The following is a 56,071-nucleotide window of genomic DNA, read 5'->3' as shown; positions in this document are numbered from 1 at the left end:
CGGAGATGCCCAGGCCCGCGGTGAGGCAGTGGTCGAGGTGCGCCTCGACCACGTCGCGCCCGTGGATCTCGTCCGAGCCGACACCGCAGTAGTAGCCGCCCTGCGGGGCCGGGAAGCCGCCCGCCGGGAAGCCGAGCGGGCGCTCGCCCTCGAAGAAGGTGTACTCCTGCTCGATGCCGAAGATCGGCTCCTGGGCGGCGAACCTCTGCGCCACCTCGGCCAGCGCGGCGCGGGTGTTGGACGCGTGCGGGGTCATGTCGATGTCGAGCACCTCGTTGAGCACGAGGATGTTGTCGCCGCCGCGGATCGGGTCCGGGCACACGAAGACCGGCTTGAGGACGCGGTCGGAGGCGTGGCCCTCCGCCTGGTTGGTGCTGGAACCGTCGAAGCCCCAGACGGGCAGGTCGGCAAGGCCGGTCGCGGAACCGGCCGGCAGGATCCTGGTCTTCGAGCGGAGCTTGGCGGTCGGCTCGGTGCCGTCGATCCAGATGTACTCAGCCTTGATGCTCACGGGGCCTCATCCTTTGCGGGTGCAGCGGTATGCCGCGAAGCCTCGCAACCGGCGATTTCCCGACCGTTGCCCATATGTGAACCCCGCGTTACGCGGCGTCCGGCCCCATGCCGCAGGGGATCCGGGGGCCGGTGCACCGGTCGCCGCCGCCGCGTCCGCACCGTGTCGTATACAGGCCGGCACCGCCCCGGGAGGCGCCCCGGCGGGCACACTGGTGGCCATGGACACCCTGCTGCGCATCGGACTCGTCGGGACCGGCCCCTGGGCCGGAGCGACCCAGGCGCCCGCGCTCGCCGGGCACCCCGGCGTCGCCTTCTCGGGTGTGTGGGGTCGGCGCCCCGAGGCCGCCGCCCTGCTCGCCGACGCCCATCGGACCGCCGCGTTCACCGGGGAGGACGGGCTGAGCGCCCTCTTCGCCTCCAGCGACGCCGTCGCCTTCTCCGTCCCGCCCGACGTCCAGGCACCCCTCGCCGCGCGTGCCGCGGAGGCGGGCTGCCACCTGCTCCTGGACAAGCCGGTGGCGACCTCGGTCGAGGGCGCCCGGGCCGTGGCGAGGGCCGCCGAGGAGGCGGCGGTGGCCTCGGTCGTCTTCTGCACCCTGCGGTTCGCCGCGCCGACCGCCGGGTGGATCGCCGCACAGCGCGAGGCGGGCGGCTGGTTCACCGCCCACGGCCACTGGCTCGGCTCGCTCCACGTCCCGGGCTCCGAGAGCCCCTTCGCGGCCTCGGCGTGGCGCCGTGAGAAGGGCGGGCTGTGGGACGTGGGCCCGCATCTGCTCTCCGTCCTGCTGCCGGTGCTCGGTGACGTCACCGGGCTCTCCGGCGGACGGGGCCCCGCGGGCACCGCGCACCTGGTGCTCCGCCACGCCGGCGGGGCCTCCAGCACCGTGACCGTCGGCCTCGGCGCACCGGAACGGGCTGCCGGGGCCGGCCTGGTGCTGCTCGGGGAGCACGGCCGGGCCGAGCTGCCGGAGGCCTGGGGGGACCCGGTGGACTCCTTCCGCAGTGCGGTGGACGCACTGCGCCGGGCCGCCCGGGAGGGGCGTCCGCACCCGTGCGACGTGCGCTTCGGACTGCGGATCACCGAGCTGCTGGCGCAGGCGGAGGCGGCGCTCTCCGGCTGACGGCCCGGTGTCCCGCCCCCGGTGCCCGGGCGGTCCGGGGCACGGGTTCGCAGCGCACCCGGGGCGTGGCCGTGCCCGGTGGCGGCGGCCGGTGCCCCGGGTGCGCGACCGCGCCGCCCGTCAGCCGACGCGCTCGATCCGTGCGTTGCGGATGAGGAACTTGCCCGGCTCCCTGACCTGTTCGAAGGCCGCGTTGTTCAGCAGGGCGCAGCTGCCGGACGGCGAGGTCACCTCGACCGTGGTCGACTTGCCGTTGTCCAGGTTGGTGACCTTCAGCCGGGTGCCGACCGGGAACTCGCCGCTGGAGGCCGCGGGCGCGCCGCCCTCGCCGGACAGGGTGACCGTGGATCCGGCGCACACCACCTCCCCGCCCGCGTTCCCGCCCTGCCCCGCGCCGGCCTCCTGGCCGCCGCCCTGCTCCCCGGCGCCGTCCTGCTCCCCGGCGCCGCCCTCGGGGGGCGCCTGCTGTGCGGGCGGGGCCGCCTGGTCCGCGCCGCCCCCGCCGGAGGCGCAGCCCGCGGCCTCCTGCTGCACCCTGATCTGCGCGATCACGGCTTCGCGGTTGGCGATCCGGGCCGCGGACTGGGCGTCCGGGTTGGCGCGCTGGCCCGCGATGAAGTTCTCGTTGTTGCGGATCGCCTGGGCCAGCCCGTCGCAGGCCACACTGGCCTGACTTGTGCCGGTCATGACAATCGCAGTGCCGCCGACCATCGCCGCGGCGCCGACCAGGAGAGCGAGCTTCTTCTTGCCGCTGAGGGTCTTCTTGCGTGACACGTAGGGCTCCCGTCCCCGGCCGCGGGGGCGGCCGGTTGGTTGCGTGTGCCGTTACATACGCGACGCCGGAGCCCGTGCGCTCAGCCCCCCGGCCGCGACTTCCTTAACGTTCCTTAAGGTTCGCGGCGCCGGTGGAGGGGCGCGTGCGGAGGGGGAGGAGCAGGGGGAGCCGACCCGGGTTCAGGCTCCCCGGCTCCGCTCCAGTGCCTCCCGGACCGCCTCCTCGGAGCGGGCCACCACCGCGGAGCCGTCGTCCGCCGTGATGATCGGACGCTGGATCAGCCGCGGGCGCCGGGCCAGCGCGGCGATCCAGCGTTCGCGCTCCGCGGGCTCCCGGGCCAGCGAGGCCAGGCCGAGCTCCTCCGCGTCCGGTTCCCCGGTGCGGGTGATGTCCCACGGCTCCAGGCCCAACCGGTCGAGCAGCTCGCGCAGTTCCTGCTCGGTCGGGACCTCGTCGAGATAGCGCCGCACGGTGTACCCGGCGCCCTCGGCGTCGAGCAGACCGAGTGCTCCGCGGCACTTCGAACAGGCCGGGTTGATCCAGATCTCCATGCCGTCCACGGTACCGCCATGCCCGCCCAAACCCCTTCTGGCCAGGGGGAATTGTCAGTCCCCGCCGGTAGAATGGGAGGCAGTTCGGGAAGGTCCCGCCACCGCGCCAGGAGGTCGTTCGATGGCCGCAACCGCACTCACGACGAACCCCCCGCCCGCTCTCGACAGGAAGCCGCTCCCCGCCGGACAGCCCCGCGACTGGTACGTCTCCCACAACCGCCGGCTCAAGGCCATGCGCCTGACCATCGCCCTGCTCGACTCCGGGGTGTACCACCCGGCGTCCGCCGACAACCGCCGGATACGCGCCGCCGCCGAGCGCATCGGCGTCCACGCACCGTCCGACACGACCTGCCGCATGGTCAGGACCCTGATCCGCTACGACCGCTGATCCCCACGGCCGCGGGCGCCCGGAGCGCCCGCGGCCGCCGCGGGGCTCAGGAGGCCGGGCGCCGAGGGTCGGGCGAGCCGCCCTCGTACCACTCCGCCTCCACCGCGTCCCCGACGGCGAGCGTGCCGGTGCGCAGCACCGCGGCCTTGGCCCCGAAGCTGACCTTGTTGCCGTACACGGGCTCGCGCCGGTACTGCGACAGGCTGCGCACCGGCTCGGGCCCGGCCCGCAACCCGGTGGCCTGGTCCACCATCGGCACCGCGCACCGCGTCGCCCGCACCGAGTGCGCCAGCTCCACCGTGCCGATCCGCAGGCGCCGCATCAGGTCCTCGTCATGGGCCTGCCCGCACCCGGCGAGCACGATGTTGGCCCGGAAGCGGTCCATCGGCACGGGCGCCGCCCCGGCGGCCCCGATCCGTGCGTTCAGGCCGTCGAGCGAGGCCTGCGAGGCCACCAGCACCGCGTGGGCATCGGCGAACGCCACCTTGCCGGGGGTGTCGCCCCAGCCGTCCCGGTCGAAGTCCTCCGGCACCCGCACCAGCCGCGACGGGGCCCCGAGCACCTCGGAGAGCCACGCGGCCGCCTCGTCCCCCTGGTCCACGCCGTGTCCCACCGGCTTGTCGAAGAGGCTCACCGGGCGCCGCTCCGCCCCGGGGTCCACCTTCACCTCCAGGTCCCCGAGCCCCTCGGCGGCCAGCCTCAGAACACCGCCGCCGTCGAGGACCGCCGTCCGGACCGCCGCCATCACGGGGTGGGTGCGCTGGCTGCGGAAGGCACCGTCCGCGGCGTCCACCACCATGAACGTCCTGTCGTGCTCCAGCCCCGTCGCCCCCACGGCGGCCCGGTCCACGTCGATCCCGGCACAGCCCTTCACCGGGTAGTAGGTCAGCCTCTGCACTGTGATCCCCATGGCGCGATCGTAGTACCGGGCGCGCACCGTGCGGACGGTGCCGGGGGCGTGGGGGCCTGCGGGCCGACGGACGTGCGCACCCCGGACTGCCCCCGACGGCGCCCGGACCCCGCGTGTGGCGGCCGTGCGGTGGGGTGGCCTGCGCGTTCGACCCATGGCGGTCGGCCATTCTCCTTCTCGGCGGGGACAAGTCGGGGAACTGGTCGGGCTGGTACAAGCGAGCCGTTCCTCGGGCCGAGGAGCTGTACGCGGAGTATCTGAAGGAGCGAGAGGCGGAGGAGGGAGAGCAGTGACGGGCTACCAGAAGTGGAGCGATGTGCGCGACGAGTTCGTCGCCGAGGCCGGTGGCGAGGAGAAGGTGGCCGAGGCCCGGCGGCGCAACCAGGCGTACATCGACGGGCACCGGCTGACGGAACGACGCAAGGCACTGGGGCTGTCCCAGGCCGAGGTCGGACAGCGCATGGGAGTGACGAAGAGCCGCGTGTCGCAGATCGAGAGAGGCGAGGTCGCCACGGTGGAGGCGGTCGCCCGGTATGTGGCGGCGCTGGGCGGGCACATCCAGATCTCGGCCGTGTTCGGGGACGACCTGTACATCCTTCGGGGCACCGACCCGCGAGCGGCGTGAGTTCTGGTCGAACATGACGAACCGCGGCCGGGTGATTGCACACGGTCCGGGGGATACCCGCGGATATGCGTCCGCGACCCGCCCCCGGCCATGACTGCGGCTGCCCCTGGGGCAAGCGGCCGAGGGCCGCAACCCCGTCCGGGGTGGCGGCCCTCATTGCGCCGGGTGTCGGCGGGAGCTTCCGAGACGTGTGCTCGACGGCCACTGCTTCGGCTGTCCCGCCCAGGTTGCCCGGGCCGGATCTCTAGATGTCGAAGTACAGCTCGAACTCGTGCGGGTGCGGGCGCAGCTGGATCGGGGCGATCTCGTTGGTGCGCTTGTAGTCGATCCAGGTCTCGATCAGGTCCGCGGTGAAGACGCCGCCGGCCTGGAGGTACTCGTTGTCCGCCTCCAGGGCGTCCAGGACGGCCGGGAGCGAGGTCGGGACCTGCGGGACGCCCGCGTGCTCGTCGGGGGCGAGCTCGTAGAGGTCCTTGTCGATCGGCTCGGCCGGCTCGATCTTGTTCTTGACGCCGTCCAGACCCGCGAGCAGCAGCGCGGAGAACGCCAGGTAGGGGTTGGAGGACGGGTCCGGGGCGCGGAACTCGACGCGCTTGGCCTTCGGGTTCGAGCCGGTGATCGGGATGCGCATGGCGGCGGAGCGGTTGCGCTGCGAGTAGACCAGGTTGACCGGGGCCTCGAAGCCGGGCACCAGGCGGTGGTAGGAGTTCACCGTCGGGTTGGTGAAGGCCAGCAGCGACGGGGCGTGCTTGAGGATGCCGCCGATGTAGTAGCGGGCGGTGTCCGAGAGGCCCGCGTAGCCCTGCTCGTCGTAGAAGAGCGGGGAGCCGCCCTGCCACAGCGACTGGTGGACGTGCATGCCCGAGCCGTTGTCGCCGAAGATCGGCTTCGGCATGAAGGTCGCGGTCTTGCCGTTGCGCCAGGCGACGTTCTTCACGATGTACTTGAAGAGCATCAGGTCGTCGGCCGCGGCCAGCAGCGTGTTGAACTTGTAGTTGATCTCGGCCTGGCCGGCGGTGCCCACCTCGTGGTGCTGGCGCTCGACCTGGAGGCCGACCCGCTCCAGCTCCAGGGAGATCTCGGAGCGGAGGTCGGCGAAGTGGTCGACCGGCGGGGCGGGGAAGTAGCCGCCCTTGTAGCGGACCTTGTAGCCGCGGTTGTCCTCGACCGCACCGGTGTTCCAGGCGCCGGCCTCGGAGTCGATGTGGTAGAAGCCCTCGTTGGCGGAGGTGTTGAAGCGCACCGAGTCGAAGACGTAGAACTCCGCCTCGGGGCCGAAGTAGGCGGTGTCCGCGATGCCGGTGGAGGCGAGGTAGGCCTCGGCCTTCTTGGCGATGTTGCGCGGGTCGCGGCTGTACTGCTCGCCCGTGATCGGGTCGTGGATGAAGAAGTTGATGTTCAGCGTCTTGTCACGGCGGAACGGGTCGAGCCGGGCGGTCGACAGGTCGGCGCGCAGGGCCATGTCCGACTCGTGGATCGCCTGGAAGCCGCGGATCGAGGAGCCGTCGAAGGCGAGCTCGTCCGCCGGGTCGAAGGCCGTCGCCGGGATCGAGAAGTGCTGCATGACGCCCGGAAGGTCGCAGAACCGGACGTCGATCATCTTCACGTCGTTGTCGGCGATGTACTTCTTGGCCTCGTCGGCGTTCTGGAACATCCAACTCCTCCTACTCCCACCCGGGGGAGGGGTGGGGTTGCTGCTCGTTCGTGCGGCCAGTGCGGTGGCACACGCAGACCCGACCTTAGGCAGGCCGGATTTCTCAAGCATGACCCATTTGTTTCGGCGACGTTAACCGGCGCGGCGGTGGGTGTCCGCCGGGAGAGTGCCCCGGGTACCCGGGGCAAAGTGATCCGAAGGGGGCACAGTACCGTGGTCGCGTGGACAACAGGCAAGCAATCGGATCGTGGCTCTCCGGGCCCCGCGCGGCGGCCGAGGAGATGGGCGTCGACTTCGGCTACCGGGGCGAGCGCCTCGGCCTGCCGGAGAGCGGGCCCGGGTCGGTGGCGCCCCTGGGGCGCCGCTTCGGGGCGCTGTTCCTCGACTGGGGGATGTGCTTCCTGATCGCGTACGGCCTCTTCGCGGGGAGCAGCCAGCAGGCGACCTCCAACCGGGCGCTGCTCGTCTTCCTGGTGATGGCGGTGCTGACCGTCGGGACCATCGGCTCCACCCCGGGGAAGCGGATCTTCGGCCTCCGCGTGGTCGGCGAGAACGGCGGCCGCCTGGGCTTCGGGCGGGTGCTGGTGCGCAGCGTCCTGCTGTGCCTGGCGCTGCCGGCCCTGGTGTGGGACCGCGACGGGCGCGGGCTGCACGACCGGCTGGCCCGCGCGGTGCAGATCAGGATCTGACCGGCGCGGATCCGGATCCTGATCCGGTGCGGTGCGGTGCGGTGCGGTGGGTGCGGATCAGGATCCGGCGGGCCCGCCGGGGCGCCTCCCGCACCGCCGTGCGAAGCAGGGCACCCGCAGGCAGGGCCCCGCAGGCAGGACCGCGGGTACGGCGAGGGGGCCGGGACGATGTCCCGGCCCCCTCGCCGTACCCGCGGCGCGCTCAGCGCATCTTTCCGCCGCGCGGCATCCGCATGCCCTTGGGGAGCGGCCCCTTCGGCAGCGGCATGTTGCTCATCAGGTCGCCCATGGCGCGGAGCCGGTCGTTGGTGGCGGTCACCTGCGCACCGGTGAGCACGCGGGGCAGCTTGAGCATGGTGGTGCGCACCTTCTTCAGCGGCACCTGCCCCTCGCCGTCGCCGACCATGATGTCGTGCACCGGCACGTCCACGACGACACGGTTCATCTTCTTCTTCTCGGCCGCGAGCAGGCTCCTCAGCCGGTTCGGGTTGCCCTCGGCCACCAGCACGATGCCCGCCTTGCCGATCGCGCGGTGCACCACGTCCTGGTTGCGGTTCATCGCGACCGCCGGGGTCGTGGTCCAGCCGCGCCCGACGTTCTGCAGGACGGCCGCCGCCGCGCCGGGCTGCCCTTCCATCTGCCCGAACGCCGCCGTCTCGGCCCGCCGGCCGAAGATGATCGCCATCGCCAGGAAGGCGAGCAGGAAGCCCAGGATCGCCAGATAGACGGGGTGGCCGATCAGGAAGCCGATCCCGAGGAAGACACCGAAGGTGACGATTCCCACACCCGCGACGACCAGACCGACCTTCGGGTCGGCCTTGCGGGTCATCTTGTACGTCAGGGCGATCTGCTTCAGTCGCCCGGGGTTCGCAGCAGCATCACTGCTGTCTGAATTTGCCTTCCTCGCCATACGGGGAAGTTTACGTGCCCCAGGAAGTGCGGGCGGCAACGGCCTCGAGTACATGCTCGGTCTCGACGCGGTCCCTGGCGCGGCGGCGGTCCTCCAGGACCGCGGTCCAGGCGTTGCGGCGGGCCGTGCGCTGCCCGCTGCCCAGCAGCAGGGCCTCCACCGCACGCAGTGTTCCGGTGACGGTGGGGAGGGCGGTGGCGGTCACGGGACGTGCCGGAGCGGCGTGCATGGGCGGGACTTCCCCTCGTGGCGGGGTGGGCGGTATGGGAGCTGTGCGTGCATCCAGCGTCACAGTTCGGTGTTACCAGGGCGTGACCGGTCGGTCAAACCACGATGAAACGTCCCGGCGCAGATCCCACCGGCTGCCGTACACGAGGGTGCGGCCCGCACCCCACCCCGACCTGCGGGGGAGTGCGGGCCGCACCCGTCTCGGCCATTACTGGCCGGTAATTCCTTGTGCCTGGATTCACACGGTCACCGGGCTACGCCGCGGCCTGCTCCCGCCGCTCCATGGCCTGCTGGAAGAGCCGCCCGGCCCGGTAGGAGGACCGCACCAGCGGCCCCGACATCACGCCGGAGTAGCCGATCCGGTCGGCCTCGTCCTTCAGCTCCACGAACTCCTCGGGCTTCACCCAGCGCTCCACGGGGTGGTGGCGTACCGAGGGGCGGAGGTACTGGGTGATGGTGATGAGCTCGCAGCCCGCGTCGTGGAGGTGCTGCAGCGCCTCGCTGACCTCCTCGCGGGTCTCGCCCATGCCGAGGATCAGGTTCGACTTGGTCACCAGTCCGGCCTCCCGGGCCCTGGTGATGACCTCCAGCGAGCGCTCGTAGCGGAAGCCGGGGCGGATGCGCTTGAAGATCCGCGGCACGGTCTCCACGTTGTGCGCGAGCACCTCCGGGCGCGAGGAGAAGACCTCGGCCAGCTGCTCGGGCACCGCGTTGAAGTCGGGGATCAGCAGCTCGACCTTGGTGCGGCCGGCCTCCCGCTCCGCGGTCTGGGCGTGGATCTGGCGGACCGTCTCCGCGTACAGCCAGGCGCCGCCGTCCTCCAGGTCGTCGCGGGCGACGCCGGTGATCGTGGCGTAGTTCAGGTCCATGGTGACGACCGACTCGCCGACGCGCCGCGGCTCGTCCCGGTCCAGGGCCTGCGGCTTGCCCGTGTCGATCTGGCAGAAGTCGCAGCGGCGGGTGCACTGGTCTCCGCCGATGAGGAAGGTGGCCTCCCGGTCCTCCCAGCACTCGAAGATGTTGGGGCAGCCCGCCTCCTGGCAGACCGTGTGCAGCCCCTCGCTCTTGACCAGTTTCTGGAGCTGGTTGTACTCGGGACCCATCTTCGCCCGGGTCTTGATCCACTCGGGCTTGCGCTCGATGGGGGTCTGGCTGTTGCGGACCTCCAGGCGCAGCATCTTGCGTCCGTCGGGTGCGACTGCGGACACGACCAGCTCCCTACAGCTTCGATTCTTCGGCGAACACCAGGGTACGCCCGTTAAAAGTGTGGCCCTACGCTTGGCCAACCCATGGCCTGAGGTGCGCATTCCCCGGCCGGGGCGGGCACGGCGTCAGGCGGTGGCCTTCTCGGCCGGGGGCGCCACCGGGCGCGGCCGGGGGTCGGCGCTCTCCAGGACCTCCCGCAGGTGGCGCTCCAGCACCGGCAGGACCTCCTCGATGGCGAGGTCGCGGCCGAGCTCGCCGGCGAGCGAGGCGACGCCCGCGTCCCGGATGCCGCACGGGACGATCCGGTCGAACCAGGTGTTGTCCGGGTTCACGTTCAGCGCGAAGCCGTGCATGGACACGCCCTTGGCGATGCGGATCCCGATCGCCGCGAGCTTGCGGTCCTCGCGGCGCTGGCCCGCGTTGGAGGGCGCGTACTCGGGGCCCCGGAGCCGGGGGTCGAACTCCTCGTCCGCCTCCGGTCCGGCCGGTCCGGCGAGCCGCGGGTCGAAGTCCAGGGAGAGCCCCGGGGCCGCCGCCGGGGCGGGCCGGTCCCCGACCGCGTCGCCCAGGACCCACACACCGCTGCGCCCCTCGATCCGGGTGGTGTGGACGCCGAACTCCGCGCAGGTGCGGATGAGCGCGTCCTCCAGGCGCCGGACGTGGGCGATGACGTCGACCGGGCGCGGCAGCTTCAGGATCGGATAGCCCACCAGCTGGCCCGGCCCGTGCCAGGTGATCTTGCCTCCGCGGTCGACGTCGATCACGGGGGTGCCGTCCAGGGGGCGCTCGCTGTCCTCGGTGCGCCGCCCCGCGGTGTAGACGGGCGGGTGCTCCAGCAGCAGGCAGGTGTCCGGGATCTCGTCGGCGAAGCGGGCGGCGTGGACCTCGCGCTGCCTCTGCCAGGCCTCCTGGTACTCGACGGCCTCGGCGCCGAACCCCAGTCGGACGAACCGCAGCTCACTCACGGTTGTGCCTCCCTCGAACTCCGCCCAGCAGTCATCCGGGCCCACGCCACTGTACGGCCGCTCCGCGCGGACCGTCCGGGCAGGTCGCTACCGGCCGGTTCCCGTCAGCGCGGTGGTCAGTACTGCCGCCAATACTCACACGATCGGATGAATGTGGGGCGAAGCCGACGGAATGGGCCGCTCGGGCGGCTACATTCGCGCCGTTCCTTGAGGCCTGCTCCCGGCCCGGAAGGCAGGAGACCTGACAGCAGATGACGGAACGAGCCCCACAGCGCACCCCCAACCGGCAGCTTGCCGCGCTCATCGCGGAGGCGGGCTTCTCCCACGCGGGGCTCGCCCGCAGAGTCGACCAACTCGGCCTCGAACACGGACTCGACCTGCGGTACGACAAAACCTCGGTCACCCGCTGGCTGCGCGGACAGCAGCCGCGCGGGACGACGCCCGCGCTCATCGCCGAGGTCTTCACCCGGCGGCTCGGCCGCCGCCTGTCCGCCCAGGACCTCGGGCTGGACGCCTGCGCCCCGGTCTACGCGGGCCTGGAGTTCGCCGCCACCCCGGAGGAGGCGGTGGACATCGTCAGCGGGCTCTGGCGCAAGGACTCCGGGAGCCATGCGGAGCTCCGGAAGATCGCGTTCACCCCCGCGGGGCTGGTCGTGCCCAGCCGCGACTGGCTCATCGGGCGCGCCGACGAGCGCGTCGGCCGGGGCGAGCCCCCGCCGGCCGCGCTGCACGCCGGGTCCGGGCGGGTCCCGCAGCAGGGCGCCCGGCTGGCCGTGCCCCGGCAGCGGGGGGCCGAGCGGGGCCCCGGGCAGAAGGTGTCCGGCGGGGACGTGGCCGCCCTGCGCTCCGTCGGCGAGCTCTTCCGCGCGCTGGACCACGCCTACGGCGGGGGCCACGCCCGCCAGGCCCTGGTGCGCTACCTGGAGCACGAGGCCGAGCCCATGCTGCGCGGCACCTACGGGGAGAACCTGGGCCGCCGGCTCTTCGCCGCGGCCGCGGACCTGACCCGGCTGGCGGGCTGGACCTCCTACGACCTCGCGGCCCACGGGCTCGCCCAGCGGTACTACGTACAGGCGCTGCGGCTCGCGCAGGCCGCCGGGGACCGGGCGTACGGCTCCTACGTCCTCGTCACCATGAGCCGCCAGGCCGTCTACCTGGGGCACGGACGGGAGGCCGTCCAGCTGGCGCGGGTGGCCCAGCAGGGTGTCGGGGCCGCCGCCCCGCCCCTGGTGCAGGCGCTGCTGCACGCCGCCGAGGCGCGCGGCCACGGCGTCCTCGGCGACGCCCGGGCCTGCAACGCCGCCCTGGCCCGCGCCGAACGCGCCCTGGAGTCGGCCCGCCCCGGGGAGGACGCCCCGCACTGGGCCCGGACCTTCGACGAGGGGCGGTTCGCGGCGGAGGTCGGCCACTGCCACCGGGACCTCCAGCAGTACCGCTCGGCGATCCGCCACGCGGAGCGCGCGCTCCAGCTCAGCCCGCCCGCCTACGCCCGCAGCCGGCTGCTGTGCCGGGTGGTGCTGGCCACCGCGCGGCTCGCCGTCGGGGAACTGGACCAGGCCTGCGCCCTGGGCGCCGAGGCGGCGCTCCAGGCCTCCGAGATGCGCTCGGTGCGGGCGACGGAGTACGTCCGCGACTTCGAGCGCCGCCTGGAGCCCTACCGGGACGCGGGCCCGGTACGCACCTATCGCGACCGGGTCTCCGCACTGAGGTGAGCGCACGGGGCGGCACGCGCCCCGGTGCACGGTCCTGCCCGGCCCGCGGGAAGGGGCCGGGCAGGTGCCGTGTCGGCGGAACCCGCCCCGTGGCCGGGGTCCGCCGACCTTCCCCGGGGTCCGCGCGCAGGCGCCGGCCCCGGGGGCGTCAGGCCGCCGCGGGCAGGGGAGTCGCGGCGTACTCGGGGCGGATGCCGAAGTCCGTCAGGATCCAGTGGGCCGCCCTGCGGCCCGAGAACAGGGCGCCCTGGAGGGTGGCCGTGTCCCGGTGGCCGCCGCAGACGTACAGCCCCGACAGCAGGCGCACCGCGCGGCGGTGGTCGTGCGGCGGGGGCATCGCGGCGACCGCCTGCGCGTCGTGGTGGACGGCCAGCAGCTCCCACGCGTCCGTCGGCGTCCCGTAGAGCCGGGACAACTGCCGGAGCGCCCGCCGGTCGACGTCCTCCGGCGGTGCGCCGAGCACCGTCGAGGACACCAGCGCCCGCCCGTCCGGCGCACGCAGCGGATCCACCTCGCTCATCACCGCGGTGTACGCCACCGGCCCGCCCCGCTCGGCGTCCAGCACCAGCGCGGGCTCGGCGAGGGGGGCCCGGGGCGCCGCGTGGTGCAGCACCGTCACCGGCCGGAAGGCCGGCACCCGCAGCCCCGGCAGCAGCCGGGCCGCCGACCGGGCGTCCGTCGCCACCAGCACCGCCCGGCAGGTGAACACGCCGTGCCCGGCCGTGGTGACCCGGTTCGTCGCCACCTCGGTGACCGTGACGCCCGTCAGGACCGCGCCCTCCGGGAGCCCCGCCGCCAGCAGCCGCGGCACCGTGCCCGCCCCGCCCGCGGGCACGCACAGCCGCCCCCGGGCGTAGCCGCGCAGCACCAGGTCGGCCACCCGGCTGGAGGTGGTCAGCTCCGGGTCGTGCAGCAGCGCGGCCAGCAGCGGCCGCAGGAAGCCCTGCACCGTGCGGGCGGGCAGCCCGCGGGCGTAGAGCACCTCGGCGACGGGCCGCTCGGGCCGGGCCAGGATGCGGGAGACCGGGGTCGCCGCCAGCCGGGCCAGCGAGGCGCCGAGCCGGGCCTGGTCGAGCTGGCGCGGCCGGGGGGCGTTCGCGAGGGCGCGCGCCACGGTCGACGCGACCCCCGTGCTCCTCGGCATCCGCGCCGCCCGCAGGGCGAGAGGCGATGCGCCCACCTCGCCGGTGCGGTGCAGCCGCTCCCCGTCGTGCACCAGCACCCCGGGGGCGAAGAGCCGCAGCTCCACGTCCCGCAGCGCGGGGGTCCGCCGCAGCTCCGGCAGCGCCGTGCTGAGCAGGCGCCCTCCGCGGTCCAGCAGGAAGCCGTCGACGTGCTCGGTGGTCATCGTCCCGCCGACGCACGGTCCGGCCTCCAGGACCCGGACCGTCACCCCGGCGCCGGTGAGCCGGTGGGCCGCTGCCAGCCCGGCCGGTCCGGCCCCGACGATGACCACGTCCGTGTGGCCGGCCCGTTCCGTGCCGACGGGCCCTTCGCTTCTCCCCGTCCGTGTGGTGTGCTCCGCCTGCGCGGTGTCCGAGGCGCACGGCGCCTGCGCGGTGTCTTCGGCCTGTGCGGTGTTCTCCGCACCCTCTGCGCGGTCCGTGCGGTCCGCGTGTGGTGCGTCGTCCGCTTGGAAAGCGGTGGTGAGCACGTGCCCCTCCCCGAGGTCGGCGCGGCTGGTGGGAGGGTGATGCCCCCAACAGGCCCGAGGAATACCCGAGTTCGCACCGAGCCTAGGCAGCCGCCCGGCGCCGTGTGGTCGCGCACGTCCCGGGGCACCGGAGCGCCGGGGGCGCACGTCCGCCCCGCGACGCGCGTGCGGCGACCGGCGGGTGCACCGGGCGGGGCGCGGCCCGCCCGGTGCTACCGCAGGGCCGCCGCGACCGCCCCGTCGATCCGGGGGAACGCGAAGGAGAAGCCCGACTCCAGCAGGCGGGCGGGCAGTACCCGCTGACTGCCCAGCACCTCGGAGGCCATCTCCCCGAGCACCAGGCGCAGCGCCGGCGTCGGCACCGCGAAGACCGCGGGGCGGTGCAGCACCCGCCCCATCGCCGCGGTCACCTCGCGGTTCGTCACCGGCTCCGGTGCCGTCAGGTTCACCGGACCGGACAGGGACCCGGTGTCCAGGATGTGGCGCAGCGCGGCCACCTCGTCGTGCAGCGCGATGAAGCTCCAGTACTGCCGCCCGTCGCCGAGCCGCCCCCCGAGCCCCGCCCGGAAGAGCGGGAACATCCGGCCCCAGGCGCCCCCCTCACGGGAGACCACCAGCCCGGTGCGGGCGAACGCGGTCCGCACCCCCGCCTCCTGGGCGGGGGCGGCCGCCTCCTCCCAGGCCACGCACACCTCGGGCAGGAAGCCCTCCCCGGGCGGGGCGTCCTCGTCCACGGCCCGGCCGCCGGTGTCGCCGTAGTAGCCGACCGCGCTCCCGCTGACCAGCACCCGGGGCGGGCGGTCCAGGGAGGCGATCGCCTCGGCGACGGCCGCGGTGCCCAGCACCCGGCTGTCGCGGATCTCCCTGCGGTAGGCGCCGGTCCAGCGGTGGTCGCCGATCCCGGCCCCGGCGAGGTGCACCACCGCGTCGCAGCCGGCCAGCCCGGCCGCGTCCACGTACTGGCGCCCCGGGTCCCACTCCACCTCGTCGGCCGAGCGGGCCGGGCGGCGCACCAGGCGGACCACCCGGTGCCCGTCGGCGCGCAGCGAGCGGACCAGGGCGCTGCCCACGAGTCCGGAGGAACCGGTGACGGCGATGCGGGAACTCTCCATGATCCCATCCTGCCCCCTGCTACCGCGCTCTCACGGGCGCGTGGAACAGTTGCCCCATGCCCGAGACCCCCGACGAGCGGACGGGGCCCGGGGCCGCGGGCCCCGGTGCGCCCGCCCCGCAGCCCGCCCGCGTCCCGCCCCCGGCCGGCCCGGAGGGCGCCCCGCGGCCCGGCGCCGCGGTCCGCCCGGCCGCCTTCGGGGTGCGCCCGGCGCGGGCCTCGGACGAGGAGCCGCTCGCCCGTCTCGACCGGGAGGCCTGGTCCACGCTGCACGCCGTGTACCCGAGGCCCCTGCCGCCGTACCCCCCGTTCTTCGACGCCGCCCACCGCCCGGCCGACTTCCTCGTCGCGGAGGAGGACGGGCGCCTGCTCGGCTACATCCGGCTCGTACCGCCGACGCCCCTGCCCAGCAACCGGCACGTGCGCCAGATACAGGGCCTGGCGGTCGCCGTCCGGGCCCGCGGCAGGGGCGTCGGAAGGGCGCTGCTGCGGGCCGCCTGCGCGGAGGCCGTACGCCAGGGCGCCCACCGGGTCACCCTGCGGGTCCTGGGGCACAACCGGCCCGCCCGCGCCCTGTACGAGGCCGAGGGCTTCCGGGTCGAGGGCGTGCTGCCCGGGGAGTTCCTGATCGGCGGGCAGTACGTGGACGACGTCCTGATGGGGCGGCCGCTCACCGCTCACGCGCCGTAGCGCTCCCACAGGCGGGGCAGCCGGGCGGCCAGGGCCGCGTCGTCGTCCAGGTCCAGGGGCGTGCCCTCCGGTTCGGCCGGCTGCACCGGGACCCCGAGGTCGGGCGTCTCGGCACCGGTCAGCTGCTCGTACGCCTCGTCCGCCGCGTACCCCAGCTCCTCGCCGTCGCCGTCCAGGTCCTCGTCGAAGCCGTCCAGCAGCTCCGCGAGGGAGTCCGGGTCGTGCACCCCGCCCTCGAACACCGCGCGGCCCTGGCCGATCAGCCAGCAGCGGAAGGAGTCGAAGGCGTCCTCCGACGCGCCCCCCAGCAGCAGCGCCGCCGCACCCCGCAGGTCCCAGGTCCAGGCGCGGTTCCAGCGCGCCTCGAAGTGCCGGGCGAAGTCCACCACCGACTCCGGGTCGAGCCGGAGCAGCCGCTCGACCATCAGGTCCGCCTGGTCCTCCGGGTCGCCCCCGGAGGCCTCCCGGGCCCCGTCGACGATCTCCCAGAACTCCGTCTCGTCCATCACGGACCCAGCATCGCGGCCGGCGGGTTCTGGCGCATGCCGAGCCGCCTCCGCGGCACCGCCGCCCCCGGAGCGAGAGCCGCCCGTGCGGTCCGGGAAGCCCGACAGAAGATGTCCGGTATCCGTGCGACGGTCGCCCCATGACGAAGAACCACACCGCGGCCGACGACGGCCGCACCGCAGCCGCCCCCGCCCCGCGCCCCGCCGGGGGACCGCTCGCCGGGAGGGTCGCCCTGGTCGCCGGGGCGACCCGGGGGGCGGGCCGGGCCATCGCCGTGGAGCTCGGGGCCGCGGGGGCGACCGTGTACGCCACCGGGCGCACCACGCGCACCCGCACGAGCGAACTGGGCCGCCCGACGGAGACCATCGAGGAGACCGCCGAGCTGGTCACCGCGGCGGGCGGCGAGGGGATCGCCGTGCCGACCGACCACCTGCTCCCCGACCGGGTCCGGGACCTGGTGGCACGCATCGACCGCGAACGGGGCAGGCTCGACGTCCTGGTGAACGACGTCTGGGGAGGGAACCCGCTGCTCGACTTCGACACCCGCATGTGGGACGTCGACCTCGAACGCGGGCTGCGGATGCTCGACCTCGGCGTGCGCACCCACATCATCACCAGCAGCATCGCGCTGCCCCTGCTGGTGCGTCACCCGGGCGGCCTGCTGGTGGAGGTCACGGACGGCACCGAGGAGAGCAACCGGGACTTCCGGGAGAACTTCTACTACGACCTCGCCAAGAACGCCCCCCTGCGGATGGCCCGCATCCTGGGCGAGGAGCTGCGGCAGGTGGGCGCGAGCGCCGTCGCGGTCACCCCGGGCTTCCTGCGGTCCGAGGAGATGCTCGACATCTTCGGACTCACCGAGGACACCTGGCGGGACGGCATCGGCCGGGAGCGCTACTGGGAGCTCTCGGAGTCGCCGGTGTACCTGGGCCGCGGGGTGGCCGCGCTCGCCTCCGACCCGCGGCGCGACCGCTGGAACGGGACCTCGCTGGACAGCGGGCGGCTGGCGCGGGAGTACGGGCTGACCGACGCGGACGGCAGCCGCCCGGACGTCTGGGGCTACATGCGCGCCGAGAAGGCGGGCGGCTCGCCGTCCGCGGACGACTACCGCTGAGGGCGGGCGCCCGGGGCACCCGCGGGCGCCCCGGGCGCCTCAGCCGTAGCGCCGGCCCGGTCAGCCGTAGAGCCGGCCCAGTCCCTCGGCCGCCCGGGCGAAGCGCTCCCTCAGCTCCGCCGGGGCCACCACCTCCGCCTCGGGCCCGAGGCGGAGCAGCTGGTCGTAGGCCACCTCCGCGGACTCCACCGGCAGCGTGAGCGTCAGCCACCCACCGGCGTCCGGATCCCCGGCCGCGGCCAGCGCCTCCTCGGCCGCCCGGCGGTCCACCACCGAGGGCAGCCGCCGCGCACCGGCCGGCGAGAGGCGCACCACCACCTCGGCGCGCAGCAGGGAGCGGGCGAACTCCGCCGACCGCTCGGCCCAGAAGGACGGCAGGTCGAAGCCCGTGTCCCGCCGGAAGCAGGCCCCGCCGACCCGGTCCGCCGGAGCCGGCTCCACCGCCGTGAAGCGGTCCACCCGGTAGACCCGGAACACCCCCTCGGTGCGGGCGCAGAGGTACCAGACCCCCGCCTTCAGCACCAGGCCGTGGGGGTCCAGCAGCCGCTCCACCTCCGTCCCCCGGCGGCGGTAGCGGACCAGCAGACTGCGGTCGCCCCACACCGCCTCGGCGATCGGGCGCAGCAACCCGGGCGTGGCCGGCGCGTGGTACCAGCCCGGGGCGTCCAGGTGGAAGCGCCGCGCGGCCGAACCGGCCGCGTCGCCCGCCGCGGGCGGCAGCGCCGCCTCGACCTTCATCCGCGCGGTCGAGGCGGCGTCCGCCAGGCCCAGCTCGCGCAGGGCCTCCGGCAATCCGGACAGGAACAGCGCCCCGGCCTCCTCGGGGGCCAGGCCCGTCAGCCGGGTGCGGTAGCCCCCGACGAGGCGGTAGCCCCCGGCCCGCCCCCGGTCCGCGTAGACCGGGATCCCCGCCTCCGACAGCGCGAGAGCGTCCCGGGCCACCGTCCGCTCGGACACCTCCAGCTCCCGTGCCAGCTCCGCGCCCGTCATCACGGGTCTCGACTGGAGCAGCAGCACCATCTTGATCAGGCGGGCAGCGCGCATGCCCTCATCGTGGCGCACCCCCCGGCGGGGTGCGGCGGGGGGGCCGCCCGCACCCGGCCGGGCGCCGCGCTCAGGCCAGCGGCTGCTGGATCTCGGTCACCCACCCCTCCCGGTCCGGCGGGCACTCCAGGTAGACCTCGCGGGCGTAGCCGACGGTCCGGTGTCCGCCCGCCTCGGCCCATCGGGCGAGTTCCTGCTCGGTGGCGAGGACCGTGTCCATCGGCCCGCGGTGCACCGCCGTCGCGGCGCGCTCCACGGGCGGCACGTCCAGCACCTCGAAGCCCTCGCCGGACCGCGTGCCGGCCGCGACCTGGCACCCGGCGCGCACCCGTACCGCGCCGCCCCCCTCCGGGGCGTCCTCGTAGCGGGCGACCCCGGGTCCGGTCGGGGTGATCCCGGCCGCGGCGAGGCGCCGGTGGAGCTCCTCGTACAGCGGGCCGATCACCGGGCCGATGTGCTCCGGGGAGTATCCGGGCGCGGTCGCCGACACCTCGGCCACCCGTACCGCGGGGATGTTCCTGACGACGACGTCCTGACCGGACATGCGTCCCTCGCTCTCGATGGACCGGAGCCTCGCCTCGACCTGGGCCAGCCGGGCCGCCGCCGCGGCCATCGCCTCCTCCAGCTCCGCCCTCCGCAGCGCCAGCATCCCGCGCAGCTCCTCCGTGGACACGTCGTCGTCCAGGATCTGCTTCACCTGCTGCAGGGTGAAGCCGAGGTCCTTGAGGGCGACGAGCCGGTTGAGGCGGGCGAGTTGGGCGGCGGTGTAGTAGCGGTAGCCGGTGAAGGGGTCGGTGCGCTCGGGGCGCAGCAGCCCCACGGCGTCGTAGTGCCGCAGCATCCGGGCCGATACGCGGCCGTGCCGGGCGAAGTCTCCGATGGTGAACATGACGTCTCCCAGTGCACGGCCTGACACGGTGTGAGGGTCAAGCATCCACCGGGCCGGTGCCGGGCCCGCCCTCCGCCCCGGTCCACGCCCCGCCCGGGGGAGCCGAGCGTGACCGCGCGAACACGCAAGGCGCAGGTGGAACGGCATACTGGGGAACAGTCGTTTCACGGGAGGGGGACGCGGGATGCAGGGGGAGATCCTCGACGGCCGGTACGAGCTTCTCCAGCGGCTGGGTCGCGGTGGCATGGGCGAGGTCTGGGTCGCCCGCGACATGAGGATGGAGCGCCAGGTCGCGGTGAAGCTGCTGTACGGCAGGCGGAGGGACGAGGCCGGCTCGGACGAGCTCCGCCGCCGTTTCCGGCGCGAGGTCCAGGCGGTCGCGCGCCTCCCCGGCCGGCACACCGTGACCGCCCACGACTGGGGCGAGGCCCTCGTGGAGGACGAGCGCAGGCTGTACATGGTGATGGAGCTCCTGCACGGCCCGACCCTGGCCGACGCGGTCCGGCGGCGGAGGCCCGACTGGCGCACCGCGGCCGACTGGGCGGCGCAGGTGGCCACGGCGCTCGACGCGGCGCACCGGCAGCACATCGTCCACCGCGACCTCAAGCCGCAGAACGTGATGTTCGCGGCCGACGGCGACGTCAGGCTGCTGGACTTCGGGATCGCCAAGTTCGTCGGCGCCACCGACCGCTCCGGGCCGCTGACCGCCTCCGGGGCGCCCATCGGCACCCTGCACTGGATGTCGCCCGAGCAGGCGCACGGCCGCACCGACGTCGACCACCGCTCCGACCTCTACGCCCTGGGCTGCCTGCTGTACTTCATGGTCACCGGGGGGCCGCCCATCGTCGTGGACCATGTGGGCGCGCTGCTGGTCCGGCTGGAGGAGGGGCAGGTGGTCCGGCCCCGCGAGCACGTCCCCGCGCTCCCGGCCGGGCTCGACGCCCTGATCATGCACCTGCTCGCCGTCGCGCCCGGGCAGCGGCCCCGGTCCGCGGCCGAGGTGCTGGCGCGGCTGCGGGAGCTGTCCGCCGGGGGTCCGGGGCCCGCCGCCCGCACGCCCCCCGCGGACGCCTCGGCGCAGGAGGCGGAGTCCCGCCTCACCGCGGCACGGGAGCGGCTCGCGGGCGTCGACGCCCGGCTCGCCGAGGTGGATGCCCGGCTCGCGGGCGCGCAGGAGATCTACCAGGCGTCGCTGCGGGACGCGGAGGAGCGCAGGAAGGAGTCCGAGCGGGTGCTGGCCGCCGCCCGCGCCGAGGGCGGGGAGATCCGCCGCCTCGCCCGGGAGGAGGCTGCCGCGCTCTCCGCCCGGGAGGAGGAGCGTGCCGCCCTGGCCCTCGGCGGCCTGGAGGAGCGCCTGGCCAGGCGCCGGGCCCGGAAGGAACGCGAGATCGAGGCCCTCGAGGCGCAGGCCCGCACCCGGCTGAGCGGGGTGGAGAACCGCGCCGAGCAGGTGAAGCGCGATGCCGAGCGCCGCCGCAGGGAGGCGGAGGAGCGGGCCCGGGAGATGGTGTCCGACGCCCGGGAGCAGGTGGCGGCCGCGGAGAGGGAGGGCGCCCGGCGCCTCGACGCGGTGCGCGCCGAGGCCGAGCGCGCGGCGGCCTCGCTCGCCAAGGCCCGGTCCAGGATCGCCGGCATGCTCGCGGCCGGCCCGGCCGCGGACGCGGACGACCTGCGGGCGGGGCACGCGGAGGTGCTCGGGCGCCTGACCTCGCTGCAGGACGTGCTCGCCGAGGCCGCCCGGCTGGCCGAGGCCGTCGCGCACGCCGGGCAGCAGTCCGGGCTCGGCCGGGCCCCCGCCCCCTGAGGCCCGTCCGGGACGGCACCCGGGAGCCCGGGCCGCCCCTCCCGCAGGGCGCTCCGTGCCCCGCCCGTCCCGCGGACGGGCGGGGCCGTTCACCCGTTCGCCGTACCGCGGGTTGCCCGGGAGCCCCGCCACCGGGCCGGAGGGGGTGTTCGACGCTAACGTGCAGTGGGCGGACCGTCGCGGTCCGCTACCGCGCGCCCGGACGGCGGGGACGGTGCCGACGGCGGTGCCCCGGTCGGCTCGGGCCCCGGGCACCGGACGACGCGACGAGCACACGGAAGGGCGCGCACCATGACGGACCAGCCTCGCGAGCAATGGGCCACCCGCACGGGCTTCCTGTTGGCGGCCATCGGCTCCGCCGTCGGGCTCGGCAACATCTGGCGCTTCCCCGCCATCGCCTACGGCAACGGCGGAGGGGCCTTCCTGCTGCCCTATCTCGTCGCCCTGCTGACCGCGGGCATCCCGCTGCTGATCATGGAGTACAGCATCGGGCGCAAGTACCGCATGTCGCCCCCCGCGGCCCTGCGGCGGATGTCGCGACCCGTGGAGGCCATCGGCTGGTGGCAGGTGGTGATCTCCTTCGTGATCGCCACCTACTACGCCGTCATCATCGCCTGGGCCGTCCGCTACGTGGGCTTCTCCTTCGGGCAGCAGTGGGGCGCCGACCCCGAGGCCTTCCTCTTCGGCGACTTCCTGCGGGCGCCGGACACCCCCGGCTTCATGGACGGGTACGTTCCCGGCATCGTGTGGCCGCTGATCGCCGTCTGGATCGTCGTGCTGGTCATCCTGGCCTTCGGCATCCGGCGCGGCATCGAGCGCGCCAACAAGCTCTTCATCCCCCTGCTGGCGGTGCTGTTCGTCGCCCTGGTGATCCGCTCGCTCACGCTCGACGGCGCGGCGGCCGGACTGGACGCCCTCTTCTCGCCCGACTGGTCCGAACTCGGCAACGGCAGCGTCTGGGTGGCCGCCTACGGCCAGATCTTCTTCTCGCTCTCGATCGGCTTCGGCATCATGGTCACCTACGCCTCCTACCTGGGGCGCCGGGCCGACCTGACCGGCTCCGCGATGGTGGCGGGCTTCGCCAACAGCTCCTTCGAGATCCTCGCCGGTATCGGCGTCTTCGCCACCCTCGGCTACCTGGCCACCGCCGCCGGGGTCGGGGTCGACGAGGTCGCGGGCGCGGGCATCGGCCTGGCCTTCGTCGCCTTCCCGGCCGTGATCTCCGAGATGCCGCTCGGCGGCCTGTTCGGCGTGCTGTTCTTCTGCTCGCTGGTGATCGCGGGCCTCTCCTCGCTGATCTCCATCGTGCAGGTGGTCGTCTCGGCCGTGCAGGACCGCACCGGGATGCGGCGGATGCCGGCGGTGTTCGGCGTCGGCGGCCTCGTCGCGCTGGTGTCGATCCTGTTCTTCCCCACGGAGTCCGGCATCTTCCTGCTCGACGCCTCCGACCACTTCATCAACCAGTACGGCATCGCCCTGGCCTCGCTGGTCGCGCTGGTCGTCATCGCCTGGGTGCTGCGGCAGCTGCCCGCGCTCCAGCAGAACGCCGACGCCACCTCCGCCATCCGGCTCGGCCACTGGTGGCGGATCTGCCTCGGCGTCATCACCCCCCTGGTGCTCGGCTGGATGATGGTCGACAGCCTCCGGGCGGAGTTCGAAGAGAACTACGAGGGCTACTCGACCGGGTTCCTGCTCTCCGCGGGATGGAGCGTCGCCATCGGCGCGCTGCTGGTCGGCGTGATCCTCACCCTGATGCCCTGGCCGGCCGGCGGTGAGGACATCGACCTCGACATGGAAGCCCCCGCCGACCGGAAGGACGTCTGATGTCCGCCAGTGCCATCGTCATGATGATCGTCGCCATCGTCATCGTCTGGGGCGGGCTGATCGCCGCGATCCTGCGCCTGCGCAGCCACCCCCAGGAGACGGAGCCCATGCCGCCCGGCGTGCACCGGGCGGAGTGAGCGGCCTCGGCCGCACACGCGTCCGGGGCCGGGTGCACCGCCGTACGGCGGTCCACCCGGCCCCGGACGCGTCATGCCCCTACAGGCCGTAGCGCTCGCGCGCCTCCTTCACCGCGGAGGCGGGAACCTCGCCGCGCCGGGCGAGCTGCGCCAGCGCCGCGACGGTGATCGACCGGGCGTCGACACCGAAGTGGCGGCGCGCCGCCTCACGGGTGTCGGAGAGCCCGAAGCCGTCCGTGCCGAGCGAGGACCAGTCCTGCTCCACCCACTGGCTGATCTGGTCGGGCACCTGCCGCATCCAGTCGGAGACCGCGAGGACCGGGCCCGGGGCGCCTTCCAGCGCCCGGGTCACGTACGGGGTGCGCTGCTCGCCGCGGAGCAGGGCCTCGTCCGCCTCCAGCGCGTCGCGGCGCAGCTCGCCCCAGGAGGTGGCGGACCAGACGTCGGCGGCCACGTTCCAGTCCTCCGCGAGCAGCTCCTGCGCCTCCAGGGCCCAGTGGATCGCGGTGCCCGAGGCGAGCAGCTGCAGGCGCGGCGCGTCCTCGCCCGCGGAGCCCTCCCGGAACCGGTACAGGCCCCTGACGATGCCCTCCTCGACGCCCTCCGGCATGGCGGGCTGCGGCTTCGGCTCGTTGTAGACCGTCAGGTAGTAGAAGACGTTCGGGTCCTCGCCGGGGGCTGCCTCGCCGTACATCCGGCGCAGGCCGTCCTTGACGATCACGGCGATCTCGTAGGCGAAGGCCGGGTCGTAGTTGAGCGAGGCGGGGTTGGTGGCCGCGATCAGGTGGGAGTGGCCGTCGGCGTGCTGGAGGCCCTCGCCGGTGAGCGTGGTCCTGCCCGCGGTGGCACCGACGATGAAGCCCTTGCCCAGCTGGTCGGCGAGCTGCCACATCTGGTCGCCGGTCCGCTGCCAGCCGAACATCGAGTAGAAGATGTAGAAGGGGATCATCGTCTCGCCGTGCGTCGCGTAGGACGTGGCGGCGGCGATGAAGTCGGCCATGGCGCCGGCCTCGGTGATCCCCTCGTTGAGGATCTGGCCGTCGGTGGCCTCCTTGTAGTACATCAGCTGGTCGCGGTCGACCGGCTCGTACGTCTGGCCCAGCGGCGAGTAGATGCCCGCGGAGGGGAACAGGGACTCCATGCCGAAGGTGCGGGCCTCGTCCGGGACGATGGGCACCCAGCGCCGACCGGTCTCCTTGTCCCGCATGAGGTCCTTCACCAGGCGGACGAACGCCATGGTGGTGGCCATCTCCTGCTTCCCGGAGCCCTTCTTCAGCGCGGCGAAGGCGCGCTCGGAGGGCTCGGGCAGGGCGGGGACCGGGTGCACGCGGCGGGCGGGAGCGGGGCCGCCCAGGGCGGCGCGGCGCTCGGCGAGGTAGCGCACCTCGGGGGAGCCGGCACCGGGGTGGCCGTAGGGGACCAGGCCGTCGGCGAAGGCGCTGTCGGGGATCGGGAGCCCGAGCAGGTCGCGCATGCCCTTGAACTCGTCGAGCGTCAGCTTCTTCATCTGGTGGTTGGCGTTCTTGGACTCGAAGCCCTTGCCCAGCGTGAAGCCCTTCACCGTCTGGGCGAGGATCACGGTCGGCGCACCCTTGTGGGAGAGGGCCGCCTGGTACGCCGCGTACACCTTGCGGGCCTCGTGGCCGCCGCGGGAGGTGTGGAAGCACTCGGAGATCTTGGCGTCCGTGAGCAGCTTCGCCAGCTCGGCGAGCGCGGGCTCGGCACCGAAGAAGTGCTCGCGGATGTAGGAGACGTCGCGGGTGGCGTAGGTCTGGAACTGGGCGTCCGGGACCTCGCGGAGCCGGCGGACCAGCGCGCCGGTGGTGTCGAGCCGGAAGAGCTCGTCCCAGGCGTTGCCCCAGAGGGTCTTGACGACGTTCCACCCCGCGCCGCGGAACTGGGCCTCCAGCTCCTGCACGATCTTGAAGTTGGCGCGGACCGGGCCGTCGAGCCGCTGGAGGTTGCAGTTGACGACGAAGGTCAGGTTGTCCAGGCGCTCACGGGCGGCGAGGGCCAGTGCCGCGGTCGACTCGGGCTCGTCCATCTCGCCGTCGCCGAGGAAGGCCCAGACATGGGAGCCCGAGGTGTCCTTGATGCCGCGGCCGGTGAGGTAGCGGTTGAAGCGGGCCTGGTAGATCGCCGAGAGCGGGCCCAGGCCCATGGAGACGGTGGGGAACTCCCACAGCCAGGGCAGCCGCCGCGGGTGCGGGTAGGAGGGCAGTCCGGCGCCGCCCGCCTCCTGGCGGAAGTTGTCCAGGTGCGCCTCGGTGAGGCGGCCGTCGAGGAAGGCGCGGGCGTAGATGCCGGGGGAGGCGTGGCCCTGGATGTAGAGCTGGTCGCCGCTGCCGTCGCCCTCCTTGCCGCGGAAGAAGTGGTTGAAGCCGGTCTCGTAGAGCCAGGCGGCGGAGGCGAAGGTGGCGATGTGGCCGCCGACGCCGAACCGGGAGCCGCGGGTCACCATGGCGGCCGCGTTCCAGCGGTTCCACGCCGTGATGCGGGCCTCCAGCTCCTCGTCGCCGTCGGGGGCGGGCTCCGCGGAGGTCGGGATGGTGTTGACGTAGTCCGTCTCCAGCAGGCGGGGCAGGGCCACGCCCGCCTTCTCGGCGTGCTGGAGCGTGCGGCGCATCAGGTACGCGGCGCGGTGGGAGCCGGCGTGCTCCGCGACGGCGTCGAGGGACGCCGCCCACTCGGCGGTCTCCTCGGCGTCGCGGTCCGGGAGCTGGTCGAGCTCGCTCGGAGGCATGCCTACGGGGTCGGTCATGATCGCCGCCTTCCGGACAGGAGGGGGGTGGAGAAGGGGGGTGCCGTGTCTGGCAGGACAGGGCGAACGGGTCGGTGGACCCGCCGAAGACTGTAAGACGCTGATCGATGATCGATCAAAGCCTGCGGAGAAATTGGCATCGAGTGCCGCAAAAAAGGGCACGCTGTGCCGCCGCAAATCGGGTGTAACGGGCGCTGACCTGCGCGTTCGAGCGCCCGGGCCGCCATCGGAGCGGGACCTCGGACCAGCGGCCGGAGAGGCCGGGGAGGTCGGAGGGGCCCGGGATCCCGCCGGAGGGGCCGGGGCCCGTCAGGCGCGGGGGGCGCAGCCGAGCACGTGGGCCTTGACCAGGGAGCCGATCTCCGGGTCCCTCCGCCGGAACGCCTCCACCAGGTCCTGGTGCTCCTCGGCGTAGGACTTCTGCACGGTGCCCAGCCACCTGATGGACAGCGCGGTGAACACCTCGATGCCCAGCCCCTCCCAGGTGTGCAGCAGCACACCGTTCCCGGCCGCCTTGACCAGCTCCCGGTGGAAGGCCACGGTGTGCCTCACCTGCCCCGTCCCGTCGGAGAGCCGGTCGGCCTCGTAGAGGGCCGCCACATGGGGCTCCAGGGCCGAGCAGTCGTCCGCCAGCCGGTCCGCCGCCAGCTCCGCCGCGATCTGCTCCAGACCCGCCCGGACGGGGTAGCTCTCCTCCAGGTCCGCCGCCGTCAGGTTGCGCACCCGCACGCCCTTGTTCGGGGCCGACTCGATGAGCCGCAGCGACTCCAGCTCGCGCAGGGCCTCGCGCACCGGCGTCTGGGAGACCTCCAGCTCGGTGGCGATGCGCCGCTCCACGATCCGTTCCCCGGGCTTCCAGCGGCCGCTGACGATCCCCTCCACGATGTGCTCGCGGATCTGGTCGCGGAGCGAGTGGACGACGGGGATGGTCATGAAGGGCTCCTTCAGGCCGCGTTGACCGCGCCGGCCCTGAGACAACGCGCTGGCCCTTAGACAATACGGCGGCGCCCCCGCCGGGATGTACTCCCGTGGGGGGGCGCCGCAGGTGAGGCTGGTTACAGCCGGGCTCCTCAGAGACCCAGCTCGACCTCGAACTCGCCCGCCTCCAGGATCGCCTTGACCGCCGCCAGGTAGCGGGCGGCGTCGGCGCCGTCCACCAGGCGGTGGTCGTAGGAGAGGGTCAGGTAGGTCATGTCGCGCACGCCGATCACGGTGCCCTCGGCGGTCTCGATGACCGCCGGGCGCTTCACCGTGGCGCCGATGCCCAGGATCGCGACCTGGTTCGGCGGAACGATGATCGTGTCGAACAGCGCGCCGCGCGAGCCGGTGTTGCTGATGGTGAAGGTCGCACCGGAGAGCTCGTCCGGGGTGATCCTGCTCTCCCGGACCTTGCCCGCCAGCTCGGCGGTGGCCTTGGCGATACCGGCGATGTTCAGGTCGCCCGCACCCTTGATGACCGGGGTCATCAGACCCTTCTCGGAGTCGACGGCGATGCCGACGTTCTCCGAGTCGAAGTACGTGATGGTGCCCTCGTCCTCGTTGATCCGGGCGTTGATGACCGGGTGGGCCTTCAGCGCCTGGGCCGCCGCCTTGACGAAGAACGGCATCGGGGACAGCTTGACGCCCTCGCGGGCGGCGAAGCCGGCCTTGGCCTGCTCGCGCAGCTTCATCAGCCTGGTGATGTCGACCTCGACGACCGAGGACAGCTGCGCCTGGCCGTGCAGCGCCTTCATCATGTTGTCGCCGATGACCTTGCGCATGCGGGTCATCTTCACCGTCTGGCCGCGCAGCGGGGACGCCTCCAGCGACGGCGCCTTCGACGCCGCGGGGGCGGCGGCGGGGGCCGGTGCGGGGGCCTTGGCGGCCTCCGCGGCGGCGATGACGTCCTGCTTGCGGATGCGGCCGCCGACGCCGGTGCCCTTGACCGCACCGAGGTCCACGCCGTTCTCCGCGGCCAGCTTGCGCACCAGCGGGGTGACGTAGGCGTCGCTCGCCGAGGCACCCGCGGGCGCGGGGGCCGCGGCAGGCGCGGGCGCCTGGGCGGCCGGAGCGGGCGCCGGAGCTGCCGGTGCCGCCGGGGCGGCGGGGGCCTGCGCGGGGGCCTGCGCGGGGGCCGGAGCAGGCGCCGGAGCCGGAGCGGGGGCGGGCGCGGGGGCCTCTACCCGGGCCGGCTCGGCCGCCGGGGCCGGGGCGGCGGGCGCGGGGGCGGCGGCCGGGGCCGCGCCCTTCGCGCCGATCACGGCCAGCTTGGCGCCGACCTCGGCCGTCTCGTCCTCGCCGACCACGATCTCCAGCAGCACGCCGGAGGCGGGGGCGGGGATCTCGGTGTCGACCTTGTCGGTGGACACCTCCAGCAGGGGCTCGTCCTCCGAGACCTCCTCGCCGACCTCCTTCAGCCAGCGGGTGACGGTGCCCTCGGTGACGCTCTCGCCGAGCGCCGGGAGGACCACGTCGGTGCCCTCGGCCGAACCGCCGGCGGCCGGGGCCCCGGCCGGGGCGGCCTGCGGTGCCTCGGCGGCGGGCGCCGGGGCGGCCTGCGGGGCCTCGGGGGCGGGGGCCTCGGCGGCGGCCGGGGCCGGGGCGGCGGCGGGGGCGCCGCTGCCGTCGTCGATGACCGCCAGCTCGGCGCCGACCTCGACCGTCTCGTCCTCGGCGACCTTGATCGACGCCAGCACGCCGGACGCGGGGGCGGGGATCTCGGTGTCGACCTTGTCGGTCGACACCTCCAGCAGCGGCTCGTCGGCCTCGACGCGCTCGCCCTCGGCCTTCAGCCAGCGGGTGACAGTGCCCTCGGTGACGCTCTCGCCGAGCGCCGGAAGGGTTACGGAAACCGCCATGGTTCCAGTTGCTCCTAACAGAAGTGCGGTGGTGGTCTGTCGCGCCCGTGACCGACTAGTCGTGGGAGTGCAGCGGCTTGCCGGCGAGGGCCAGGTGGGCCTCGCCGAGGGCCTCGTTCTGCGTCGGGTGCGCGTGGACGAGCTGCGCGACCTCGGCGGGCAGGGCCTCCCAGTTGTAGATCAGCTGCGCCTCGCCGACCTGCTCGCCCATACGGTCACCGACCATGTGGACGCCGACGACGGCACCGTCCTTGACCTGCACCAGCTTGATCTCGCCGGCGGTCTTGAGGATCTTGCTCTTGCCGTTGCCCGCGAGGTTGTACTTCAGGGCGACGACCTTGTCCGCACCGTAGACCTCCTTGGCCTTGGCCTCGGTGATGCCGACGGAGGCGACCTCGGGGTGGCAGTACGTCACCCGGGGCACGCCGTCGTAGTCGATCGGCACGGTCTTGAGGCCGGCCAGGCGCTCCGCCACCAGGATGCCCTCGGCGAAGCCGACGTGGGCGAGCTGGAGGGTGGGGACCAGGTCGCCCACCGCGGAGATCGTGGGGACGTTGGTGCGCATGTACTCGTCGACCAGGACGTAGCCGCGGTCCATGGCGACGCCCTGCTCCTCGTAGCCCAGGCCCTGCGAGACCGGCCCGCGGCCGATGGCGACCAGCAGCACCTCGGCCTCGAAGGTCTTGCCGTCGGCCAGGGTGACCCGCACGCCGTTCTCGGTGTACTCGGCCTTCTCGAAGAAGGTGCCGAGGTTGAACTTGATGCCCCGCTTGCGGAACGCGCGCTCCAGCAGCTTGGAGCTGTTCTCGTCCTCGACCGGGACCAGGTGCTTCAGGCCCTCGATGACCGTCACCTCGGTGCCGAAGGACTTCCAGGCCGAGGCGAACTCGACGCCGATCACACCGCCGCCGAGGATGATCGCGGACTCGGGGACGCGGTCCAGGGTCAGGGCGTGGTCGGAGGAGATGACGCGGTTGCCGTCGATCTCCAGGCCCGGCAGCGACTTCGGCACGGAGCCGGTCGCCAGCAGGACGTGGCGGCCCTGGACGCGCTGGCCGTTCACGTCGACGGAGGTCGGCGAGGACAGCCGGCCCTCACCCTCGATGTAGGTCACCTTGCGGGAGGCGACCAGGCCCTGCAGGCCCTTGTACAGGCCCGAGATCACGTCGTCCTTGTACTTGTGGACGCCCGCGATGTCGATGCCCTCGAAGGAGGTCTTCACACCGAACTGCGCGGCCTCGCGGGCCTGGTCGGCGATCTCACCGGCGTGCAGCAGGGCCTTGGTGGGGATGCAGCCGTTGTGCAGGCAGGTGCCGCCCAGCTTGTTCTTCTCGATCAGTGCGACGTCCAGGCCCAGCTGAGCCCCGCGGAGGGCCGCAGCGTAACCGCCGCTACCGCCGCCGAGGATCACTAGGTCGAAAACGGTGCTGGCGTCGTTCGCCACGTCACGTCCTCCATGCATGTGCGCCGTTCGCCGGGTCCCCTCCCTTGCGGGGGACGACCGGCCGGTCGGCTGGTGTGCGGCCGCTTGTCTTCGGCCCTGTGGTGGGGGCCCTGTCCTGCCGGGAACCCATCTTCGCACTTGTCGGCCGACGGTGGGACGCGGGGCCGCCGCTTGGGACGGTGAGCTTGCGCTCCTTCTCGGTTACCCGCGCGTACCCGCGGACTCCCGCAGAGGGGAACGCCCCGGCGGGCGCCGTTCTTCCCGCAAGGGGGAACGGCGCCCGCCGGGGTGCGGTGCCTCCGTGGCCGGGAGCGTCAGCCCAGGTCACCGGCCGCGGTGCGCTCCGCCAGCCGCACCAGCGTCCGGACCGAGGAACCGGTGCCGCCCTTGGGCGTGTACCCGTAGGGGGCGCCCTCGTGGTAGGCCGGGCCCGCGATGTCCAGGTGCGCCCAGGTGATGCCCTCGCCCACGAACTCCTTCAGGAACAGGCCGGCGACCAGGCCGCCGCCCATCCGCTCCCCCATGTTGGCGATGTCGGCCGTGGGGGAGTCCATGCCCTTGCGCAGGTCCGCGGGGAGCGGCATCGGCCAGGACGCCTCGCCGGCCTCCTCGGCCGTCTCGTGGAGCGCGGTGCGGAACCCGTCGTCGTTGGCCATGATCCCGAAGGTGCGGTTGCCCAGGGCGAGCACCATGGCACCGGTCAGGGTGGCCACGTCCACGATCGCGTCCGGCTTCTCCTCCGAGGCCTTGGTCAACGCGTCGGCGAGGACCAGGCGGCCCTCGGCGTCCGTGTTCAGGACCTCCACGGTCTTGCCGCTGTACATGCGCAGCACGTCGCCGGGGCGGGTGGCGGAGCCGGAGGGCATGTTCTCCGCCAGTGCCAGCCAGCCGGTGACGTTGACCGCGAGGCCCAGTCGGGCGGCGGCGACGACCGCGGCGAAGACCGCGGCGGCGCCGCTCATGTCGCACTTCATCGTCTCGTTGTGGCCGGCCGGCTTCAGGGAGATGCCGCCCGAGTCGTAGGTGATGCCCTTGCCGACGAGCGCGAGGTGCTTGGCGTCCTTGGCGTGGGTGTAGGACAGCTTGACCAGGCGCGGCGGGTTCTGCGAGCCCTGGCCCACGCCCAGGATGCCGCCGAAGCCGCCCTTGAGCAGGGCCTTCTCGTCGAGCACCTGGACCTTGAGGCCGTGCTCCTTGCCGGCCGCGGCGGCGATGGCCGCGAAGGCCTCGGGGGTGAGGTCGTTCGGCGGGGTGTTGATCAGGTCCCGGGCGCGGTTGATCTCCTCGGTGAGGGCGAGCGCACGCTCGGCCGCGGCCTTGAAGGCCTTGTCGCGCGGCTTGGCGCCCAGCAGGGCGACCTCGGCCAGCGGCTTCTTCGCGCCCTTGCCGTTCTCCTGGTAGGCGGTGAAGGCGTAGGCGCCCAGCAGCGCGCCCTCGGCGATGGCCGCGGCGTCCTCGGCCTCCTCTATCGGCAGTGCGAAGGCGGCCTTCCTGGACCCGCTCAGCGCCCGGGCGGCCGTACCCGCCGCCCTGCGCAGTGCCTCGGTGCCGTAGGCGTCGCCCTCCTCGGGCTCCGAGCCGAGGCCGACGGCCAGGACGACCGGCGCCCGCAGGCCGTCCGGGGCCGGGAGCTTGGTCACCTCGCCCTCGCCCCCGCTCGCACCGAGCGTCTCCAGGACCGTGGCGAGCTTGCCGTCGAACGCCTGGTCCACCGCCTCGGCGCCCGGTGCGAGGACCGGCCCCTTCGCGCCCTTGGCGACCCCGACGACGACGGCGTCGGCGCGCAGCGTCGCTGCGCCTGCGGTGCTGAGAGTGAGAGCAGTCACGGTGGTGAAATCTCGCTTCCTTCAGTTCCGGGCGTCCGGGGCCTTGCGTCAGCAGGCGGCCCGGGGCCGGAAGACAGACCCCTGGTAGGTGGCACGGTGACGGATCCCGCCGCCATGCCGCAGGAGAGCCTACGCGGGGTCGCGCCCTGCGCTCACGGCGGCGGGCGTTCACTCGTCCGTGGTGTCTCTCGCCGTTTTCGGACGAAGAAGGCTTGATCTGAGCCACAATCGGCGCGTTCGGGCAGGGGCACCACCGCTCCTTCGCTCCGTCTTCACATGTCCTCCGCCCTGCTCGGAGCGGGTGGAGGGCGTTCGGCAGCGTCCTGGGGAGGACGCACACAAGGGGGGAACATGACCCTGCGGACATCGCGCACGGGCCGGCTGGCCGCCACCGCGGCGGTCGCGGCGGTGCTGGCGACCGGACTGCCGGCGGCGGCCGGGGCCGCGCCCGCGCCGCGGATCGACCTGACCGTCCTCGTCGTGGACGACGGCCTCGGCACGGTCGACGCGATCGTGTCGGAGCTGGAGGCCACCGGAGTCGCCTACCGCACCGTCGACCTCAACGACCCGGACCGCCCCCGCGTCGACGCCGCGTTCCTGAGCGACACCGTCGACGGGCGGCCGCGCGCACGCTTCCAGGGGGTCGTCGTCCCCGACGAGGACCCCTTCGGGGCCTACTCCGAGACCGGGGCCGCCGAGAACGCGGCCCTTTTCGCCTACGAGCGGACCTTCGGCATCCGCCAGGTGGACGCCTACACCTGGGCGCACCCGGGCGTCGGCCTGGACTACATCGACTCCGGGGGCCACGCCGGCGTGCTCGACGGCGTCGCGAGCGAGGTCACCGCCCAGGGCCGCGGCGGGCCCTTCGGCTACCTCGACGGCACGGTCCTCTTCGAGGACGTCGCCCCCGGCGTGAACGAGAGCTACGGCTACGCGGCCCGCGGCCGCGAGGGCTACACGAGCTTCCTGGAGATGCCCCTGCCGGAGGGCGGCCGGGCCAGCCTGATGGGCGAGTACACCCACGACGGGCGCAGCGAACTCGTCGTCACCTTCGCCTACAACCGCCACCAGCGGCAGTTCCGGGTCCTCGCCCGCGGCATCGTCGACTGGCTCACCCGCGGCGTCCACCTCGGGCAGAGCCGCAACTACCTCTCCGTCCACGTGGACGACGTCTTCGCCGCGGACGCCCGCTGGGACACCGAGCGCAACTGCACCCCCGGCGACATCGACTGCGCGGGCGGCGGCGGGCAGGAGGTCCCCGACATCCGGATGACGGCCGCCGACGCCGCGTACGCCGCCGACTGGCAGCGCGCCTCCGGCTTCACCCTCGACATGGTGCACAACGCGGGCGCCGGCGAGGACTGGAAGGCCGAGCACGGCGGCAGCGACCCGCTCACCGACCGGCTGCTGGCCGACCGCCACGAGTACCGCTGGATCAACCACACCTACACCCACCCCTTCCTCGGCTGCGTGCAGGACGTCTCGGTGGTCCCCTGGAGGTGCGAGCGGGACGCCTCGGGCGCGGTCCGCTGGGTGAGCCGGGAGGAGATCTCCGGCCAGATCCGCGACAACCACGACTGGGCGGTGCGGCACGGCCTGCCGGTGGACCGCACCGAACTGGTCACGGGCGAGCACTCCGGGCTGAGGACCCTGCCCCAGCAGCCCGTGGACAACCCCCACCTGGCGCCGGCCCTCGCCGACAACGGCGTGCGGTGGATCGCCTCCGACAACTCGCGCGAGCCCGCCCAGCGGCCGGTCGGATCGGCGCTGACCGTGCCGCGCCACCCGGTGAACGTCTACTACAACGTCGGCACCGCCGCGGAGATGGCCGACGAGTACAACTGGATCTACACCACCGCCGCCGACGGGGGCAGCGGGATCTGCGAGACCCACGCGGCCTCCACCTGCCTGGACGACCCCCTGGACACCGCCACCGGGTTCGCCGGCCACATCGTCCCCCAGGAGGCGCGCATCGCGCTCTCCCACGTCGTCTCCAACGACCCCCGCCCGCACTACGTCCACCAGTCCAACCTGGCCGAGGAGCGTCTGCTCTACCCGGTGCTGGACCGCGTCCTCGCCGACCACCGGGACCTCTTCGCCGACAACACCCCGCTGGTCAACCCGCGTCAGCGGGAGGTGGGCGCCGAGTTCGCCCGCCGCGCCGCCTGGGAGAGGGCGCTCGCCGACGGCAAGGTCACGGCCTACCGGATCGGGGACACGGTGACGGTCAGGGCCCCGCGCGGCGTCGCCGTCCCCGTCACCGCGCCCGAGGGCACCCGCAGGCAGCTGCTCCTGGGCAGCGTGGGCTTCGGCAGTGCCTACGCGGGCACCCGCTCGGCGTGGACCGAGCCCGCCCTGCTCCAGTCGTCCATCACCCTGCGGCTCCCGTCCTCCTGAGGGACCGGCGGCTCCTGCTGAGGGACCGGCGGCGGGCCGCCGGCCCCGGGGGTCACCCCAGCGCGAGCACCACCAGCGCGGCGGTGGCCCCCGTCTCCGCGAGGGCGCCGAAGACATCGCCGGTCACTCCGCCCAGGCGCCGCACGCAGCGGTGCAGCAGCAGCTGCCCGGCGGCGAGCGCCACCAGCACGGCCGCCGCCGCCCGGGCGGCGGCGGCCGGACCGCCGAGCAGCCCCCCGGCCCCGGCGGCGGCCCCGGTCACCAGCGCCGCGGCGGCCAGCGCCCACGCCACGGGGACGACCGAGGCGACCGCCGCGCCCAGACCCTCCGGGCGGGCCGCGGGGACGCCCGACCGGCAGGCGAGGGTGAGGGTGAGCCGGGCCGCCACCGCCGCGAGGACCGCGGCCGCCGCGCCGTGCGCCCAGCCCCGGGCGAACAGCTCCGCGAGCGCGGCGGTCTGGGCGAGCAGCGCCAGCACCAGGGTGACCACCCCGAACGGCCCGATGTCCGACTGCCGCATGATGCGCAGGGCGTCCTCGGCGGGCCTGCCGCTGCCCAGTCCGTCGGCCGTGTCGGCCAGTCCGTCCAGATGGAGCCCGCGGGTGAGCGCGGCCGGGACGGCCACCGCGGCGACGGCGGCCAGGAGAGCGCCGGCACCCAGCAGCGCGAGCGCGGAGCCCGCCGCGGCGGCCGCCGCGCCCACCACGAGGCCCGCGAGGGGGGCGCTGAGCATCCCGGCGCGGGCGGCGGTGCGGTCCCAGCGCGTCACGCGCACGGGGACGACGGTCAGGGTGCCGAAGGCGAAGCGGATGCCGTGCAGTGCAGTCACGGCGCGAGGGTAGCCCGCCGCTCCGGACGGTAAGTTGCGCATAACGCGCGAAACGGGAGCAGAGGGTATGGGTCACTGGTTCTATCGCAACATCGTCGAGCCGGGGAAGCTCCCCATGTTCCTGGCGCTGGCGTCCTTCGTCCTGACCTTCGCCGTCACCCGGGTCGTGGTCCGGATGATCCGGGCCGGCAAGGGGCCCTTCCGCAACGTCACCCCCGGCGGGATGCACATCCACCACGTGGTCCCCGGAGTCGTGCTGACCGTCATCGGCGGCTTCGGCGCCGTGGGGAGCGCGCGCCAGGGCGTGGGTCTGGCGGTCTGCGCGGTGATCTTCGGGATCGGCGCGGGCCTCGTCCTGGACGAGTTCGCCCTGATCCTCCACCTCGACGACGTGTACTGGAGCGAGCAGGGCCGCCAGAGCGTCGAGGTCGTCGTGCTCGCCACGGCCCTCGCCCTGCTCACCCTCAGCGGTGCCTCCCCGCTGGGCGTCGACGGGCTGACCGACGAGGAGGAGCAGGGCCGCGCCTCGCTGATCATCACGCTGATCGGCAACTTCGTCTTCGTCATCGTCGCGTTCGCCAAGGGCAAGCTCCGCCTCGGGCTCATCGGCACCCTGGTGCCCCTGGTCGCCCTCGTCGGAGCGGTGCGGCTCGCCCGTCCCGGCTCGCCCTGGGCCCGCCGCTTCTACCGCAACCGGCCGCGGGCCAGGGCGCGGGCCACGCTGCGGGCCGTCCACCACGACCGCAGGTGGGCCAGGCCGCGCCGTGCCCTCCAGGACCTGATCGGTGGGGCGCCGGACCGCTCCGAGGAGTCCGGGGGCGGGGCGCCGGACCGCGCCGAGGAGTCCGGGGCGCCCGACGGCGACCGCTGACGCCGGCGCTGCCGCAGCGCGTCCCCCGCGCACAGCACCAGCGCCGCCGCGATCGCCGCCAGATGCTCCTTGCCCGCGAGGTTCGGCTTCACGGCCGCCTCGACCGCCATGGCGGCGACCACCGCGGCCCCGGTGAGCCGGGCCCGGTAGCGGTAGCAGACCCACATGGCGACCCCCACCACCGCGGCCGAGGGCCCGGTGTCCGCGATCCGCGCGTCCGCGGCGGGCAGCCCGAGCAGGGCGTCCGGGCCGAGCGCCACACCGATGCGGGCGTACGCCGACCCCGCGAGGGTCGAGAGGTAGGCCACGCCGAGCAGGGCCCGGCGCCCGACGGCGATCTCGGCGATCCCGAAGACCACCAGGATCTGCGCCAGGGCCCCCCACACGGGCAGGTCGAGCGCGGGCACGAACAGGGACAGCGGGGTGCGCAGCAGCGCGAGCCAGAGGGGGTCCTCCGCCCTGACGAAGCCCGCGCCCCGGACCAGGCCGAGGCCCGCCGGCGTGTGCTGGAGCAGATAGCAGGCGCCGGTCAGCCCCACCGCCGCCAGGGTCACGGGAACCGCGCGCAGGCGCCGGGCGGCCAGCCCCCGGCGCACGGCCGCGTACAGCGGCCCCCCTTCCCGGTGGGCGAGGGCGGCGGCCCTCCTCCGCGGCCCCGCCGCCGACCTCACCGCCGGCTCTCCGGCCGGCGGCCACGGTGCAGCCGCCGGGGGAGGCCCGGCGCGCTGCGGAAGCCCTCGGCGCGGGCGGCGAGGCCGGTGCGCGGAAGGGCGGCTGACGTCTCGAACGGCATGGATCGCGGCTCCCGGATCGGTCGGCACACGGCGTGCGCCCGGTACAGGACTCGGTCCGGCACCCGCGGGAGCAGGGAGCCGAGGCAGTCCACCGCCTCGGCACCGGTCCCGCGCCGGTTCGCAGCCCCGTCCGAAGACCGATCCGGACATCGCGGCGTTCAGTGCGACCCGAGTGATCCCCGTCTCCCCGGATCCCTGTCTCCCCGTCTCCCCGGAGCGGGGAAGGGCGGGGCGACATGCCCGTCGGTGCCGCCGCGGCGCAGGGCCCGGCCTCACGGGCCCCACCGCACCCGGCAGTTCGGGGAAGGCCACGGCGCGAAGGGCCGGACGGCACCGGCGGCGGCCCGCCGCGAGCGTGCCCCGCGGCGGGGTGCGCCGTCCGGGTCGGCGGAGCGCTCCGCTGCCGTGGAGACGGACGGCGGGGGACGGCCCCGGTCGTGCCCCGAGGCCCCGGAACCGGCTCCCGGGGCGGCCTCCCTCGTGGCCGGGGACCCCTCTCCCCGCGGGCCCCGTCTACTCCGCGGCGGCCGGCTCCGCGGTCCGCTCCGGCAGCTCCGCCGCCAGCCGTGCGGCCGCCCGGACCAGGGGCAGCGCCAGCATCGCCCCCGCGCCCTCGCCCACCGTCACGCCGTGGTCCAGCAGCGGCACCATCGCCAGCCGGTCCAGCGCCTTCGCCTGCGCCGGCTCCCCGCTGAGCTGACCGGCGAGCCACCAGTCGGGCGACCGGAAGGCCGCCCGCTGCGCCACCATGCCGCAGGCGGCCGACACCACACCGTCCAGGATCACCGGCATCCGCCGCACCGAGCTCTGGAGCAGGAAGCCCGTCATCGCGGCGAGGTCGGCGCCGCCGACCGCCGCGAGCAGCTCCAACTGGTCGCCGAGGACCGGCCGGGCGCGCCGCAGCGCGTCCCGCACCGCCGCGCACTTGCGCATCCACGCCAGGTCGTCGATCCGCACGCCGCCGCGGCCCGTCACCACCGAGGCGTCGGTGCCGCAGAGCGCGGCCACCAGGACGGCGGCGGCCGTCGTGCCGCCGACGCTCAGGTCGCCCAGTACCACCAGGTCCGTTCCGGAGTCCGCCTCCTCGTCGGCCACCGCCATGCCGAGGCGGACCGCGCGCTCCGCCTCCTCGACGGTCAGCGCGTCCTCGGAGCCGATGTTCCCGCAGCCCCGCCGCACCCGGTGGCGCACGACCTCCTCGGGCAGCAGCCCCTCGTCGCAGTCCAGGCCCGCGTCGACGATCCGCACCGGGACGCCCTCGGCGCGCGCCAGCACCGCCACCGGCCGCTCGCCCTCCAGCACCGCCCGCACGAGTTCGTGCGCCGTGCCGTACTCCCGCGCCGAGACACCGAGCCGGGCCACGCCGTGGTCGCCGGCGAAGAGCACCGCGCGCGGACGCCCGACGGCCCGCGCCGGCACCTCGGCCTGGGCCGCGGACAGCCACTCGGCCAGCTCGTCGAGGCGCCCCAGCGCACCGGCCGGCACGACCAGGCGCTCCCGGCGTTCCTCGGCCGCACGCCGGATGCCGCTGTCGGGGCGCTCGATCAGATCGGAGAAGTCGTCGAGATTCAGCCTGCTCATTCGCCGAACAGTACCGGCAGCACCGCACCCCGCGGTGGGCCGCGCCCCTTCCGCGTCCGCCCGCCGGACCCTCAGTGCCGCAGGACCAGTGCCTGGCCCGCCACCACCAGCACCACCTGCTCGCACTCCGCCGCGAACGCCGCGTTCAGACGGCCCAGTTCGTCGCGGAAGCGGCGTCCCGAGGCGGTCGCGGGCACCACGCCCGAGCCCACCTCGTTGGTCACCGCGACCACCGTGCGCTCCGCGGCGCGGACCGCGGCCACCAGGCCGGCCGTCCGCTCGCGCAGCTCCTGCTCCCCGCCGCCGGCCCACCGTGCGTCGTCCCAGGCGCCCGCCCGGTCCATCGCGTCGGTCAGCCACAGCGACAGGCAGTCGATCAGCAGCGGGGGGCCCTCGGCCGCGAGCAGCGGCACCAGCTCGCAGCTCTCCTCGGTCCGCCAGGAGCCGGGGCGGCGCTCGCGGTGGGCGCCGACCCGGGCGGCCCACTCGGCGTCCCCGTCCCGCAGACCGCCGGTGGCCACGTACACGACGCCGGGGAAGGCCGCCAGGCGCCGTTCCGCCTCCAGCGACTTGCCCGAGCGGGCCCCTCCCGTCACCAGGGTCCGCCGGGGCACGTCCGGCACGGCGTGGTACTCGCCGACGGTGAGCGTGGTCCCGTCCGGCACCGCCCGGGCGCCCGAGGCGGCCAGCCGACGGGCCAGCTCGGGCCCCCCGGGCGCCTCGTGCCCCAGGTGTACGGCGACCACGTCCGTGGTCGCCCCGACGGCCCCCGCGGCCCGCAGCCGGGCGAGGCCGTCCGGGCGGCCCGCGACGTCCGCGAGGACCAGCTCGTAGGGGGCCGAGCCCTCGGCGAGCCCGGCGGGCGCGGCCAGCGGGGGGAGGTAGAGCAGCCGCTCGCCCTCCGGTGAGGTGACCTCGTAGCCGGTGCCCGGGTGGTCGACCGGCACCGCGCGCACCCGGTGCCCGCTGATCAGGGTCAGCACCCGCCCGTCCGGCACCCGTCCGGCGGTCGGCAGCCCGGCGGGCAGGTCCACCGCCGGACCGTCGTGCGGGTGGGTCAGCAGGACCTGGCGGACACCGGCCAGTGAGTGCCCCGCCCGTGCGGCCGCGAGCGCCGCGCCGGGGGTGAGGTCGAGCAGCAGGGCGCCGTCCACCAGCAGGGCCGTCGCGGCACGGGCCTGCGTGCCGCGGGCGGACCCGCAGACGGCGCAGGGGCAGTCGGGGAGGGGGAGGCCGGCGGGGGCGCCGGTGCCGAGCAGAGTCACGTCCACGCCCCTGATCCTCCCGTGTCCCCGCGACGGGTGCGCGCCCGGCTACGCTGCGGGCAGCACGACAGTGATCAGTCGCACGAGCCGGGTACCCGGGAGGCGCACATGGCATGGACGTGGCGGTTCGAGAAGGCGGACGGCACCGAGGTGCCGCCGGCGGTGGAGCCCGAGGAGTTCACCACCCAGGGCGATGCCGAGTCCTGGATCGGGGAGTACTGGAAGCAGCTCCAGGAGGGCGGGGCCGACCGGGTCGTGCTCTCGGAGGACGGGGCGGTGGTCTACGGGCCGATGAGCCTGCACGCCGAGGAGGCGTGATCCGCTGACGGGGGTCGGGCCCGGCGCCGTCCGGGCCCGCTTCCGTCCGGCGGGCCCGCTTCCGACCTGGCCCGCTTCCGTCCGGCGGGGCCGCTCCCGCGCGGGAGCGGCAGCCTCAGACCTCGCCGAGGGTGACCTCGGCGGTGCGCTGGGCGCTGCCCCGGGTGTAGCGGACCGCCACCCGGTCCCCCGGCTGCTCCTGGGCCAGGGCCTCGGCCAGGGTGGTGATCGTGGTGACCTCGGCGTCGCCGAGGCGGGTGATGACGTCCCCGGCCCTGAGCCCCGCCCGGTCGGCCGGGCCGTCCGGGACCACCTCGACCACCGCGACCCCGGAGGGGTTGTAGTCGTCGTCGAGGACGGTGCGGCCGGTGATGCCGAGCGCGGCCCGGCCGGAGTCGGTGACCCGGCCCGAGGCGATGATCTGGTCCGCGACGGTCGTCACCATCGACGCGGGGATGGCGAAGCCGATCCCCGCCGCGGCGCCCTCGCCGATGCCCGGGTCCCGCGCGGCCAGCGTGGGGATGCCGACGACCTCGCCGTCCAGGTCGACCAGGGCGCCCCCGCTGTTCCCGGGGTTGATCGCCGCCGAGGTCTGCACCATGTTCGGGATGGTCGCCCCGGTGCCGCCGCCGGAGGCGTCGGCCGTCACCGTGCGGCCGGTCGCCGAGACGATGCCCTGGGTCACGCTGCCGGCCAGGCCCAGCGGCGCGCCCATGGCGAGCACGATCTGCCCGACCTCCACCGAGGCGGAGTCGCCGAAGGACGCGGGGCGCAGACCGTCCGGCAGGGTCTCCAGCCTGATCACGGCCAGGTCCTGCTCGGGGTAGGCGGACACCAGGGTCGCCGGCAGCGGCCGGTCCCCGGTGGCCACGGTGACCCGGAAGGAGCGCGCGGTGCCGACCACGTGCGCGTTGGTGACGATGTGGCCCCGGTCGTCGTAGACGATGCCCGACCCCAGGCTGTCGCCCGCCTCGATCTGCACGACCGACGGCAGGACCCTGGTGATGACGGACTGGTAGTCGTCCTCCAGCTCGTTCGCGGCGGCCGGTGCCGCGGCCTGCGCACCCCGGCTCGGCGCCGGCGCCGCCTGCGGCACGGACGGGGCCGAGCAGCCTGCCGCGAGTACGGCCGCGCCCAGCGCGGCCGCCGCGGCCACCGGAAGCCGCCGGGAGGGCGCACGGTACGGGGGAGCGCTCATGCCCGGAGTATCCCTTTCGCGGCGGCGGGCCTGCCCCTCGTGCGCCGCCGAACAGGGGGCCGCGGGCGGGATGCCGCCCGCATCGCCGGGCGGGCGGCCGCGCGGCTGCCACGGAGCGCCGGGACGCCGCTTCCCGGCGGACCCTGCCCGGGTACGGCGCCCTAACCGCGGCGGACGCCGCACAGGTGCAGCAGCGCCGCCACCCGGCGGTAGGGGTCGGTGCGGCCGGCCCGCTCCTCCGCGGCCAGCAGCCGCTGGAACTCCTGCGCGGGCGGCAGGGGAGCCTCCTCGTCGGCCCCGTCGGTGAAGACCCGCACGCCGTACCAGGCGTGCAGCGGCGCGTTGCCCCCCTCCAGCGTGGCCGTCAGGGCCCCGAGCCGTTCGGCGCGCACGGTGAGGCCGAAGCGGTCCGTGTACGTGTCCGAGGCGAAGGCGGCCTGTGCCGCGGCCCAGTTCCCGGCCAGTCCCGGGCGCATGGCCAGGGCGTCGCCGTTGCGCACCACCAGCGACAGCAGGCCGCCGGGTGCCAGCATCCGGGCCAGGCCCGCCAGCATGGCGTCCGCGTCCGCGGCGTACATCAGCACCCCGTGGCAGAGCACCACGTCGAAGGCGCCGGGCAGGAAGTGCACCCCGGTGTCCCGGCCGTCGCCCTCGACGAACCGGACCCGCGCGCGGATCCCGGCCGGTTCGGCGGCCAGCGCCTCGCGGGCCGCCTCCAGCAGTGCCGGGTCCGACTCCAGTCCGGTCACCGCGTGCCCGGCGCGGGCCAGCCGCAGGGCCTGCGCCCCCCGGCCGGTGCCCACGTCGAGCACGCGCAGGCGCTGCCCGACCGGGTAGCGGGCCGTGATCTGCTCCTCCAGCTGCCGGGCGACCAGCTCCTGGCGCACGGCGTCCCGCAGGCCGCCCGCGGCAGGGGGCCTGCCGGCGGGCACCTCCACGGGGGCAGGCTCCGGCTCCGCCACGGGGCCGGGGGCGGGTGAGGCAGCGGCGCTCAGGGCCGTTCCCCGCGCTTGACCTGCGGCTTGGGCAGCCGCAGCCGGCGCATCTGGAGAGTGCGCATCAGGCCGTAGGCGACGGCACCGCGCTTCGGCTCGTCGGGGAAGCGCTCCCGCAGCTGCTTCTTCAGGCGGATCGCGAGGCCGACCGAGTCGACCACGATCATCACGATCACACCCAGCCACAGCAGCAGGGCGATGTTCTGGAGCTGCGCGACGCGCACCATGCTCAGCACCAGGATCACCACCGCGAGCGGCAGGAAGAACTCGGCGATGCAGAAGCGCGAGTCCACGAAGTCGCGGACGAAGCGCCGCACCGGGCCCTTGTCGCGGGGTGGCAGATAGCGCTCGTCACCGGTGGCCAGCGCCTCGCGCTGCCGCGCCAGGTCCGCGCGACGGGCCTCGCGCTGCCGGCGCATGGCGGCCTTGCGGTCCAGCGGCGCGCTGTTGGCACGGGCGCGCCGCTGCCCTTGAGCCTCGCTGCGCTTCGGCGTCGGGCGGCCCTTGGGGGCCTCGGGGTCTCGGGGCTGCTTGGAGAGGTCCGCCGTCACCTTGCCGGTGGGGGCCTTCTCTTCCTTGGAACGGCTACGGAACACGAAACCCAAGGGTACGGGGTGGCGGGCATGGACCCGCCGTCCGCGGGGAACGATCCCGCAACGGCACGCGTCCGTACAGGACGGAACCACCACACAGCGGACGCGGGCCGGCGGACCCTGACAGGTCTTCTACTCCTTGGGCCGGATCAACGCCGTCCGCAGTCGTCCTTGGGGAGGAGCGCATCCGCGCCCGAACAGTGCGGTAATGGATGCAGGGCCCGTACTGTGGGTTCTGTTGGAGTGCCGAAGCCCAGTCCGTCAGAAGGGGGCGCGCGAAGCCCATGAGCGGTGTCATGAAGCGTATGGGGATGATCTTCCGCGCGAAGGCGAACAAGGCCCTGGACAGGGCCGAGGACCCGCGCGAGACCCTTGATTACTCCTACCAGAAGCAACTGGAGCTCCTCCAGAAGGTTCGCCGGGGCGTCGCGGACGTCGCCACCTCCCGCAAGCGCCTGGAGCTCCAGCTCAACCAGCTCCAGGGTCAGTCGACCAAGCTGGAGGACCAGGGCCGCAAGGCGCTCGCGCTCGGGCGCGAGGACCTGGCGCGCGAGGCGCTCTCCCGCCGTGCGGCGCTCCAGCAGCAGGTCAGCGACCTGGAGACGCAGCACCAGACCCTCCAGGGCGAGGAGGAGAAGCTGACCCTCGCCGCGCAGCGGCTCCAGGCCAAGGTGGACGCCTTCCGCACCAAGAAGGAGACCATCAAGGCCACCTACACCGCCGCCCAGGCGCAGACCCGCATCGCGGAGTCCTTCTCCGGCATCTCGGAGGAGATGAGCGACGTGGGCGTCGCCATCCAGCGGGCGGAGGACAAGACGGCCCAGCTCCAGGCGCGGGCCGGCGCCATCGACGAGCTCCTGGCCTCCGGCGCCCTCGACGACCAGTCGGGGCTGGCCAAGGACGACCTCCAGGCCGAGCTGGACCGGCTGTCCGGGGGCACGGACGTCGAGCTGGAGCTCCAGCGGATGAAGGCCGAGCTGGCCGGCGGTCCGGCCCAGCAGCAGGCCATCGAGGGCGGCGCGGACCGCCAGGAGGGCGACGCCCAGCAGCAGGGCACGCCCCGGTTCGACAAGCAGTGACGGCGCTCCGGGCCCGCCCGGGCCCGGTATCGGCAGCGAAGGATCTCGACATGATCGTGCGGATCATGGGGGAGGGCCAGCTGGAGGTGGCGGAGAGCCACCTGGCCGGCCTGGACAAGCTCGACGACGAACTGCTCGCGGAGATGGAGAGCGGCGACGGGCCCGGCTTCCGCCGTACCCTGCACGAGCTGCTCGACCAAGTGCGCGCGTACGGAACCCCCCTGCCCGAGGACCTGCTCGAACCGTCGGAGCTGATCCTCCCGGCCCCGGACGCGACCCTGGAGGAGGTCCGTGCGCTCCTCGGCGACGACGGCCTGATCCCCGGGCCCTGACCCGGTGCGGGACACCCGGGCCCCGGCGGCCCGGGGCCGGCACTCCACTCCCGCTCCCCGGCACCCGCTCCACGAGGCGCCGCCGTGCCCCGCACGGCGGCGCCTCGCCCGTCCCGGCCCCTCCGGAGCCCCCACCGGGCCGGGCGCCACCGCGTAACGTTGCGCCCCGTGACCTCTCTCGCCGACCGGTGCGCCGGAGCCCGGCGCCGGCTGCGCAGGCATCCCGCGGCCTTCGACGGCGCCCTCGCCCTCGCCGTGCTCCTCTGCATGGCGGCCGCGTCCTTCACCGACCCGCACGGGCCGCACGGGCCGACCTTCGGCACCCGCGCCCCGGAGCCGCTGAGCGCCGTGCTGATGGTGCTCGCCGCCTCGGCGCTCGTGCTGCGCCGCCGCAAGCCGTTCGCGGTGCTCGGTGCCACCACGGCCCTCGCCGTCCTGGAACTGGTCGCCGAGGACCCGGCGGCCCCCGTCGCGATGAGCGCCGTCGTCGCCCTGTTCACCGTGGCCGCGCACACCGACCGCCCCACCACCCTGCGGGCGGGACTGCTGACCATGGCCCTGCTCACCGGTGCCGCGATGCTCTGCAGCACCCTTCCCTGGTACTCCCAGGAGAACCTCGGCGTGCTGGCCTGGTCGGGGCTCGCCGCCGCGGGAGGGGACGCGGTCCGCAGCCGCCGGGCCTTCGTCGACGCCATCAGGGAGCGGGCCGAGCGGGCCGAGCGGACCCGGGAGGAGGAGGCCCGCCGGCGGGTGGCCGAGGAGCGGCTGAGGATCGCCCGCGACCTGCACGACGTCGTCGCCCACCACATCGCCCTCGTCAACGTCCAGGCCGGGGTGGCCGCCCATGTCATGGACCGGCGACCGGACCAGGCCAGGGAGGCGCTGGCCCATGTCCGCCAGGCGGGCCGCTCGGCCCTGGAGGAGCTGCGGGCCACCGTGGGGCTGCTGCGCCAGAGCGACGACCCGGAGGCGCCGACCGAGCCCGCCCCCGGCCTCGGCCTGCTCACCGAGCTCGCCGGCTCCTTCGGCCGGGCCGGTCTGGCCGTCGAGGTGGCCCGCGCCGACGAGGGCGTCTCGCTCCCCGCCGCCGTGGACCTGGCGGCCTACCGGATCATCCAGGAGTCGCTGACCAATGTGCACAAGCACGCGGGGGCCGGGGCGAGGGCCGAGGTCAGCGTGGTGTCCGTGGGCGACACCCTGGAGATCACGGTGCTCGACGACGGCACCGGCGCGGCCCCGCCCGACGGGGGCGGCCACGGGCTGATCGGCATGCGCGAGCGGGTCACGGCCTTCGGCGGGGTGCTCACCGCCGGACCCCGCCACGGAGGCGGCTTCCGGGTACAGGCGATACTTCCCCTGACCGCCCGCGCCGCCCGCCTCGGGGCCGCGGGCCGACCGGTCCCCGCCGGGGGACCCGCCGGCACGGGGGAGGACGCGTGACGATCAGGGTGCTGCTCGCCGACGACCAGGCGCTGCTGCGCAGCGCCTTCCGGGTGCTGGTGGACTCGGAGCCGGACATGGAGGTCGTCGGCGAGGCGGCCGACGGGCACCAGGCCGTGGCGCTGGCCCGCTCCGAGCTGCCCGACGTGGTCCTGATGGACATCCGGATGCCGGACTGCGACGGCCTCGCCGCGACCCGCAGGATCAGCGCCGACCCGGGGCTCTCCGGCGTGCGGGTGGTCATCCTGACCACCTTCGAGGTGGACGAGTACGTCGTGCAGGCGCTGCGCGCGGGGGCCTCCGGCTTCCTCGGCAAGGGCGCCGAACCGGGTGAGCTGCTGAACGCCGTCCGGGTCGCCGCCGGGGGCGAGGCGCTGCTCTCGCCGGCCGCCACCAAGGGCCTGATCGCCCGGTTCCTCGCGCAGGGCGGCGGGTACGGCGCGGGCGACGGCGGGTCCGACCCCGGCGGGCGGCTCGCGGCGCTCACCGGGCGCGAGCGGGAGGTGCTCGTCCTGGTGGCGGGCGGCCTGTCGAACGACCGCATCGCCGAGCGGCTGGAGGTCAGCCCCCTCACGGTGAAGACCCATGTGAACCGGGCCATGGCCAAGCTCGGCGCCCGGGACCGCGCGCAACTGGTGGTCACGGCCTACGAGTCGGGCCTGGTCCGCCCCGGGGCCGACTGACCGCCAGCCCCGCACGTGCCCGTCCGCCCCGGGGCGGACGGGCACGTGCGGGTGCGGCTGCGACCTAGGGCAGGGCCAGCATCCGCTCCAGCGCCAGCTTGGCGAAGCTCTCCGTCTCCGGGTCCACCTCGATGCGGTTCACCAGGTTGCCCTCGGCGAGCGACTCCAGGGCCCAGACCAGGTGCGGGAGGTCGATGCGGTTCATGGTGGAGCAGAAGCAGACCGTCTTGTCGAGGAAGACGATCTCCTTGCCCTCGCTCGCGAAACGATTCGCCAGACGCCGGACCAGGTTGAGCTCGGTGCCGATGGCCCACCGGGAACCGGCCGGGGCGGCCTCCAGCGTCTTGATGATGTACTCCGTGGAGCCCACGTAGTCGGCCGCGGCGACCACCTCGTGGCGGCACTCCGGGTGGACCAGCACGTTCACCCCGGGTATCCGCTCGCGGACGTCGTTCACCGACTCCAGGCTGAACCGGCCGTGCACCGAGCAGTGGCCGCGCCACAGGATCATCTTCGCCGCGCGCAGCTGCTCGGCGGTCAGGCCGCCGCCGGGCTTGTGCGGGTTGTAGACCACGCAGTCGTCCAGCGACATCCCCATGTCGCGCACCGCGGTGTTGCGTCCCAGGTGCTGGTCGGGCAGGAAGAGCACCTTCTCGCCCTGCTCGAAGGCCCAGTCCAGCGCCCGGCGGGCGTTGGAGGAGGTGCAGATGGTGCCGCCGTGCTTGCCGGTGAACGCCTTGATGTCGGCCGAGGAGTTCATGTACGAGACGGGGACGACCTGCTCGGCCACGCCCGCCTCGGTCAGCACGTCCCAGCACTCGGCGACCTGCTCGGCCGTCGCCATGTCGGCCATCGAGCAGCCTGCGGCCAGGTCCGGCAGGACGACCTTCTGGTCGGCGGTGGTGAGGATGTCCGCGGACTCCGCCATGAAGTGGACGCCGCAGAAGACGATGTACTCGGCCTCCGGGCGCGCAGCCGCGTCCCGGGCCAGCTTGAAGGAGTCGCCGGTGACGTCGGCGAACTGGATGACCTCGTCGCGCTGGTAGTGGTGCCCGAGGACGAAGACCCTGTCGCCGAGCTTCTCCTTGGCCGTACGGGCGCGCTCCACCAGGTCCGGGTCGGAGGGGGAGGGCAGGTCACCCGGGCACTCCACGCCGCGCTCGCTGCGCGGGTCGGCCTCCCGGCCGAGCAGCAGCAGGGCGAGCGGCGTCGGCTGGACGTCGAGCTCGGTGGTGGTGTGGGCGGTGGTCACGACACGCACCCTTTCTTCGTCTGGCAGAAGACTTCTCGTCTATATGACGTTATCTATCATAACCTCTTCACGTCACTTTGACGATGTCCATAGCGTCGATGTGACGCACCCCCGTTCGCCGTGCCGGTGTCCTCCTCGGACCCTCTTCGCAGGGCTTGTGCGAGCATGGCCGCGGACCCGGTCCGGTGTGCGAGCATGTGAAGGGAAAGCGCCGCCCCGGAATGAAACCGCCGCCACGCCGGTTGCACCCGTCGGCAAGCAGTCTCCGTACAACCCGGGAGAGAAGCAGATGTCCGTATCGGACGAGAAGACCACAGTCAGCGACGGCATCCTCCTGTCCGACGCCGCCGCGGCCAAGGTCAAGGCCCTGCTCGACCAGGAAGGCCGCGACGACCTCGCCCTGCGGGTCGCCGTTCAGCCCGGCGGCTGCTCCGGCCTCCGCTACCAGCTGTTCTTCGACGAGCGCTCGCTCGACGGCGACGTGGTCAAGGACTTCGGCGGCGTCAAGGTCGTCACCGACCGCATGAGCGCCCCCTACCTCGGCGGTGCGTCGATCGACTTCGTCGACACCATCGAGAAGCAGGGCTTCACGATCGACAACCCGAACGCGACGGGCTCCTGCGCCTGCGGCGACTCCTTCAGCTGAGCGCCCACGCCCGCACCCGTGCCGAGGGGGCGGCCTCCCCTGTTCCGGGAAGGCCGCCCCCTCGGCATGTCCGGGCCCGGCCGGGGCCCTCGGCGGGCGCTCAGCCCTGGCGCGGCAGCACCTCGCCGCTCGCCGCGTCCACGACCCTGCGGTCCCCGAGCGGCTCCCGCAGCGTCACCGTCACCGACTGCTCCTCGGCGAGCGCGATGCACACCCGGGCCGGGTCGGGGTTCGGCACCGTGATCTCCACCGACACCGTGTCCGCCGTCTCCGTCGCCTCGGCCGCGTAGGCGTCGCACACACCGCCCCAGAAGTTCACCGTGAGCGTGCGGCCGTCACCGCTCGCCCGGTAGGAGGTGCCCGGCACCGGCGGCAGCTCGTCCGAACCGCCCGGGGGCTCCGGGTCGCCGCCCTCCCCGGGCGGCTGGGGGCCCTTCACATAGGCCGGGTCGACGGCCGTACGGGCCACCGTGAACGCCGCGCCGCCCTCGTCGCCGGCGTTCTCGGGCTCCACCCGGAACAGCCAGGACGGCACCAGCGCCTGACGCCCGTCGACCAGCTGCGCCGCCAGCCCGAACTCCGCCTCGGTGATCGTCAGGACCTCCGGGGCGGCCTTCGTCGTGGCCGAGGCCGGGTCGCAGGGCCGCTGCGGCAGCCCCGGGTCCGCCGGCAGGTCGTCCTGGTGCGGTACCGGGGTGGCGCAGCCGCCGATGCCGACGCGCCCGGAGCCGCGGCCCTCCTCGTTGAGGGCCTTCACGGCCTCGTCCGCCGAGACGACCGGGTAGCTGTGGCTGCGGACCGGCTCCTTCAGGTGCCCGCTCCCGCCGACCACCTGGCCGTCCGCCCCGACCTGCACGCCGGTCGACCAGCCGTAGGTCGGCAGCCCGTCGACGACCGGGTCGGCGTTCACCACCCGGACGGCGCCCATCAGCTGGTCCGAGCGGAGCCGGGCGTCGCCCTGGCCGACGGCCTCCAGCACCGGCGCCGCGGCCCGCTCGGCCTCCTCCTCGCCCACCGCGGGACCCGGCTCCCGGGGCCCGTCCGCGGACGGACCGCCGGAGGGGCACTCCTTGCCCTTCAGGCAGTTGTCGCCCCCCGGGTTCGGGCCGAAGCGGGCGAAGGTCCAGGTGCCCGGAGCCTGGCGGTCGACCTGGAGCACCGGGCCGGAGCCGTCCTTGTCGGAGCCGATCTTCCACACCTGCCCGGCCAGCTCCGGGGGGCCCGCGAGGCCGAGCGCCTCGGCCAGCCGGGACACCTCCGCCTCCGTCACCGAGCCCGAGGCCCGCTGCACCGCCGCGCGCTCCGGGCCCTCGGGCAGCTCGCCCTCCGGCCGGTAGACCACTCCGCCGCCGTTCGGGTCCGGTTCGCCGGGCGCGATCGACCCCGGGTCGCCCCCGGCCCCGTCCAGCGCCAGCAGGGGGGCGGGCTCGCCGGCCCGGGTCTCGGCCTCGGCACCCGAGGGCGCCCCGGCGCCGTCCGAACCGCCCGACGCGAGCCAGGCCCCGCCCCCGCCCGCGACCAGCACCGCCACCGCCACCGAGGCGACGGCGAGCCGGGAACGCCGACGGCGTGTGCTCTCGTGCGTGTCCTGCGTGCTGCTCACCGCATCGCTCCTTGTCTCCTGGCCTCCTGCCGCGGAGGGCACGGATGGGACGGGGCGGGGGAGCGTGCGGTTCCCTCGGGTACTCCGACCGGGCGGCGCCGGGCCCTCACGGCCCCGGCTGCCCGGTCCCCTCAGGCCCCGTACCCGGAGAGCGCCCCGAGCATCCGGGCGGAGGCGGCGGGCACCACGACACCGTGGATCAGCGACGGCGGCACCGGCGCGGCCGCCGCGGCGGCCGGGACGGCCCAGTGCGGAGCCATCCGGATGCAGTCTCCGCGCAACTGGGCCAGGCTCAACTCGGAATCCCGCGACTCGCTCGCGGCGATGGGCTTCGACATGAGCGCACCGTAACCACCGGAGAGTGACGGAAAAAGCCCTACTATCGGGTAGTTTCCGCGTCGGAAGAGGGCCCCGGACCCGGTAGCGTGGACCGTCACTGCCCGCCCCGCCCCAGGAGCGCCTCACCGTGCGTATCGCAGTCACCGGCTCCATCGCCACCGACCACCTCATGACCTTCCCCGGTCGCTTCGCCGACCAGCTGGTCGCCGACCAGCTCCACACGGTCTCCCTCTCCTTCCTCGTGGACACCCTGGACGTCCGCCGGGGCGGCGTCGGCGCGAACATCTGCTTCGGCATGGGCCAGCTCGGCACCTCGCCCGTCCTGGTCGGCGCGGCGGGCGCCGACTTCGACGAGTACCGGGCGTGGCTCGACCGGCACGGCGTGGACACCGCATCGGTGCGGATCTCCGAGGTCCTGCACACCGCCCGCTTCGTCTGCACCACCGACGCCGACCACAACCAGATCGGGTCCTTCTACACGGGGGCGATGAGCGAGGCCCGCCTGATCGAGCTCAAGTCCGTCGCCGACCGTGTCGGCGGCCTGGACCTGGTGCTGATCGGCGCCGACGACCCCGAGGCCATGCTCCGCCACACGGAGGAGTGCCGCTCCCGGGCGATCCCCTTCGCCGCCGACTTCTCCCAGCAGATCGCGCGGATGTCCGGCGAGGAGATCCGGATACTGCTGGACGGCGCCGCGTACCTGTTCTCCAACGAGTACGAGAAGGGCCTCATCGAGTCCAAGACCGGCTGGAGCGACGAGGAGATCCTGGCGCGCGTCGGCCACCGGGTCACCACCCTGGGCTCCCGCGGGGTGCGCATCGAGGCCGCGGGCGAACCGGCGATCGAGGTCGGCTGCGCCGAGGAGGAGTGCAAGACCGACCCGACGGGCGTCGGCGACGCCTTCCGCGCCGGCTTCCTGTCCGGCCTGTCCTGGGGCGTGGGGCACGAGCGGGCCGCCCAGGTCGGCTGCATGCTGGCCACCCTGGTCATCGAGACCGTCGGCACCCAGGAGTACACGCTGCGCCGCGCCCACTTCATGGAGCGCTTCACCAAGGCGTACGGCGACGACGCGGCGCAGGAGGTCCGCGGCCACCTCGCCTGAGGCGACGGCCGCCCCGCCGCCGGACCGCGGGTGCGGCTCCGGCCGGGGCGCGGGCAGGGCCCTGCCCCCGGTGGCCGCGAGCCGCCCGCGGCACCGGGCGCGCCGCCTGCCCCCGGCGGGCCCGCCGCCTACACCCGGCGGCGGACCGTGTAGGCCACGCCCCCGGCCTCCGCGGCCCGCTCGCCCACGTACTCCTGGTCCCGCATCGCGCACCACGCGGGGATGTCCAGCCGGGCCGCCGCGTCGTCGGACAGGACCGTGACGGTCCCCCCGACGGGCACGTCGCCGATCACCCTGGCCAGCTCGATGACCGGGATCGGGCAGCGCCGCCCCAGGGCGTCCACGACCAGCGCCGCCTCCTCGCCGTCCGCACCCGCCGGGGCGGCCCGCTCCGCCGCCGGCCCGTGCGCGGGGGCGCCCAGCCGCTCCCGCGCCGCGGAGACCACCCCCGGGAGCACCTCAAGGAAGCGGTCCACGTCGGCGGGCGAGGTGCCCGGCGGGAGCGAGACCCGCACGTTGCCCTCCGACAGGACCCCCATCGCGCGCAGCACATGGCTCGGCGTCAGCGTGCTGCTGGTGCACGAGGAGCCGGAGGAGACGGAGAAGGAGGAGCGGTCCAGCTCGTGCAGCAGCGTCTCCCCGTCGACGTAGAGGCAGGAGAAGGTCACCACGTGCGGCAGCCGCCGCACCGGATCGCCCACCACCTCCACGTCCGGCACCAGCACCGGCACCCGCTCCCGGATCCGGTCCACCAGGGCCCGCAGCCGGGCGCCCTCCGCCGCCGCCTCGGCCCGCACCGCGCGCAGCGAGGCGGCGGCGGCCACGACCGCCGGGATGTTCTCGAACCCCGGCGACCTGCCCGACTCGCGTTCGTCGCCCGGCCCCTGCGGTGCGAAGCGGACGCCCTTGCGGACGGCCAGCAGGCCGACGCCGGAAGGCCCGCCCCACTTGTGGGCGCTGGCGGCCAGCAGGGACCAGGGCCCGTCCACCGGGCCCCAGGCCAGCGACTGCGCGGCGTCCACCAGCAGCGGCACCCCCGCCGACCGGCACGCGGCTGCCGCCTCCGCCACCGGCTGCACGGTGCCCACCTCGTGGTTGGCGGACTGCAGGCACGCCAGCGCGGTGCCCTCCCGCAGCGCCTCGGCGAAGGCGCCGGCGGGCACGGCACCGGTGCGGTCCACGCCGACCTCGGTCACCTCGCCGCCGCCCGCCCGGTGGGCGGCGGCGGCGTGCAGCACGGCCGAGTGCTCCACGGCGGAGACCACCAGTCCCGCCCCGACGCGCCGGCGCCCGGCGAGGGCGCCCGAGACTCCCGTGTGGAGGGCGCGTGTCCCCGATGGAGTGAAGACGAGTTCGTCCGGTCGGCAGCCGACCGCCTCCGCCGCCGCCTCCCGGGCCGCGTCGAGGAGCATCCGCGCCCGCCTGCCCTCGCGGTAGAGGCGGGCCGGATCGGCCCAGCCCTCGTCCAGTGCGGCCAGCAGGGCCTGACGTGCGACGGGGTGGAGCGGAGCGGAGGATGCGGCGTCGAAGTAGGGCACGCCGACACGCTAGCGCCGGACCGGAGTCAGGGCGTCAGATGGGCCCTGGAGTGGGGCGTTCCACCCCTTCGGGGTGTCGGGCGGCGCGTTGGGCACCCTCCCCGCGCGACCCCAAATAGCGTCCAGTAGGGTTTGGTCCGCATAAACATCCAAACCCCTGCCCGCGTCAGGGCCGGCGACCGACCAGCGAGACGGCCGCAGCCCGGCCGCGCGGGCCGAGACTCTCGGGAAGGCGCTACGTGAGTCCCAACGGCTCCGACCGCTCGTCGCGGCGCCCGATGCGGCGGAAGCTGCCGCAGGTGCTGACTGCGGGCCTGATCCTGGCTACCGCCTCCGGTTGCTCATACAACTGGGAGGACTTCCCCCGCCTCGGGATGCCTACCCCGGTGACGGAGGAGGCCCCGCGGATCCTCTCCCTCTGGCAGGGCTCGTGGGCGGCTGCGCTCGCCACGGGCGTGCTGGTGTGGGGTCTGATCCTGTGGAGTGTCTTCTTCCACCGCCGTAGCCGCACCAAGGTGGAGGTCCCCCCGCAGACCCGGTACAACATGCCCATCGAGGCGCTGTACACCGTGGTCCCGATCATCATCGTCTCGGTGTTCTTCTACTTCACCGCGCGTGATGAGTCGAAGCTTCTCGAGCTCTCCGACAAGCCCGCCCACACCATCAACGTGGTCGGCTACCAGTGGAGCTGGGGCTTCAACTACCTCGAGGACGTGGACGGCGACCCGGCCACCGGTGACGCCGCCGCCAGCGCGGAACTGAACGCGATCCCGGACAAGTACACCAACGACTTCCCCGCGGGAGCCGAGGGTGTCTACGACGCGGGCATCCCGGGCACCCGGAACCCGCAGACGGGCAACCCCGGCCCCACGCTGTGGCTGCCGAAGGGGGAGAAGGTCCGTTTCGTCCTGACCTCCCGGGACGTCATCCACTCCTTCTGGGTCGTCCCCTTCCTGTTCAAGCAGGACGTCATCCCGGGCCACACCAACGTGTTCGAGGTGACCCCGAACGCGGAGGGCACCTTCCTGGGCAAGTGCGCCGAGCTCTGCGGCGTGGACCACTCCCGGATGCTCTTCAACGTCAAGGTCGTCTCCCCGGAGCGCTACCAGCAGCACCTGGAGGAGCTCGCCGAGAAGGGGCAGACCGGCTTCATCCCGTCGGGCATCGAGCAGTCTGACCCGGCCAGGAATGCGGAGAAGAACCAACTGTGAGCATCCTCAACGAACCCCAGGGTGCCGCCGCGGCAGGTGAAGACTCGTACGAGAACGAGCTGCCCGTCCGGCGCAAGCAGCCCGGCAACGTCGTCGTCAAGTGGCTGACCACCACCGACCACAAGACGATCGGCACGCTCTACCTCGTCACGTCGTTCGTGTTCTTCTGCATCGGCGGAGTGATGGCGCTCGTGATGCGCGCCGAGCTCGCTCGTCCGGGCACGCAGATCATGTCCAACGAGCAGTTCAACCAGGCGTTCACCATGCATGGCACGATCATGCTGCTGATGTTCGCCACCCCGCTGTTCGCGGGTTTCGCGAACTGGATCATGCCGCTCCAGATCGGTGCGCCCGACGTGGCGTTCCCGCGGCTGAACATGTTCGCCTACTGGCTCTACCTCTTCGGCTCGCTGATCGCGGTGGCCGGCTTCCTCACCCCGCAGGGCGCGGCCGACTTCGGCTGGTTCGCCTACGCGCCGCTGAACGACGCGGTCCGCTCGCCGGGTGTGGGCGCCGACATGTGGATCATGGGCCTGGCCTTCTCCGGCTTCGGCACCATCCTCGGATCGGTCAACTTCATCACCACGATCATCTGCATGCGCGCGCCCGGCATGACGATGTTCCGGATGCCGATCTTCACCTGGAACGTGCTGCTGACCGGTGTGCTGGTCCTGCTCGCCTTCCCGGTCCTCGCCGCGGCCCTGTTCGCGCTGGAGGCGGACCGCAAGTTCGGCAGCCACATCTTCGACGCGGCCAACGGCGGCGCCCTGCTGTGGCAGCACCTCTTCTGGTTCTTCGGCCACCCCGAGGTGTACATCATCGCGCTGCCGTTCTTCGGCATCGTCTCGGAGATCATCCCGGTCTTCTCCCGCAAGCCGATGTTCGGCTACATCGGCCTGATCGGGGCGACGATCGCGATCGCCGGCCTCTCCGTGACCGTGTGGGCCCACCACATGTACGTGACCGGCGGAGTGTTGCTGCCGTTCTTCTCGTTCATGACCTTCCTCATCGCGGTACCGACCGGTGTGAAGTTCTTCAACTGGATCGGCACGATGTGGAAGGGCTCGCTGTCCTTCGAGACACCGATGCTCTGGACGATCGGCTTCCTGGTCACCTTCACCTTCGGTGGTCTGACCGGTGTCATCCTGGCCTCGCCGCCGCTGGACTTCCACGTCTCCGACTCCTACTTCGTGGTGGCGCACTTCCACTACGTCGTCTTCGGCACCGTGGTCTTCGCGATGTTCGCCGGCTTCCACTTCTGGTGGCCCAAGTTCACCGGCAAGATGCTGGACGAGCGCCTCGGCAAGATCACCTTCTGGACGCTGTTCATCGGCTTCCACGGCACCTTCCTGGTCCAGCACTGGCTGGGCGCGGAGGGCATGCCGCGGCGCTACGCCGACTACCTGGCGGCCGACGGCTTCACCGCCCTGAACACGATCTCGACCATCAGCTCCTTCGTGCTGGGCCTGTCGATGCTTCCGTTCATGTACAACGTCTGGAAGACCGCCAAGTACGGCAAGAAGATCGAGGTCGACGACCCGTGGGGCTACGGCCGCTCGCTTGAGTGGGCCACGTCCTGCCCGCCGCCGCGGCACAACTTCCTCACCCTGCCCCGCATCCGCAGCGAATCGCCCGCGTTCGACCTGCACCACCCGGAGATCGCGGCGCTCGACCAGCTCGAGCACGGCGGCGTCCCGGCCGGGGCCGTGGCCGGCGGCAAGGAGGAGAGCAAGTGAAGATCCAGGGCAAGATGTTCCTCTGGCTGAGCGTCTTCATCCTGGCCGTCGCCGTCCTGTACGGCGTCTGGTCGAAGGAGCCGGTCGGAACCACCGCACTCTTCCTGGCCTTCGGCCTGGCGGCCATGATCGGCTACTACCTGGCCTTCACGGCCCGGCGGGTCGACCAGATGGCGCAGGACGACAAGGAGGCCGACGTCGCGGACGAGTCCGGCGAGGTCGGGTTCTTCTCCCCGCACAGCTGGCAGCCGCTGTCGCTGGCGATCGGCGGTGCGCTCGCCTTCCTGGGCGTGGCGATGGGCTGGTGGCTGCTCTACTTCTCGCTGCCCGTCATCCTGATCGGCATCTTCGGCTGGGTGTTCGAGTACTACCGCGGTGAG

At 74.1% G+C, this 56,071-nt stretch carries 51 protein-coding genes (2 of these 51 running past the window's edge); 22 read left to right on the top strand and 29 right to left on the bottom strand.

From position 1 onward, the window contains the following. Positions 1 to 511, bottom strand: the 5' portion of a protein-coding gene (glnII, locus tag ACGF15_RS19320; RefSeq protein ID WP_345609977.1) for a glutamine synthetase. It extends 524 nt beyond the left edge of the window; 511 of the gene's 1,035 nt are visible here — the first part of the coding sequence; it begins with the start codon at positions 509 to 511; its stop codon lies beyond the left edge, outside the window. 220 nt (positions 512 to 731) lie between these two features. Between glnII and ACGF15_RS19315 the strand changes: the two genes are divergently transcribed. Then, the gene (locus ACGF15_RS19315) at positions 732 to 1,634 is read left to right on the top strand and encodes a Gfo/Idh/MocA family protein (protein ID WP_392800377.1); all 903 of its coding nucleotides are present in this window, start codon (positions 732 to 734) and stop codon (positions 1,632 to 1,634) included. Between the two features lie 120 nt (positions 1,635 to 1,754). On the opposite strand, the gene ACGF15_RS19310 is transcribed toward ACGF15_RS19315, so the two are convergent. Both ACGF15_RS19310 and ACGF15_RS19305 read right to left on the bottom strand, forming a co-directional pair. Continuing rightward, a complete protein-coding gene (locus ACGF15_RS19310; protein ID WP_392800374.1) occupies positions 1,755 to 2,408 on the bottom strand; it encodes a hypothetical protein in 654 nt (217 codons plus the stop codon). Positions 2,409 to 2,588: 180 nt separating this feature from the next. Further along, positions 2,589 to 2,960, bottom strand: a complete 372-nt coding sequence (locus ACGF15_RS19305; RefSeq protein WP_345609971.1) for an ArsC/Spx/MgsR family protein — start codon at positions 2,958 to 2,960, stop codon at positions 2,589 to 2,591. Positions 2,961 to 3,081: 121 nt separating this feature from the next. On the opposite strand from ACGF15_RS19305, the gene ACGF15_RS19300 reads away from it, so the two are divergent. Next, positions 3,082 to 3,348 (top strand): hypothetical protein, encoded by a 267-nt coding sequence (locus ACGF15_RS19300; protein ID WP_345609969.1) that lies wholly within the window; start codon positions 3,082 to 3,084, stop codon positions 3,346 to 3,348. A 46-nt stretch (positions 3,349 to 3,394) separates the two neighbouring features. Here ACGF15_RS19300 and ACGF15_RS19295 read toward each other — a convergent pair whose 3' ends face one another. After that, positions 3,395 to 4,258, bottom strand: a complete 864-nt coding sequence (locus tag ACGF15_RS19295) for an MOSC N-terminal beta barrel domain-containing protein (RefSeq protein ID WP_345609967.1) — start codon at positions 4,256 to 4,258, stop codon at positions 3,395 to 3,397. A 289-nt stretch (positions 4,259 to 4,547) separates the two neighbouring features. Here ACGF15_RS19295 and ACGF15_RS19290 point away from each other — a divergent pair, with 289 nt between their 5' ends. Next, a complete protein-coding gene (locus ACGF15_RS19290; protein ID WP_345609965.1) occupies positions 4,548 to 4,883 on the top strand; it encodes a helix-turn-helix transcriptional regulator in 336 nt (111 codons plus the stop codon). A 244-nt stretch (positions 4,884 to 5,127) separates the two neighbouring features. Here the strand turns inward: ACGF15_RS19290 and glnA are convergent, their stop codons facing one another. Further along, the gene (glnA, locus tag ACGF15_RS19285) at positions 5,128 to 6,537 is read right to left on the bottom strand and encodes a type I glutamate--ammonia ligase (protein WP_256523751.1); all 1,410 of its coding nucleotides are present in this window, start codon (positions 6,535 to 6,537) and stop codon (positions 5,128 to 5,130) included. A gap of 221 nt (positions 6,538 to 6,758) precedes the next feature. Between glnA and ACGF15_RS19280 the strand changes: the two genes are divergently transcribed. Then, positions 6,759 to 7,226 (top strand): RDD family protein, encoded by a 468-nt coding sequence (locus tag ACGF15_RS19280; RefSeq protein WP_256523750.1) that lies wholly within the window; start codon positions 6,759 to 6,761, stop codon positions 7,224 to 7,226. 202 nt (positions 7,227 to 7,428) lie between these two features. On the opposite strand, the gene ACGF15_RS19275 is transcribed toward ACGF15_RS19280, so the two are convergent. From ACGF15_RS19275 to lipB, 4 genes are all read right to left on the bottom strand, one after another. Next, the gene (locus ACGF15_RS19275; protein WP_256523749.1) at positions 7,429 to 8,136 is read right to left on the bottom strand and encodes a DUF4191 domain-containing protein; all 708 of its coding nucleotides are present in this window, start codon (positions 8,134 to 8,136) and stop codon (positions 7,429 to 7,431) included. A gap of 10 nt (positions 8,137 to 8,146) precedes the next feature. Beyond that, positions 8,147 to 8,365, bottom strand: a complete 219-nt coding sequence (locus ACGF15_RS19270) for a hypothetical protein (protein WP_345609961.1) — start codon at positions 8,363 to 8,365, stop codon at positions 8,147 to 8,149. Positions 8,366 to 8,618: 253 nt separating this feature from the next. Then, on the bottom strand, positions 8,619 to 9,572 hold the full coding sequence (gene lipA, locus ACGF15_RS19265) for a lipoyl synthase (RefSeq protein ID WP_345609960.1): 954 nt from the start codon (positions 9,570 to 9,572) through the stop codon (positions 8,619 to 8,621). Positions 9,573 to 9,695: 123 nt separating this feature from the next. Further along, positions 9,696 to 10,535 carry a lipoyl(octanoyl) transferase LipB gene (gene lipB, locus ACGF15_RS19260; protein WP_345609959.1) on the bottom strand — a complete coding sequence of 280 codons (840 nt, stop codon included), beginning with the start codon at positions 10,533 to 10,535 and terminating at the stop codon, positions 9,696 to 9,698. Positions 10,536 to 10,786: 251 nt separating this feature from the next. Between lipB and ACGF15_RS19255 the strand changes: the two genes are divergently transcribed. Then, entirely contained in the window at positions 10,787 to 12,247 is a 1,461-nt protein-coding gene (locus ACGF15_RS19255) for a regulator (RefSeq protein ID WP_345609957.1), read from the top strand. A gap of 148 nt (positions 12,248 to 12,395) precedes the next feature. On the opposite strand, the gene ACGF15_RS19250 is transcribed toward ACGF15_RS19255, so the two are convergent. Continuing rightward, complete coding sequence (locus ACGF15_RS19250; protein WP_392800417.1) at positions 12,396 to 13,703, bottom strand: NAD(P)/FAD-dependent oxidoreductase; 1,308 nt, start codon at positions 13,701 to 13,703, stop codon at positions 12,396 to 12,398. 410 nt (positions 13,704 to 14,113) lie between these two features. Next, positions 14,114 to 15,013 (bottom strand): TIGR01777 family oxidoreductase, encoded by a 900-nt coding sequence (locus ACGF15_RS19245; RefSeq protein ID WP_345609955.1) that lies wholly within the window; start codon positions 15,011 to 15,013, stop codon positions 14,114 to 14,116. A 56-nt stretch (positions 15,014 to 15,069) separates the two neighbouring features. Here ACGF15_RS19245 and ACGF15_RS19240 point away from each other — a divergent pair, with 56 nt between their 5' ends. Beyond that, on the top strand, positions 15,070 to 15,702 hold the full coding sequence (locus ACGF15_RS19240; RefSeq protein WP_392800363.1) for a GNAT family N-acetyltransferase: 633 nt from the start codon (positions 15,070 to 15,072) through the stop codon (positions 15,700 to 15,702). Here ACGF15_RS19240 and ACGF15_RS19235 read toward each other — a convergent pair. Continuing rightward, positions 15,690 to 16,208: a DUF4240 domain-containing protein gene (locus ACGF15_RS19235; RefSeq protein WP_345611392.1), complete on the bottom strand. Its 519-nt coding sequence runs from the start codon at positions 16,206 to 16,208 to the stop codon at positions 15,690 to 15,692. The two genes, ACGF15_RS19240 and ACGF15_RS19235, sit on opposite strands and share 13 nt — an antisense overlap. A 140-nt stretch (positions 16,209 to 16,348) precedes the next feature. On the opposite strand from ACGF15_RS19235, the gene ACGF15_RS19230 reads away from it, so the two are divergent. Continuing rightward, entirely contained in the window at positions 16,349 to 17,323 is a 975-nt protein-coding gene (locus ACGF15_RS19230; RefSeq protein ID WP_362608668.1) for an SDR family oxidoreductase, read from the top strand. A gap of 60 nt (positions 17,324 to 17,383) precedes the next feature. On the opposite strand, the gene ACGF15_RS19225 is transcribed toward ACGF15_RS19230, so the two are convergent. Continuing rightward, positions 17,384 to 18,367 carry a WYL domain-containing protein gene (locus tag ACGF15_RS19225; RefSeq protein ID WP_362608670.1) on the bottom strand — a complete coding sequence of 328 codons (984 nt, stop codon included), beginning with the start codon at positions 18,365 to 18,367 and terminating at the stop codon, positions 17,384 to 17,386. Between the two features lie 70 nt (positions 18,368 to 18,437). After that, positions 18,438 to 19,256, bottom strand: coding sequence for a MerR family transcriptional regulator (locus ACGF15_RS19220; protein WP_392800359.1), 819 nt, complete (start codon positions 19,254 to 19,256; stop codon positions 18,438 to 18,440). Between the two features lie 184 nt (positions 19,257 to 19,440). Here ACGF15_RS19220 and ACGF15_RS19215 point away from each other — a divergent pair, with 184 nt between their 5' ends. The 3 genes from ACGF15_RS19215 to ACGF15_RS19205 all read left to right on the top strand — a co-directional run bounded on the left by ACGF15_RS19215 (position 19,441) and on the right by ACGF15_RS19205 (position 23,021). Beyond that, on the top strand, positions 19,441 to 21,060 hold the full coding sequence (locus ACGF15_RS19215) for a protein kinase (RefSeq protein WP_345609947.1): 1,620 nt from the start codon (positions 19,441 to 19,443) through the stop codon (positions 21,058 to 21,060). 291 nt (positions 21,061 to 21,351) lie between these two features. Then, entirely contained in the window at positions 21,352 to 22,884 is a 1,533-nt protein-coding gene (locus ACGF15_RS19210; protein WP_345609945.1) for a sodium-dependent transporter, read from the top strand. Next, a complete protein-coding gene (locus ACGF15_RS19205) occupies positions 22,884 to 23,021 on the top strand; it encodes a methionine/alanine import family NSS transporter small subunit (RefSeq protein WP_256523738.1) in 138 nt (45 codons plus the stop codon). The genes ACGF15_RS19210 and ACGF15_RS19205 overlap by 1 nt, the downstream gene beginning before the upstream one ends. Before the next feature lie 79 nt (positions 23,022 to 23,100). On the opposite strand, the gene aceE is transcribed toward ACGF15_RS19205, so the two are convergent. The 5 genes from aceE to ACGF15_RS19180 form a co-directional block, all read right to left on the bottom strand. Beyond that, the gene (aceE, locus tag ACGF15_RS19200) at positions 23,101 to 25,782 is read right to left on the bottom strand and encodes a pyruvate dehydrogenase (acetyl-transferring), homodimeric type (protein WP_362608675.1); all 2,682 of its coding nucleotides are present in this window, start codon (positions 25,780 to 25,782) and stop codon (positions 23,101 to 23,103) included. 309 nt (positions 25,783 to 26,091) lie between these two features. Next, positions 26,092 to 26,715 carry a GntR family transcriptional regulator gene (locus tag ACGF15_RS19195; protein WP_345609941.1) on the bottom strand — a complete coding sequence of 208 codons (624 nt, stop codon included), beginning with the start codon at positions 26,713 to 26,715 and terminating at the stop codon, positions 26,092 to 26,094. A gap of 137 nt (positions 26,716 to 26,852) precedes the next feature. Beyond that, positions 26,853 to 28,619 carry a 2-oxoglutarate dehydrogenase, E2 component, dihydrolipoamide succinyltransferase gene (sucB, locus tag ACGF15_RS19190; RefSeq protein WP_392800352.1) on the bottom strand — a complete coding sequence of 589 codons (1,767 nt, stop codon included), beginning with the start codon at positions 28,617 to 28,619 and terminating at the stop codon, positions 26,853 to 26,855. A 55-nt stretch (positions 28,620 to 28,674) separates the two neighbouring features. Continuing rightward, positions 28,675 to 30,063, bottom strand: a complete 1,389-nt coding sequence (gene lpdA / locus ACGF15_RS19185; protein ID WP_345609937.1) for a dihydrolipoyl dehydrogenase — start codon at positions 30,061 to 30,063, stop codon at positions 28,675 to 28,677. Between the two features lie 314 nt (positions 30,064 to 30,377). Continuing rightward, positions 30,378 to 31,889, bottom strand: a complete 1,512-nt coding sequence (locus tag ACGF15_RS19180; RefSeq protein WP_345609935.1) for a leucyl aminopeptidase — start codon at positions 31,887 to 31,889, stop codon at positions 30,378 to 30,380. 351 nt (positions 31,890 to 32,240) lie between these two features. Between ACGF15_RS19180 and ACGF15_RS19175 the strand changes: the two genes are divergently transcribed. Beyond that, the gene (locus ACGF15_RS19175; protein ID WP_392800348.1) at positions 32,241 to 34,286 is read left to right on the top strand and encodes a hypothetical protein; all 2,046 of its coding nucleotides are present in this window, start codon (positions 32,241 to 32,243) and stop codon (positions 34,284 to 34,286) included. A 52-nt stretch (positions 34,287 to 34,338) separates the two neighbouring features. Here ACGF15_RS19175 and ACGF15_RS19170 read toward each other — a convergent pair whose 3' ends face one another. Further along, entirely contained in the window at positions 34,339 to 35,115 is a 777-nt protein-coding gene (locus tag ACGF15_RS19170) for an adenosylcobinamide-GDP ribazoletransferase (RefSeq protein ID WP_392800345.1), read from the bottom strand. Between the two features lie 67 nt (positions 35,116 to 35,182). On the opposite strand from ACGF15_RS19170, the gene ACGF15_RS19165 reads away from it, so the two are divergent. Beyond that, positions 35,183 to 35,986, top strand: a complete 804-nt coding sequence (locus tag ACGF15_RS19165) for a hypothetical protein (RefSeq protein ID WP_392800342.1) — start codon at positions 35,183 to 35,185, stop codon at positions 35,984 to 35,986. Between the two features lie 1,307 nt (positions 35,987 to 37,293). Here the strand turns inward: ACGF15_RS19165 and cobT are convergent. Together cobT and ACGF15_RS19155 are read right to left on the bottom strand one after the other, a co-directional pair. Then, positions 37,294 to 38,361 (bottom strand): nicotinate-nucleotide--dimethylbenzimidazole phosphoribosyltransferase, encoded by a 1,068-nt coding sequence (cobT, locus tag ACGF15_RS19160; protein WP_392800339.1) that lies wholly within the window; start codon positions 38,359 to 38,361, stop codon positions 37,294 to 37,296. Positions 38,362 to 38,432: 71 nt separating this feature from the next. After that, on the bottom strand, positions 38,433 to 39,632 hold the full coding sequence (locus tag ACGF15_RS19155; RefSeq protein WP_345609925.1) for a bifunctional adenosylcobinamide kinase/adenosylcobinamide-phosphate guanylyltransferase: 1,200 nt from the start codon (positions 39,630 to 39,632) through the stop codon (positions 38,433 to 38,435). A 102-nt stretch (positions 39,633 to 39,734) separates the two neighbouring features. Between ACGF15_RS19155 and ACGF15_RS19150 the strand changes: the two genes are divergently transcribed. Then, positions 39,735 to 39,944, top strand: coding sequence for a hypothetical protein (locus ACGF15_RS19150; RefSeq protein WP_392800336.1), 210 nt, complete (start codon positions 39,735 to 39,737; stop codon positions 39,942 to 39,944). 115 nt (positions 39,945 to 40,059) lie between these two features. Here ACGF15_RS19150 and ACGF15_RS19145 read toward each other — a convergent pair whose 3' ends face one another. From ACGF15_RS19145 to ACGF15_RS19135, 3 genes are all read right to left on the bottom strand, one after another. Next, positions 40,060 to 41,142 (bottom strand): trypsin-like peptidase domain-containing protein, encoded by a 1,083-nt coding sequence (locus ACGF15_RS19145; RefSeq protein WP_362614066.1) that lies wholly within the window; start codon positions 41,140 to 41,142, stop codon positions 40,060 to 40,062. 161 nt (positions 41,143 to 41,303) lie between these two features. Next, entirely contained in the window at positions 41,304 to 42,074 is a 771-nt protein-coding gene (locus tag ACGF15_RS19140) for a class I SAM-dependent methyltransferase (RefSeq protein WP_376428459.1), read from the bottom strand. Between the two features lie 59 nt (positions 42,075 to 42,133). Next, entirely contained in the window at positions 42,134 to 42,733 is a 600-nt protein-coding gene (locus tag ACGF15_RS19135; protein ID WP_345609918.1) for a DUF3043 domain-containing protein, read from the bottom strand. A gap of 281 nt (positions 42,734 to 43,014) precedes the next feature. On the opposite strand from ACGF15_RS19135, the gene ACGF15_RS19130 reads away from it, so the two are divergent. From ACGF15_RS19130 to ACGF15_RS19115, 4 genes are all read left to right on the top strand, one after another. Then, positions 43,015 to 43,809, top strand: coding sequence for a PspA/IM30 family protein (locus tag ACGF15_RS19130; protein ID WP_345609916.1), 795 nt, complete (start codon positions 43,015 to 43,017; stop codon positions 43,807 to 43,809). Positions 43,810 to 43,859: 50 nt separating this feature from the next. Further along, entirely contained in the window at positions 43,860 to 44,141 is a 282-nt protein-coding gene (locus tag ACGF15_RS19125; RefSeq protein WP_256523723.1) for a hypothetical protein, read from the top strand. 168 nt (positions 44,142 to 44,309) lie between these two features. Further along, positions 44,310 to 45,581, top strand: coding sequence for a sensor histidine kinase (locus ACGF15_RS19120; protein WP_345609912.1), 1,272 nt, complete (start codon positions 44,310 to 44,312; stop codon positions 45,579 to 45,581). Beyond that, on the top strand, positions 45,578 to 46,264 hold the full coding sequence (locus ACGF15_RS19115) for a response regulator transcription factor (RefSeq protein WP_362614987.1): 687 nt from the start codon (positions 45,578 to 45,580) through the stop codon (positions 46,262 to 46,264). The genes ACGF15_RS19120 and ACGF15_RS19115 overlap by 4 nt, the downstream gene beginning before the upstream one ends. 64 nt (positions 46,265 to 46,328) lie before the next feature. On the opposite strand, the gene nadA is transcribed toward ACGF15_RS19115, so the two are convergent. Continuing rightward, positions 46,329 to 47,516, bottom strand: coding sequence for a quinolinate synthase NadA (gene nadA, locus ACGF15_RS19110; RefSeq protein WP_392800329.1), 1,188 nt, complete (start codon positions 47,514 to 47,516; stop codon positions 46,329 to 46,331). Positions 47,517 to 47,805: 289 nt separating this feature from the next. Between nadA and ACGF15_RS19105 the strand changes: the two genes are divergently transcribed. Next, complete coding sequence (locus tag ACGF15_RS19105; protein WP_019885637.1) at positions 47,806 to 48,162, top strand: iron-sulfur cluster assembly accessory protein; 357 nt, start codon at positions 47,806 to 47,808, stop codon at positions 48,160 to 48,162. Positions 48,163 to 48,262: 100 nt separating this feature from the next. On the opposite strand, the gene ACGF15_RS19100 is transcribed toward ACGF15_RS19105, so the two are convergent. Next, positions 48,263 to 49,765: a hypothetical protein gene (locus ACGF15_RS19100; protein WP_392800326.1), complete on the bottom strand. Its 1,503-nt coding sequence runs from the start codon at positions 49,763 to 49,765 to the stop codon at positions 48,263 to 48,265. 131 nt (positions 49,766 to 49,896) lie between these two features. Continuing rightward, positions 49,897 to 50,103 (bottom strand): hypothetical protein, encoded by a 207-nt coding sequence (locus ACGF15_RS19095; protein WP_345609903.1) that lies wholly within the window; start codon positions 50,101 to 50,103, stop codon positions 49,897 to 49,899. A gap of 128 nt (positions 50,104 to 50,231) precedes the next feature. Between ACGF15_RS19095 and ACGF15_RS19090 the strand changes: the two genes are divergently transcribed. Continuing rightward, positions 50,232 to 51,206, top strand: a complete 975-nt coding sequence (locus ACGF15_RS19090; protein ID WP_345609901.1) for a carbohydrate kinase family protein — start codon at positions 50,232 to 50,234, stop codon at positions 51,204 to 51,206. A 128-nt stretch (positions 51,207 to 51,334) separates the two neighbouring features. Here the strand turns inward: ACGF15_RS19090 and ACGF15_RS19085 are convergent, their stop codons facing one another. After that, positions 51,335 to 52,744 carry an aminotransferase class V-fold PLP-dependent enzyme gene (locus ACGF15_RS19085; RefSeq protein ID WP_345609899.1) on the bottom strand — a complete coding sequence of 470 codons (1,410 nt, stop codon included), beginning with the start codon at positions 52,742 to 52,744 and terminating at the stop codon, positions 51,335 to 51,337. 239 nt (positions 52,745 to 52,983) lie between these two features. Between ACGF15_RS19085 and coxB the strand changes: the two genes are divergently transcribed. The 3 genes in view from coxB to ACGF15_RS19070 are tightly spaced (each overlapping or abutting the next) and all read left to right on the top strand, a layout consistent with a single transcriptional unit that may run on beyond the window. Next, complete coding sequence (gene coxB, locus ACGF15_RS19080) at positions 52,984 to 53,955, top strand: cytochrome c oxidase subunit II (RefSeq protein ID WP_256527324.1); 972 nt, start codon at positions 52,984 to 52,986, stop codon at positions 53,953 to 53,955. Beyond that, the gene (gene ctaD / locus ACGF15_RS19075) at positions 53,952 to 55,691 is read left to right on the top strand and encodes a cytochrome c oxidase subunit I (RefSeq protein ID WP_392800321.1); all 1,740 of its coding nucleotides are present in this window, start codon (positions 53,952 to 53,954) and stop codon (positions 55,689 to 55,691) included. Before coxB ends, ctaD begins: the two co-directional genes overlap by 4 nt. Then, positions 55,688 to 56,071 carry the 5' portion of a cytochrome c oxidase subunit 4 gene (locus ACGF15_RS19070; protein WP_256527195.1) on the top strand. 15 nt of this gene lie beyond the right edge of the window, so 384 of the gene's 399 nt are visible here — the first part of the coding sequence; it begins with the start codon at positions 55,688 to 55,690; its stop codon lies beyond the right edge, outside the window. Before ctaD ends, ACGF15_RS19070 begins: the two co-directional genes overlap by 4 nt.

This window comes from Streptomyces sp. NPDC048001 (genome assembly GCF_043203115.1).
GTDB classification, from domain to species: Bacteria; Actinomycetota; Actinomycetes; order Streptomycetales; family Streptomycetaceae; genus Streptomyces; species Streptomyces sanyensis.
The sequence above is the reverse complement of the archived record's forward strand: the minus strand, read 5'-3'. Positions and strand labels throughout refer to the sequence as shown.

Excerpts from the sequence above, each read along its gene's own strand:
- ACGF15_RS19315 (WP_392800377.1), top strand. The coding sequence starts at position 732 with ATGGACACCCTGCTGCGCATCGGACTCGTCGGGACCGGCCCCTGGGCC.
- ACGF15_RS19305 (WP_345609971.1), bottom strand. The coding sequence starts at position 2,960 with ATGGAGATCTGGATCAACCCGGCCTGTTCGAAGTGCCGCGGAGCACTC.
- ACGF15_RS19300 (WP_345609969.1), top strand. The coding sequence starts at position 3,082 with ATGGCCGCAACCGCACTCACGACGAACCCCCCGCCCGCTCTCGACAGG.
- ACGF15_RS19295 (WP_345609967.1), bottom strand. The coding sequence starts at position 4,258 with ATGGGGATCACAGTGCAGAGGCTGACCTACTACCCGGTGAAGGGCTGT.
- glnA (WP_256523751.1), bottom strand. The coding sequence starts at position 6,537 with ATGTTCCAGAACGCCGACGAGGCCAAGAAGTACATCGCCGACAACGAC.
- ACGF15_RS19275 (WP_256523749.1), bottom strand. The coding sequence starts at position 8,136 with ATGGCGAGGAAGGCAAATTCAGACAGCAGTGATGCTGCTGCGAACCCC.
- ACGF15_RS19270 (WP_345609961.1), bottom strand. The coding sequence starts at position 8,365 with ATGCACGCCGCTCCGGCACGTCCCGTGACCGCCACCGCCCTCCCCACC.
- ACGF15_RS19255 (WP_345609957.1), top strand. The coding sequence starts at position 10,787 with ATGACGGAACGAGCCCCACAGCGCACCCCCAACCGGCAGCTTGCCGCG.
- ACGF15_RS19245 (WP_345609955.1), bottom strand. The coding sequence starts at position 15,013 with ATGGAGAGTTCCCGCATCGCCGTCACCGGTTCCTCCGGACTCGTGGGC.
- ACGF15_RS19240 (WP_392800363.1), top strand. The coding sequence starts at position 15,070 with ATGCCCGAGACCCCCGACGAGCGGACGGGGCCCGGGGCCGCGGGCCCC.
- ACGF15_RS19235 (WP_345611392.1), bottom strand. The coding sequence starts at position 16,208 with ATGGACGAGACGGAGTTCTGGGAGATCGTCGACGGGGCCCGGGAGGCC.
- ACGF15_RS19230 (WP_362608668.1), top strand. The coding sequence starts at position 16,349 with ATGACGAAGAACCACACCGCGGCCGACGACGGCCGCACCGCAGCCGCC.
- ACGF15_RS19225 (WP_362608670.1), bottom strand. The coding sequence starts at position 18,367 with ATGCGCGCTGCCCGCCTGATCAAGATGGTGCTGCTGCTCCAGTCGAGA.
- ACGF15_RS19220 (WP_392800359.1), bottom strand. The coding sequence starts at position 19,256 with ATGTTCACCATCGGAGACTTCGCCCGGCACGGCCGCGTATCGGCCCGG.
- ACGF15_RS19215 (WP_345609947.1), top strand. The coding sequence starts at position 19,441 with ATGCAGGGGGAGATCCTCGACGGCCGGTACGAGCTTCTCCAGCGGCTG.
- ACGF15_RS19210 (WP_345609945.1), top strand. The coding sequence starts at position 21,352 with ATGACGGACCAGCCTCGCGAGCAATGGGCCACCCGCACGGGCTTCCTG.
- ACGF15_RS19205 (WP_256523738.1), top strand. The coding sequence starts at position 22,884 with ATGTCCGCCAGTGCCATCGTCATGATGATCGTCGCCATCGTCATCGTC.
- aceE (WP_362608675.1), bottom strand. The coding sequence starts at position 25,782 with ATGACCGACCCCGTAGGCATGCCTCCGAGCGAGCTCGACCAGCTCCCG.
- ACGF15_RS19195 (WP_345609941.1), bottom strand. The coding sequence starts at position 26,715 with ATGACCATCCCCGTCGTCCACTCGCTCCGCGACCAGATCCGCGAGCAC.
- sucB (WP_392800352.1), bottom strand. The coding sequence starts at position 28,619 with ATGGCGGTTTCCGTAACCCTTCCGGCGCTCGGCGAGAGCGTCACCGAG.
- ACGF15_RS19175 (WP_392800348.1), top strand. The coding sequence starts at position 32,241 with ATGACCCTGCGGACATCGCGCACGGGCCGGCTGGCCGCCACCGCGGCG.
- ACGF15_RS19165 (WP_392800342.1), top strand. The coding sequence starts at position 35,183 with ATGGGTCACTGGTTCTATCGCAACATCGTCGAGCCGGGGAAGCTCCCC.
- cobT (WP_392800339.1), bottom strand. The coding sequence starts at position 38,361 with ATGAGCAGGCTGAATCTCGACGACTTCTCCGATCTGATCGAGCGCCCC.
- ACGF15_RS19150 (WP_392800336.1), top strand. The coding sequence starts at position 39,735 with ATGGCATGGACGTGGCGGTTCGAGAAGGCGGACGGCACCGAGGTGCCG.
- ACGF15_RS19145 (WP_362614066.1), bottom strand. The coding sequence starts at position 41,142 with ATGAGCGCTCCCCCGTACCGTGCGCCCTCCCGGCGGCTTCCGGTGGCC.
- ACGF15_RS19130 (WP_345609916.1), top strand. The coding sequence starts at position 43,015 with ATGAGCGGTGTCATGAAGCGTATGGGGATGATCTTCCGCGCGAAGGCG.
- ACGF15_RS19125 (WP_256523723.1), top strand. The coding sequence starts at position 43,860 with ATGATCGTGCGGATCATGGGGGAGGGCCAGCTGGAGGTGGCGGAGAGC.
- ACGF15_RS19105 (WP_019885637.1), top strand. The coding sequence starts at position 47,806 with ATGTCCGTATCGGACGAGAAGACCACAGTCAGCGACGGCATCCTCCTG.
- ACGF15_RS19095 (WP_345609903.1), bottom strand. The coding sequence starts at position 50,103 with ATGTCGAAGCCCATCGCCGCGAGCGAGTCGCGGGATTCCGAGTTGAGC.